At 66.3% G+C, this 54,932-nt stretch carries 60 protein-coding genes, 1 pseudogene and 1 riboswitch (1 of these 62 cut by a window edge); of the genes and pseudogenes, 28 read left to right on the top strand and 33 right to left on the bottom strand.

Annotated features, from left to right (window positions below):
- Positions 1-541: 541 nt before the first annotated feature.
- The gene (locus ACZ46K_RS27360; protein ID WP_054811013.1) at positions 542-1,936 is read right to left on the bottom strand and encodes an IS1380 family transposase; all 1,395 of its coding nucleotides are present in this window, start codon (positions 1,934-1,936) and stop codon (positions 542-544) included.
- Between the two features lie 214 nt (positions 1,937-2,150).
- On the opposite strand from ACZ46K_RS27360, the gene ACZ46K_RS27355 reads away from it, so the two are divergent.
- Genes ACZ46K_RS27355 through ACZ46K_RS27340 form a run of 4 tightly spaced genes read left to right on the top strand, consistent with a single transcriptional unit; the run spans position 2,151 to position 6,155 of the window.
- On the top strand, positions 2,151-3,218 hold the full coding sequence (locus ACZ46K_RS27355; RefSeq protein WP_464745842.1) for an ABC transporter substrate-binding protein: 1,068 nt from the start codon (positions 2,151-2,153) through the stop codon (positions 3,216-3,218).
- Entirely contained in the window at positions 3,215-4,075 is an 861-nt protein-coding gene (locus tag ACZ46K_RS27350; protein ID WP_054810737.1) for an ABC transporter permease, read from the top strand. The genes ACZ46K_RS27355 and ACZ46K_RS27350 overlap by 4 nt, the downstream gene beginning before the upstream one ends.
- On the top strand, positions 4,051-4,788 hold the full coding sequence (locus ACZ46K_RS27345; protein ID WP_054807565.1) for an ATP-binding cassette domain-containing protein: 738 nt from the start codon (positions 4,051-4,053) through the stop codon (positions 4,786-4,788). The genes ACZ46K_RS27350 and ACZ46K_RS27345 overlap by 25 nt, the downstream gene beginning before the upstream one ends.
- The gene (locus tag ACZ46K_RS27340) at positions 4,788-6,155 is read left to right on the top strand and encodes an LLM class flavin-dependent oxidoreductase (protein ID WP_464745839.1); all 1,368 of its coding nucleotides are present in this window, start codon (positions 4,788-4,790) and stop codon (positions 6,153-6,155) included. The genes ACZ46K_RS27345 and ACZ46K_RS27340 overlap by 1 nt, the downstream gene beginning before the upstream one ends.
- A gap of 19 nt (positions 6,156-6,174) precedes the next feature.
- Here ACZ46K_RS27340 and ACZ46K_RS27335 read toward each other — a convergent pair whose 3' ends face one another.
- Positions 6,175-8,451 carry a helicase-associated domain-containing protein gene (locus tag ACZ46K_RS27335; RefSeq protein WP_464745837.1) on the bottom strand — a complete coding sequence of 759 codons (2,277 nt, stop codon included), beginning with the start codon at positions 8,449-8,451 and terminating at the stop codon, positions 6,175-6,177.
- A 60-nt stretch (positions 8,452-8,511) separates the two neighbouring features.
- On the opposite strand from ACZ46K_RS27335, the gene ACZ46K_RS27330 reads away from it, so the two are divergent.
- Positions 8,512-8,700 carry a hypothetical protein gene (locus ACZ46K_RS27330; protein ID WP_054807175.1) on the top strand — a complete coding sequence of 63 codons (189 nt, stop codon included), beginning with the start codon at positions 8,512-8,514 and terminating at the stop codon, positions 8,698-8,700.
- Between the two features lie 88 nt (positions 8,701-8,788).
- Here the strand turns inward: ACZ46K_RS27330 and ACZ46K_RS27325 are convergent, their stop codons facing one another.
- The 3 genes from ACZ46K_RS27325 to ACZ46K_RS27315 all read right to left on the bottom strand — a co-directional run bounded on the left by ACZ46K_RS27325 (position 8,789) and on the right by ACZ46K_RS27315 (position 10,479).
- Positions 8,789-9,370 (bottom strand): transglycosylase family protein, encoded by a 582-nt coding sequence (locus ACZ46K_RS27325; RefSeq protein WP_054810388.1) that lies wholly within the window; start codon positions 9,368-9,370, stop codon positions 8,789-8,791.
- A 7-nt stretch (positions 9,371-9,377) separates the two neighbouring features.
- Positions 9,378-9,505: riboswitch (cyclic di-AMP (ydaO/yuaA leader) on the bottom strand.
- A 333-nt stretch (positions 9,506-9,838) separates the two neighbouring features.
- Positions 9,839-10,231, bottom strand: a complete 393-nt coding sequence (locus ACZ46K_RS27320; protein ID WP_054807171.1) for a YccF domain-containing protein — start codon at positions 10,229-10,231, stop codon at positions 9,839-9,841.
- Complete coding sequence (locus ACZ46K_RS27315; RefSeq protein ID WP_054807172.1) at positions 10,228-10,479, bottom strand: hypothetical protein; 252 nt, start codon at positions 10,477-10,479, stop codon at positions 10,228-10,230. The genes ACZ46K_RS27320 and ACZ46K_RS27315 overlap by 4 nt, the downstream gene beginning before the upstream one ends.
- A 144-nt stretch (positions 10,480-10,623) precedes the next feature.
- Between ACZ46K_RS27315 and ACZ46K_RS27310 the strand changes: the two genes are divergently transcribed.
- On the top strand, positions 10,624-11,034 hold the full coding sequence (locus ACZ46K_RS27310; protein WP_464749490.1) for a cold-shock protein: 411 nt from the start codon (positions 10,624-10,626) through the stop codon (positions 11,032-11,034).
- 101 nt (positions 11,035-11,135) lie between these two features.
- Here the strand turns inward: ACZ46K_RS27310 and ACZ46K_RS27305 are convergent, their stop codons facing one another.
- From ACZ46K_RS27305 to ACZ46K_RS27295, 3 genes are all read right to left on the bottom strand, one after another.
- Positions 11,136-11,630: a DUF2771 domain-containing protein gene (locus ACZ46K_RS27305; protein ID WP_464745835.1), complete on the bottom strand. Its 495-nt coding sequence runs from the start codon at positions 11,628-11,630 to the stop codon at positions 11,136-11,138.
- Positions 11,627-13,342: an MFS transporter gene (locus ACZ46K_RS27300; RefSeq protein WP_464745833.1), complete on the bottom strand. Its 1,716-nt coding sequence runs from the start codon at positions 13,340-13,342 to the stop codon at positions 11,627-11,629. Before ACZ46K_RS27300 ends, ACZ46K_RS27305 begins: the two co-directional genes overlap by 4 nt.
- A 70-nt stretch (positions 13,343-13,412) precedes the next feature.
- Positions 13,413-14,201, bottom strand: coding sequence for a glutaminyl-peptide cyclotransferase (locus tag ACZ46K_RS27295; RefSeq protein WP_054807177.1), 789 nt, complete (start codon positions 14,199-14,201; stop codon positions 13,413-13,415).
- Positions 14,202-14,299: 98 nt separating this feature from the next.
- Here ACZ46K_RS27295 and ACZ46K_RS27290 point away from each other — a divergent pair, with 98 nt between their 5' ends.
- From ACZ46K_RS27290 to ACZ46K_RS27280, 3 genes are read left to right on the top strand one after another with little or no spacing between them, the layout of a single operon-like run.
- Positions 14,300-15,151: a DUF3027 domain-containing protein gene (locus tag ACZ46K_RS27290; protein WP_464745831.1), complete on the top strand. Its 852-nt coding sequence runs from the start codon at positions 14,300-14,302 to the stop codon at positions 15,149-15,151.
- Between the two features lies 1 nt (position 15,152).
- Positions 15,153-17,915, top strand: coding sequence for a sacsin N-terminal ATP-binding-like domain-containing protein (locus ACZ46K_RS27285; protein WP_464745829.1), 2,763 nt, complete (start codon positions 15,153-15,155; stop codon positions 17,913-17,915).
- Positions 17,912-18,478, top strand: a complete 567-nt coding sequence (locus ACZ46K_RS27280) for a phosphatase PAP2 family protein (RefSeq protein WP_464745827.1) — start codon at positions 17,912-17,914, stop codon at positions 18,476-18,478. The genes ACZ46K_RS27285 and ACZ46K_RS27280 overlap by 4 nt, the downstream gene beginning before the upstream one ends.
- A gap of 26 nt (positions 18,479-18,504) precedes the next feature.
- On the opposite strand, the gene ACZ46K_RS27275 is transcribed toward ACZ46K_RS27280, so the two are convergent.
- Positions 18,505-18,753, bottom strand: coding sequence for a DUF2530 domain-containing protein (locus ACZ46K_RS27275; RefSeq protein WP_464745824.1), 249 nt, complete (start codon positions 18,751-18,753; stop codon positions 18,505-18,507).
- Between the two features lie 81 nt (positions 18,754-18,834).
- Here ACZ46K_RS27275 and ACZ46K_RS27270 point away from each other — a divergent pair, with 81 nt between their 5' ends.
- From ACZ46K_RS27270 to ACZ46K_RS27255, 4 genes are read left to right on the top strand one after another with little or no spacing between them, the layout of a single operon-like run.
- Positions 18,835-20,304: an NCS2 family permease gene (locus ACZ46K_RS27270; protein ID WP_464745822.1), complete on the top strand. Its 1,470-nt coding sequence runs from the start codon at positions 18,835-18,837 to the stop codon at positions 20,302-20,304.
- Positions 20,305-20,350: 46 nt separating this feature from the next.
- A complete protein-coding gene (locus ACZ46K_RS27265) occupies positions 20,351-20,782 on the top strand; it encodes a MarR family winged helix-turn-helix transcriptional regulator (RefSeq protein WP_464745820.1) in 432 nt (143 codons plus the stop codon).
- 47 nt (positions 20,783-20,829) lie between these two features.
- Positions 20,830-21,660 (top strand): TrmH family RNA methyltransferase, encoded by an 831-nt coding sequence (locus ACZ46K_RS27260; RefSeq protein ID WP_464745818.1) that lies wholly within the window; start codon positions 20,830-20,832, stop codon positions 21,658-21,660.
- Entirely contained in the window at positions 21,657-21,929 is a 273-nt protein-coding gene (locus ACZ46K_RS27255; RefSeq protein ID WP_054807092.1) for a DUF2537 domain-containing protein, read from the top strand. Before ACZ46K_RS27260 ends, ACZ46K_RS27255 begins: the two co-directional genes overlap by 4 nt.
- Positions 21,930-21,941: 12 nt before the next feature.
- On the opposite strand, the gene ACZ46K_RS27250 is transcribed toward ACZ46K_RS27255, so the two are convergent.
- The 4 genes from ACZ46K_RS27250 to ACZ46K_RS27235 form a co-directional block, all read right to left on the bottom strand.
- Positions 21,942-22,670 carry a DUF6928 family protein gene (locus tag ACZ46K_RS27250; RefSeq protein ID WP_054807091.1) on the bottom strand — a complete coding sequence of 243 codons (729 nt, stop codon included), beginning with the start codon at positions 22,668-22,670 and terminating at the stop codon, positions 21,942-21,944.
- Positions 22,671-22,682: 12 nt separating this feature from the next.
- Positions 22,683-23,591 (bottom strand): septation protein SepH, encoded by a 909-nt coding sequence (sepH, locus tag ACZ46K_RS27245; protein ID WP_464745816.1) that lies wholly within the window; start codon positions 23,589-23,591, stop codon positions 22,683-22,685.
- Between the two features lie 264 nt (positions 23,592-23,855).
- Complete coding sequence (gene serC / locus ACZ46K_RS27240; protein ID WP_464745815.1) at positions 23,856-24,977, bottom strand: phosphoserine transaminase; 1,122 nt, start codon at positions 24,975-24,977, stop codon at positions 23,856-23,858.
- Positions 24,978-25,044: 67 nt separating this feature from the next.
- Positions 25,045-26,172 carry a citrate synthase 2 gene (locus tag ACZ46K_RS27235; RefSeq protein WP_464745813.1) on the bottom strand — a complete coding sequence of 376 codons (1,128 nt, stop codon included), beginning with the start codon at positions 26,170-26,172 and terminating at the stop codon, positions 25,045-25,047.
- 260 nt (positions 26,173-26,432) lie between these two features.
- Here ACZ46K_RS27235 and pdxH point away from each other — a divergent pair, with 260 nt between their 5' ends.
- Positions 26,433-27,083 carry a pyridoxamine 5'-phosphate oxidase gene (pdxH, locus tag ACZ46K_RS27230; protein ID WP_464749488.1) on the top strand — a complete coding sequence of 217 codons (651 nt, stop codon included), beginning with the start codon at positions 26,433-26,435 and terminating at the stop codon, positions 27,081-27,083.
- Positions 27,080-28,357 (top strand): MFS transporter, encoded by a 1,278-nt coding sequence (locus ACZ46K_RS27225; RefSeq protein ID WP_054810320.1) that lies wholly within the window; start codon positions 27,080-27,082, stop codon positions 28,355-28,357. The genes pdxH and ACZ46K_RS27225 overlap by 4 nt, the downstream gene beginning before the upstream one ends.
- 9 nt (positions 28,358-28,366) lie before the next feature.
- Here the strand turns inward: ACZ46K_RS27225 and ACZ46K_RS27220 are convergent, their stop codons facing one another.
- Together ACZ46K_RS27220 and ACZ46K_RS27215 are read right to left on the bottom strand one after the other, a co-directional pair.
- A complete protein-coding gene (locus ACZ46K_RS27220; protein ID WP_464745811.1) occupies positions 28,367-29,263 on the bottom strand; it encodes a serine hydrolase in 897 nt (298 codons plus the stop codon).
- On the bottom strand, positions 29,260-30,135 hold the full coding sequence (locus ACZ46K_RS27215) for a LysR family transcriptional regulator (protein ID WP_054806780.1): 876 nt from the start codon (positions 30,133-30,135) through the stop codon (positions 29,260-29,262). The genes ACZ46K_RS27220 and ACZ46K_RS27215 overlap by 4 nt, the downstream gene beginning before the upstream one ends.
- Before the next feature lie 164 nt (positions 30,136-30,299).
- Between ACZ46K_RS27215 and bla the strand changes: the two genes are divergently transcribed.
- The 5 genes and pseudogenes from bla (at position 30,300) to ACZ46K_RS27190 (ending at position 34,595) form a co-directional block, all read left to right on the top strand.
- Complete coding sequence (gene bla, locus ACZ46K_RS27210) at positions 30,300-31,262, top strand: class A beta-lactamase (protein WP_464745809.1); 963 nt, start codon at positions 30,300-30,302, stop codon at positions 31,260-31,262.
- A gap of 82 nt (positions 31,263-31,344) precedes the next feature.
- Complete coding sequence (locus ACZ46K_RS27205; protein ID WP_054806779.1) at positions 31,345-32,298, top strand: aldose 1-epimerase family protein; 954 nt, start codon at positions 31,345-31,347, stop codon at positions 32,296-32,298.
- A gap of 221 nt (positions 32,299-32,519) precedes the next feature.
- Positions 32,520-33,818, top strand: coding sequence for a citrate synthase (locus ACZ46K_RS27200; protein ID WP_464745807.1), 1,299 nt, complete (start codon positions 32,520-32,522; stop codon positions 33,816-33,818).
- 54 nt (positions 33,819-33,872) lie between these two features.
- Positions 33,873-34,220 (top strand): annotated as a pseudogene (locus ACZ46K_RS27195) (FKBP-type peptidyl-prolyl cis-trans isomerase); the annotation flags it as partial.
- Positions 34,221-34,229: 9 nt separating this feature from the next.
- Positions 34,230-34,595 (top strand): FKBP-type peptidyl-prolyl cis-trans isomerase, encoded by a 366-nt coding sequence (locus tag ACZ46K_RS27190; protein ID WP_378489306.1) that lies wholly within the window; start codon positions 34,230-34,232, stop codon positions 34,593-34,595.
- Between the two features lie 107 nt (positions 34,596-34,702).
- Here the strand turns inward: ACZ46K_RS27190 and ACZ46K_RS27185 are convergent, their stop codons facing one another.
- Entirely contained in the window at positions 34,703-35,008 is a 306-nt protein-coding gene (locus ACZ46K_RS27185; RefSeq protein WP_054806783.1) for a hypothetical protein, read from the bottom strand.
- 115 nt (positions 35,009-35,123) lie between these two features.
- Between ACZ46K_RS27185 and ACZ46K_RS27180 the strand changes: the two genes are divergently transcribed.
- Positions 35,124-35,777, top strand: coding sequence for a class I SAM-dependent methyltransferase (locus tag ACZ46K_RS27180; RefSeq protein WP_464745805.1), 654 nt, complete (start codon positions 35,124-35,126; stop codon positions 35,775-35,777).
- Positions 35,778-35,780: 3 nt separating this feature from the next.
- On the opposite strand, the gene ACZ46K_RS27175 is transcribed toward ACZ46K_RS27180, so the two are convergent.
- Positions 35,781-36,254: a hypothetical protein gene (locus tag ACZ46K_RS27175; RefSeq protein ID WP_464749486.1), complete on the bottom strand. Its 474-nt coding sequence runs from the start codon at positions 36,252-36,254 to the stop codon at positions 35,781-35,783.
- A 125-nt stretch (positions 36,255-36,379) separates the two neighbouring features.
- Here ACZ46K_RS27175 and ACZ46K_RS27170 point away from each other — a divergent pair, with 125 nt between their 5' ends.
- A complete protein-coding gene (locus tag ACZ46K_RS27170) occupies positions 36,380-38,179 on the top strand; it encodes an acyl-CoA dehydrogenase (RefSeq protein ID WP_464745803.1) in 1,800 nt (599 codons plus the stop codon).
- A gap of 7 nt (positions 38,180-38,186) precedes the next feature.
- Here the strand turns inward: ACZ46K_RS27170 and ACZ46K_RS27165 are convergent, their stop codons facing one another.
- The 5 genes from ACZ46K_RS27165 to ACZ46K_RS27145 all read right to left on the bottom strand — a co-directional run bounded on the left by ACZ46K_RS27165 (position 38,187) and on the right by ACZ46K_RS27145 (position 41,275).
- Positions 38,187-38,675 (bottom strand): hypothetical protein, encoded by a 489-nt coding sequence (locus ACZ46K_RS27165; RefSeq protein WP_464745801.1) that lies wholly within the window; start codon positions 38,673-38,675, stop codon positions 38,187-38,189.
- A gap of 82 nt (positions 38,676-38,757) precedes the next feature.
- Complete coding sequence (locus ACZ46K_RS27160) at positions 38,758-39,252, bottom strand: CinA family protein (RefSeq protein WP_054806147.1); 495 nt, start codon at positions 39,250-39,252, stop codon at positions 38,758-38,760.
- Between the two features lie 33 nt (positions 39,253-39,285).
- Complete coding sequence (locus tag ACZ46K_RS27155; RefSeq protein ID WP_054806139.1) at positions 39,286-39,858, bottom strand: dihydrofolate reductase family protein; 573 nt, start codon at positions 39,856-39,858, stop codon at positions 39,286-39,288.
- A gap of 112 nt (positions 39,859-39,970) precedes the next feature.
- Complete coding sequence (locus ACZ46K_RS27150) at positions 39,971-40,735, bottom strand: pyrimidine reductase family protein (RefSeq protein WP_464745798.1); 765 nt, start codon at positions 40,733-40,735, stop codon at positions 39,971-39,973.
- Between the two features lie 33 nt (positions 40,736-40,768).
- On the bottom strand, positions 40,769-41,275 hold the full coding sequence (locus ACZ46K_RS27145) for a flavin reductase family protein (protein WP_054809910.1): 507 nt from the start codon (positions 41,273-41,275) through the stop codon (positions 40,769-40,771).
- 72 nt (positions 41,276-41,347) lie between these two features.
- Here ACZ46K_RS27145 and ACZ46K_RS27140 point away from each other — a divergent pair, with 72 nt between their 5' ends.
- The 3 genes from ACZ46K_RS27140 to ACZ46K_RS27130 are packed head-to-tail and all read left to right on the top strand — an operon-like array spanning position 41,348 to position 43,112.
- Complete coding sequence (locus tag ACZ46K_RS27140) at positions 41,348-42,436, top strand: YihY/virulence factor BrkB family protein (RefSeq protein ID WP_054806148.1); 1,089 nt, start codon at positions 41,348-41,350, stop codon at positions 42,434-42,436.
- The gene (locus ACZ46K_RS27135) at positions 42,433-42,858 is read left to right on the top strand and encodes a phage holin family protein (RefSeq protein WP_054806140.1); all 426 of its coding nucleotides are present in this window, start codon (positions 42,433-42,435) and stop codon (positions 42,856-42,858) included. Before ACZ46K_RS27140 ends, ACZ46K_RS27135 begins: the two co-directional genes overlap by 4 nt.
- Positions 42,855-43,112: a DUF3618 domain-containing protein gene (locus ACZ46K_RS27130; protein ID WP_054806141.1), complete on the top strand. Its 258-nt coding sequence runs from the start codon at positions 42,855-42,857 to the stop codon at positions 43,110-43,112. Before ACZ46K_RS27135 ends, ACZ46K_RS27130 begins: the two co-directional genes overlap by 4 nt.
- 10 nt (positions 43,113-43,122) lie before the next feature.
- Here ACZ46K_RS27130 and ACZ46K_RS27125 read toward each other — a convergent pair whose 3' ends face one another.
- Entirely contained in the window at positions 43,123-45,015 is a 1,893-nt protein-coding gene (locus ACZ46K_RS27125) for a propionyl-CoA synthetase (protein ID WP_464745796.1), read from the bottom strand.
- A 133-nt stretch (positions 45,016-45,148) separates the two neighbouring features.
- On the opposite strand from ACZ46K_RS27125, the gene ACZ46K_RS27120 reads away from it, so the two are divergent.
- A complete protein-coding gene (locus ACZ46K_RS27120; RefSeq protein WP_464745794.1) occupies positions 45,149-45,817 on the top strand; it encodes a GOLPH3/VPS74 family protein in 669 nt (222 codons plus the stop codon).
- 10 nt (positions 45,818-45,827) lie between these two features.
- Here the strand turns inward: ACZ46K_RS27120 and ACZ46K_RS27115 are convergent, their stop codons facing one another.
- The 8 genes from ACZ46K_RS27115 to ACZ46K_RS27080 all read right to left on the bottom strand — a co-directional run bounded on the left by ACZ46K_RS27115 (position 45,828) and on the right by ACZ46K_RS27080 (position 53,471).
- Entirely contained in the window at positions 45,828-47,333 is a 1,506-nt protein-coding gene (locus ACZ46K_RS27115) for a carboxyl transferase domain-containing protein (protein ID WP_464745792.1), read from the bottom strand.
- Between the two features lie 115 nt (positions 47,334-47,448).
- Positions 47,449-48,642 carry an ABC transporter permease gene (locus ACZ46K_RS27110; protein ID WP_054806142.1) on the bottom strand — a complete coding sequence of 398 codons (1,194 nt, stop codon included), beginning with the start codon at positions 48,640-48,642 and terminating at the stop codon, positions 47,449-47,451.
- On the bottom strand, positions 48,639-49,529 hold the full coding sequence (locus ACZ46K_RS27105) for an ABC transporter ATP-binding protein (protein WP_054806143.1): 891 nt from the start codon (positions 49,527-49,529) through the stop codon (positions 48,639-48,641). Before ACZ46K_RS27105 ends, ACZ46K_RS27110 begins: the two co-directional genes overlap by 4 nt.
- Entirely contained in the window at positions 49,526-50,062 is a 537-nt protein-coding gene (locus ACZ46K_RS27100; protein WP_464745790.1) for a hypothetical protein, read from the bottom strand. The genes ACZ46K_RS27105 and ACZ46K_RS27100 overlap by 4 nt, the downstream gene beginning before the upstream one ends.
- A 1-nt stretch (position 50,063) precedes the next feature.
- Positions 50,064-50,336 carry a helix-turn-helix transcriptional regulator gene (locus ACZ46K_RS27095; protein ID WP_054806144.1) on the bottom strand — a complete coding sequence of 91 codons (273 nt, stop codon included), beginning with the start codon at positions 50,334-50,336 and terminating at the stop codon, positions 50,064-50,066.
- Positions 50,337-50,465: 129 nt separating this feature from the next.
- Positions 50,466-51,272: an ABC transporter ATP-binding protein gene (locus tag ACZ46K_RS27090; protein WP_054809911.1), complete on the bottom strand. Its 807-nt coding sequence runs from the start codon at positions 51,270-51,272 to the stop codon at positions 50,466-50,468.
- A complete protein-coding gene (locus ACZ46K_RS27085) occupies positions 51,272-51,961 on the bottom strand; it encodes a FadR/GntR family transcriptional regulator (RefSeq protein WP_054806145.1) in 690 nt (229 codons plus the stop codon). The genes ACZ46K_RS27090 and ACZ46K_RS27085 overlap by 1 nt, the downstream gene beginning before the upstream one ends.
- Before the next feature lie 85 nt (positions 51,962-52,046).
- On the bottom strand, positions 52,047-53,471 hold the full coding sequence (locus tag ACZ46K_RS27080; protein ID WP_464745787.1) for a DUF7159 family protein: 1,425 nt from the start codon (positions 53,469-53,471) through the stop codon (positions 52,047-52,049).
- Positions 53,472-53,805: 334 nt separating this feature from the next.
- Here ACZ46K_RS27080 and ACZ46K_RS27075 point away from each other — a divergent pair, with 334 nt between their 5' ends.
- Entirely contained in the window at positions 53,806-54,240 is a 435-nt protein-coding gene (locus ACZ46K_RS27075; protein WP_054809912.1) for a cupin domain-containing protein, read from the top strand.
- On the top strand, positions 54,164-54,433 hold the full coding sequence (locus ACZ46K_RS27070) for a zinc ribbon domain-containing protein (protein ID WP_464749485.1): 270 nt from the start codon (positions 54,164-54,166) through the stop codon (positions 54,431-54,433). The genes ACZ46K_RS27075 and ACZ46K_RS27070 overlap by 77 nt, the downstream gene beginning before the upstream one ends.
- Positions 54,434-54,525: 92 nt before the next feature.
- Here the strand turns inward: ACZ46K_RS27070 and ACZ46K_RS27065 are convergent, their stop codons facing one another.
- Both ACZ46K_RS27065 and ACZ46K_RS27060 read right to left on the bottom strand, forming a co-directional pair.
- The gene (locus ACZ46K_RS27065) at positions 54,526-54,900 is read right to left on the bottom strand and encodes an RNA-binding S4 domain-containing protein (protein WP_054809913.1); all 375 of its coding nucleotides are present in this window, start codon (positions 54,898-54,900) and stop codon (positions 54,526-54,528) included.
- On the bottom strand, positions 54,901-54,932 hold the 3' portion of the coding sequence (locus ACZ46K_RS27060; protein WP_464745784.1) for an ABC-F family ATP-binding cassette domain-containing protein. 1,606 nt of this gene lie beyond the right edge of the window; only the last 32 of its 1,638 coding nucleotides appear in the window; its start codon lies off the right edge, out of view — the gene reads right to left on this strand; its stop codon occupies positions 54,901-54,903.

The raw sequence follows: 54,932 nt of genomic DNA, 5'->3' as shown, positions 1-54,932 counted from the left end.
TCGCTCGTCGAGAACGAACACTCGTGCACGGGCCAGGGCGGCCCGATATCCGTTGCCTTGCGCATCGGTACCGACAGGGTGGATCGGCAGGTCGCGGATCTTTTCATACAGCGCCTCTAGCACTGCAATTTCGGTGTTCATGGCGTTCGCCGGTCTCAACTCCGCTTCCGCTTGCGGATGAATTCTCCGGCCTCTGCAGCCTTCTGTCGTTTTTCTGCCCGGCGCTCCTTCACGGATTGCGCGGGTTTCTTGAGTGTTTTTCCCTTGTCGGCCATTGTCGCTCCTCGTTTCGAAGTGGCAATTACTCAACAGCACCACACCATACGTCAAATTCCAGAAAAATCCAGTTTGCGAAAAAAGGGGACTTAACCTCAATCTTTCGCGCGGGTGACGCGCTGGCCTGAGCAGTTCGGATTGGACGTGGAAAACCGTGGATCCGGTGTGCTTCCACGATCGACTACCCGACACGGTCGGGTGACGCCGGGGTCCACGGCCCCAAGCTGAGCGTCCCTTTCGTCTCGATGAAGAAGATTCGTGCAGGTCACACAGGTGCAGGTAGTGCTGCAAGCCGGTTCAGACCGGCCACGAGAACATCGACACCAGGAGCCGTCGCGGCCAGCCGTAACCGAACCCGGCGGGCATGCCGGGCGATCTTCCCGGCGATCGACAGCACCCGCAACCGCAACCGTTTCGGCTCCCACCTGCGTGCAGTCGTGTCGGTCAACGCGAGCATCTGCATCCACGCGAGCAGCTCGCACGCCAGTTGCACGAGCGCCAACCAGATCCGATTCTGATCGAACCCGTGCAACGGAAAATTCTGTAGTCCGGTCGCTTTCGCTGTCCGGATCCGGTCCTCGCACCGAGCCCGACGCCGGTGCCGCAACTCCAGATCGGGCAGTTGCCCGCGGCGGGTGTTGGTCACGAACGCCGTCAGACGCAGTCCGTCACGATCGGTGAACCGCAACTGCGCACCCGGATGCGGACGCTCCTTCCTCACGATCACGCGCATGCCGTTCGGCCACGTCGACAGGTCGAGCAACCCGGTGATCTCGGTGACCCAAGCGCCGTCACGGACCTGCCCGTCCGAGTCGTAGGCCGGCGTCCATGCCTGATCAGGAACGAGATCGATCGCGGCGGCGTGGGCGTCGGTCAACCCGAATCCGACCGAATACGAGAGCCTGCGCTTGGTCAGATACTCGATCAAGGAGTGGGTGCCGCCGGCGCCGTCGATCCGGACCAGCACCTTCTTCCCGACCCGATATCCCGGATCGAACGGCAACTGCGCGAGGGCGTCCTGCACGACGGTGATGTGGTCGGCGGCGGTGTTCGAACCGGCGTTACCCGGGCGCAGGAGCATCGCGACGGGTTCACCGGTGCCGTGCTCACCGTGGTCGACGAACGCGCATAACGGATGAAACCCGTAGCCGCGTTTGAAGTTCGGGGCGGCGTGTTCTTTGTTCGAGTGCGCGGTGACGAGGGTGGCGTCGATGTCGACAACCAGCGGTGTCCGCTCGTCGATGGTGTGATCCGGTGCCGAGGAGCCGGCGGCGGTCCAGGCGTGGGCGCGGGCGGCGGTGCGGGCCCGTCCGATGGCGGCCAGTGCGATGTCGGCGTCACCCGCGAGGGTGGTGATCAGGCGGGAGACGGTCGGGTCGGAGGCCACCGTGCCGAAAAGTTCGGGCTGGGCGCGTAGTTGGTTGATGTCGGCGAGGCAGTCCCCGCCGAGCGCGAGGGAGACTGCGAGGTCGAGGAGGATCTTGCCGGGATCGTGGCGTGCCAACGGTTTCCGGAACCGGGCGAGTTCGGTCGTCAATGCCGTGGTGAGGCCGGTTTTCTCGGCGGTGCGCAACAGCAGGACGGCGCCGGCATGTGACACGATGCCGGTTCCGTTGGCCGATGCGGACACGTGTGGGTAGGGGGACGTAGACTTGCTCACCGGAATGGTGCTCCTCGAACTGGTTGAAACTCGACCCTCAGCAAGTCGAATTATCCCAGCTCAGGGCACCATTCTTTGTGTTCGACACGGCCGCTCGCTCAATCAGCACGAAAGCGCGAGGTTAAGTTCACGCAGCGCCTATCCATGGTTCGGGGGTGATCCTCGCGGATAGCGTGCCGTCACACGACCCGCACACCGACCTTCGGGGGACCAGATGTCATCTGCTGTACTCGGCCGCGCTCGAAAAGCGCGTGCTGCACTCGCGGTTGCCGCGGTAGCGAGCCTTGTGCTCGCCGGCTGCGCGACCGACTCGGGAGGGGCCGGCCTCGCGGCGGATGCACCGATTCCTGACGACGTACCTGCCGGTACCTCGCTGAGCGTCGCCACCAGGGTCGCGAAGGCGCAACTGGATGCCTCCGGTCTGATCGACGAGCTGGGATTCACTGTGTCGGACTGGCCGGATGTCTCTGCGGGGCCGGACGTCATCCAGGGGTTCCGTGGTGACGCGATCGATCTCGCGACCAACGCCGCAGTGCCCCCGATTCAGGCCGCCGCCACCGGCTTCGATGCCAGGATCGTCGCGGTCAAGGAGAAGGACAAGCCGCAGTACGAGCTCGCGACGTCGCCCGGTTCGGATGTGGAGTCCCTCGACGATCTGCGGGGTAAGAAGATCGCGGTCTCGCCAGGGCAAGCGCAGGGCGTCGTCGTGCTCCGGACATTGAAGACTCTCGGGATCGGATTCGACGAAGTGGAGATCGTCGAGCTGCCCAGCACTCAGTTCCTCACCGCACTTCAGTCCGGGCAGGTCGACGTGGCACCCCTGAGCGAGCCGTCGCTGACCAAGTACCTCGATGAGTACGGCGACGAGGGCGCGCGTGGCATCGTCACACCGGAGGTGGATGCGCTGACGGTGCTCTGGGCCCCGGTCTCGGTGCTCGAAGATCCCGCAAAGGCCGCCGCGATCAAGTCGTTCATCCCGCTATGGGCGCAGGGCGACGTGTGGGCCTGGGAGAACCCCGACGAGTGGATCCAGGCGTACTACGTCGATTCCGAAGGCGTGTCGTTCGAGGACGGCAAGCGCATCATCGACTCGGTCGGCCAGGAGCCGCGGTATCCCTCGTCGTGGGACTACGCCATCCGATGGACACAGGAAACCGCAGACATTCTCGCCGAGGGCGGCTGGTTCTCCGAGATCGATGCCGAAGATCTGTTCGATCGCAGGTTCGAAACCGTTGCCTACGAATCTGTTCCGGAAATCTACCGCGTAGGAGCGGATTCATGACCGAAACACTGATCAAGCCGCCGGGCATCCGACCGGACACGGTCGCACACGAACCCGTGGCGGTCGGCGGAATCCGACCGATCCGAAGACTGGGTCTTCGCAAAGCATTCCCGTTCTCCCGCATGACCGGTGTGGTCATTCTGCTCGCAGTCTGGGCGATCGGATCGGCTGCCGGATTGATCGACGAACGCAAACTGTCGGCTCCGTGGACGGTTGTGTCCACCGCAGTCGAACTCATCTCCGACGGTGTCCTGCAACAGCACGTCCTGACCTCGTTGGGCCGAGCCGGGCTCGGCTTCGTGATCGGTGCGGTGATCGGTACCGTTCTTGCCCTGGCGTCCGGCCTCACCCGCACGGGCGAAGCGCTGATCGACGGGCCCGTCCAGGTCAAGCGTGCGATTCCGACACTCGGTCTGATTCCGCTGCTGATCCTGTGGCTCGGCATCGGTGAGACCTTCAAGATCACGATCATCGCGTTGGGCGTCGTCGTACACATGTACATCCAGACGCACAACTCGCTGACCGCCATCGACCAGCGGTACGTCGAACTGTCCGAGGTCCTGAGGCTCTCCCGCGCCGCATTCATCCGCAAGGTCGTGTTGCCCGGTGCCCTGCCGGGGTTCTTTCTCGGACTTCGGTTGTCCGTCACGGGGGCGTGGCTCACGCTCATCGTCGTCGAGGGCATCAACGCTGTCACCGGTCTGGGCAAGATGATGTACAACGCGCAGAACTACGGCCAGTCCGACGTCATCCTCGTCGGTCTCGTCGTCTACGCCGTGTTCGGATTGCTCTCCGATGCCGGATTGCGCAGACTCGAACGGCGCGCGCTCGCCTGGCGGAAGACGCTCGGCGGATGAGCGCGGTGCAGATCCGTGGCCTGATCCGCGGCTTCGGTGACCGGCATGTCCTCGACGAGCTCGACCTCGACATTCCCGACGGCCAGTTCGTGGCGTTGCTCGGCAAGAGCGGGTCCGGCAAGTCCACGTTGCTGCGCGCACTTGCGGGCCTCGACTACGACGTCGAAGTCCACGGTGGGACCCTTTCTGTACCCGAAGAGATTTCGGTTGCCTTCCAGGATTCGAGGCTGCTTCCGTGGCTCCGCGTACTCGACAACGTGACCCTCGGGCTCGGACACAAGGACCGGGACAAGGGGAGTGCGCTTCTCGCCGAAGTGGGACTGGCCGGTCGCGAAGATGCGTGGCCGCTCGACCTGTCGGGTGGTGAGCAGCAGCGGGTTGCGTTGGCCCGTGCACTCGTGCGAGACCCTCGACTCCTGCTTGCCGACGAGCCGTTCGGTGCCCTGGACGCATTGACGCGCATCAAGATGCACGGTCTCCTCGACCAGTTGATCGAAAGACACCGGCCAACCGTCCTGCTCGTCACCCACGATGTGGACGAAGCGATCGTGCTCGCCGACCGCGTCGTGGTGCTGCACGAGGGGCGGATCGAGGTCGACAGGATCATCGACCTTCCGAAGCCCCGATCCTTCGACGATCCCGGTTTTCGTCAGATCCGAGACACCCTTCTCGGCGCTCTCGGCGTCGAAACCCTTTCACAACAGGAGAATTGATGACAAATACGCCTGAGAGCCGCACGCTTCACCTCAATGCCTTCCTGATGCCGATCGGGCATCACGAGGCTGCGTGGCGACTTCCCGAGAGCGACCCGAACGCGAACCTCGATATCGGCCATTACATCTCGCTTGCCCAGACCGCCGAGCGTGGGAAGTTCGATTCGGTGTTCCTCGCAGACAGTCCCGTTCTGATGGGCGTTCCCGAGCGGCGCCCCTCGGGCAAGCTCGAACCGACGATCATCCTGACGGCGATCGGTGCAGCGACGGCGAAGATCGGTTTGATCGCCACGGCATCGACGAGCTACAACGAGCCCTACAACCTCGCTCGTCGCTTCGCGTCCCTCGACATCGTGAGCGGGGGACGGGCGGGCTGGAACATCGTCACCACCGCGGGCGACGACGCCGCCCGCAACTTCGGACTCGACGGTGTACCCGCCCACAAGACCCGCTACCAGCGCGCCGCGGAGTTCGTCGAGGTCTCCACGAAACTGTGGGACAGCTGGGAGGACGACGCGATCGTTGCCGACAAGGACTCTGCGGTCCACTCCGATTCGGCGAAGGTCCACCGGTTCGACCACGAGGGGGAGTTCTTCAAGGTTGCAGGACCGCTCAATGTCCCCCGGTCGCCGCAGGGATATCCGTTGCTCGTGCAGGCCGGATCATCGGAGAACGGTAAGGACTTCGCCGCGCTCTACTCGGAGGCGATCTTCACGGCACAGCCCACCTTCGAGGAAGGCAAGGCCTTCTACGACGACGTCAAGGATCGGGTCGTGAAGGTGGGACGCAATCCCGACCAGGTCCTCATCCTCCCGGGTATCGTGCCCGTCATCGGTGACACGGAGGAGCAGGCGCGCGCACTCGATGCCGAACTTGCGCGGCTCATCTCACCCGAGTACGCGCGAGCCCAGCTCGCCGAGCGCTTCGGGCTCGCACCCGAGGAACTCGATCTCGATCGGGAACTGCCGGAGGATCTTCCGTCGGAGGACGAGATCGAGGGCGCGAAGAGCCGCTACACGCTGATCGTGCAGCTCGCCCGCCGCGAGAAGCTGACGGTGCGCGAACTGATCGCACGCCTCGGCGGCGGGCGCGGGCACCGCACCTTCGCCGGCACCGCCGAGCAGGTCGCCGACACGATCGAGCACTGGTTCCGCGCCGGTGCCGCCGACGGATTCAATATCATGCCGGCGGTGTTGCCGTCCGGACTCGAGCTCTTCGTCGACCGCGTGGTGCCGATCCTTCAGGAGCGCGGACTGTTCCGTACCGACTACACCGAGACGACCCTGCGTGGGCACTACGGACTTCCTCGCCCCGACAACCAGTTCGTGGTCGACGCGAACATACGAGTGACGGCGTCTGCCACGTAGACAACGAGCGGCAGGTCGTTCAGTCCACGAGTGCGACCGACGAGACGCGGTGGAGCACGAAACTACGGACCGAACCGGTCGTGGGATCGAACGCTTCGAGCTGCCCACCCGCAACGCTGACCGGATCGACGATGCGCCGTGTCGCGGTGCCCTGAGCGTCGACGTATCCGAGGGTCACGCTGCGTTTCGCGTGCACAGCCAGCTGCAACAATGCGATCGTTGCCGCGCCGCCCGTGCGGCTGCCGTCTCCGCGCACCGGTGTGCCCGCCGGGGCGGAGGCGGCACGGTCGCCGGCGCGCAGGGTGCGTACGAGCGTCTCGAGCTGTTCGTCGTTGGGTGGCAGGGGACCGGCGTATCGGGGACGCGACCGCGGCACGACCAACCGTGCGCCGCGCGGTCGCAGATCCAGTACCGCACCCGACGCATCCTCTCCCGCCGGTGCGAAGCCGGCTTCCCGCAGCGAGGTGAGCACCTCTGCGAGGGGTGCCTGTGAGATGGCGACCGTCGCCGCGACCGCGCGCAACGCCAACGTTGCAGCGACCGGCGCCGCGAGCACCTCCGCGAGCAGCGCCGGGTCGTCGGCGCGCACGAACGACGACGCGATACCGGCGCGCAGGCGACCGTGGCGTCGCGCCACGTCGTCGATCAGGTAGGTCAGCGACTGGGGAACCGGTGTGCGTGAGTGGGCCGAGAACAGGGCGTGCAGTTCGCCTGCACCCAGGCCCGCGTCGAGCGCGCGGCGCACACTGCCCTCGCTGATCCGGTAGACGGTGGCGGCGCCGGCCGATTCGACGTCGGCGACGAGCGCGACCCGCCCGGCGAGTTCCGGGACGAGAGGACCCGGGGCGACGATGGTGAGGTCGGCCTGGACGAGGACGTGGTCGACAGGGTCGGGGAGCGCGTTCGCCATCTCGGTTTCGGCGTCGCCACCGTGGAGCAGGGCTTTGCCGGGGGACCCGAGGTTGTCGTGGGCGACCAGCGCCAGTGCGGTGGCCTCGCGGATCGTCTCGGTCACCGTCTCGTGGCCGAAGTGCCCGGCCGACCGAGGTCTCCGCCATGCCACGATGGCCTGCACTTCGGCGGTGGACAGTGTGACGTGGTCGGCGAGGACCTCGAGGATCAGTCGGCGGTCGTAGGCCGCGGTCGGGGAGTTCACCTCGTCGGACAGCGCCGCGATCGGTTTGTCGTTCTGGTCGCGGCGCCCGATGAGCCACGGTCGCCGCGGCGCGTCGAGCCACGCGCCGGCGAGCACCGCCCAGCGATGCCCGGTGTTCGCGGTGAGCCATCCGTCGGCCGAGGTCGTGGGAGCCCAGTAGTCGTCGATGTCGCCGGGTGGGGCGGGGTCGGGATTTCCGCGCGCGATGAGTCCCGCCGCCGTGAGCACCTCGGTGAGCAATGCCGTGTGGTCGTCGGTGAGGTCCAGGGTCTTGGCGAGCCGGTGGAGTTCGCGGACCCCCAGCCCGCCGGAGCGCAGCGCCGGGGCGGGCTGCCGGCCCAGCGCGGTGATCAGGTCCTCGCAGTGGCGCAGCAACTCCAGGGCGGCGCCGGCGGCGGTGCTGTTCGTGTCGGGGGCGGCTTTGGTGGTCGCCTCGAAACTCGGGGGAGTCAGTGATGCCGGGTCGTACGGCGCTTCGCCCCGCAGGGCTTGTCCGACCCGGTGAGGAAGTTCGACGGTCTCGTCGTCGATGCGGGTGAGCAACCCGGACGCCAGGAGCTTCTGGACGGGGCGGGTCTCGTCGGAGCCGGGCGCGGCGTCGCGGGTGCGCCCGATGGGCGATGTACGTGCGAGGGTGTCGAGAATGCTGCGTTGTGCGGGGTTGAGCTCGGCGAGAACCTGATCGAGCTCCTCGCGGGTGAATGCGTCCGTCTCGGGTGCGCGTCCGACCCGCCACGGCACGGCTTCCACGGCGGCCGCGACAAGACGCAGACCTTCGGGGGTGTCCCACACCAGGAGGCCGGAGCGCAGCCGGTCGAGAATCCGATCGACGGACTTGGCGGTGATCCGTCCGCGCAGATCGTCGACGAGAGTTTTCCTCGTCACCCCGTCGTCGACGGCTCCGAGCCGCGCCAGTGCCTCGATGACCCCGAACTCGGCAGTGGTGAAGTCGTTCGCTGCGCGGAACACCGACGCGCGTTGGCGTGCTCGATTCGCAAGCACGTTCATCGTCGCGGGTGGGGGCACCACCAGGTCGGGTCGCGAGCGCAGGAGCGCGACAAGTTCCGTGTCGCGGCGATCGGACAGCCACCGGGCGAGCGAGTCCGATCCGGTGTCGGGGGCGGGCGTGGCGGGTGTCATTCGTTCCAGATTAGAGACCTGAGATGGCCTAAGACGAACTCACCTGCCAAAATGGGCGTCATGGCTGACAAATCGAAGAACCTCTACGTCGATCGCGGATGGCCGGAGTTGGCAGACGGAGACCACGCGGTCACCGAACTGTCGTCGACGCGTTCTGGTCCGCTCTCTCCGTACGGCGAGGACACCGTGTTCCCGGTCCCGGCGGATGAGCTTCCCTACACGCACCCGTACACCGTCATCAACCGCTGAGTTCCTCGCCTGCCGGACTCCCGATACAAGCAGAGAACCCCGCACCGAATCCGGTGCGGGGTTCTCTGCTTGTATCGCTGAGTGTTGCCTACTGGGGCAGAACGGCGCGGACCGCGTCGAGGACGGCCGGGTCGAGAGCGATACCGGCGGCCTGCAGTGCGTCGACGCCCTGCTCGAAGCCGTCGATGATGCCCTGGGCCTCGGCAGGCAGTGCGGGAGCATCGGGGAGCTGCGGAACCTGACGGTTCTCGGTGAGCGGCGCGGACTGAGCGGGTGCGCTCGGGGCTTCACGCTGTGTCGGAGCGCTGGACAGTCCGAGGCTCGAAGAGCAGGACGGCCATGCGCCCCAGCCCTGGCCTGCGAGGACACGCTCGGCGACTGCGATCTGCTGGTCGCGGCTGGCCTGGTTGGCGGTGGGTGCGTACTCCTGGCCGCCGTAGGCGTTCCAGGTGCTCGGCGAGAACTGCAGCCCGCCGTGGAACCCGTTGCCGGTGGCGATGGCCCAGTTGCCGCCGGACTCGCACTGTGCGAGGCGGTCCCAGTCGGAGTCGGGTGCTGCGGTGGCGGTGCCGCTGAAGGCGACACCTGTCACGCCGAGGACGGCGCCGGTCAGCGCGAACTTCGCGACGGTCCGGCCGGTATTGGTGGGCTTGCGATGGCGTCCGCTCATGTCGGTCGTTTCCTCTCCGCACGCGCCTACGAGGTCAGCTGTCGGGTTCGGACTGAAGAGGTAGTCCGGCCGTTGCGCTCATCGAGCGTTCCGGCTTCACCCCAAGGCCTGCCGCGTGAGCGGCGGGCCGGGCCTCCGGGGAAGCGTCCGGCGGGGGCCGGGTGCTTCCGAGGGAGACCGGTTGGGTCCCCCGTTTCCTGTCCCTTGTGGATCGTTTGTCGGGATAACCGGACATCCGCGGGACAGGAATTTGGCGCGGCGGGCCCGGGTTGGTTGGACCAGGTGGTCCGACCGATCACGACGGTAACGGTTCGGGTGGGCAAGTGTCACCAATTGATAACGCGCGACCGTTTGCGGTTTCGAGGCTGTGCTGGGGCGATGTCGGAGCGAACTCGCTGGTAGTCGCGCGAGTAGACCCCCAAACCCGTTTCGAGCCCCCGCCGTTATCAGCTCGTTACGTGATTAAGGTCACATATACGTTGGGCGCGCGTCGACGGGAACGATGTCTTTCCCGAGCGGCATCAGGGAGATCGGGATCATCTTCAGGTTCGCGATCGCCAGCGGAATGCCGATGATCGTGATGGCCATGGCAATCGCTGTCGTGATGTGTCCGATGGCCAGCCAGATGCCGGCGATCACGATCCAGATCACATTCCCGATCAGTGAACCGGCCCCTGCCGTCGGCTTGTCGACCGTCGTCTTCCCGAACGGCCACAGTGCGTAGACGCCGATGCGGAACGAGGCGATACCGAACGGGATCGTGATGATGAGGATGCAGCAGATGATGCCGGCGACGAAGTATCCGAGCGCCAGCCACAGGCCGCCGAAGATCAGCCAGATGATGTTGAGAACTACCCTCATGAGCCGTTACCGCCCTTCGAGCGCCGACCCGACTGCAGGGCGAACGCGATGGCCAGCGCGAAGCCGAGCGGCCACGCGAGAGTGAGGAGGAACAGGACGAGGCCCGGCTTGCCGTCGGTGACGATCGGTGTCAGGAAGATTGCGACGACTGCCACGATACCCACCGCGAAGCACGCGATGGCCGCGTTGAACAGGCCCTTACGAGGCGCACGAGCAGAATCGGAAGAAGAGTTACCCACGGAGTCCACGGTAGTCGTCAGCGGTCCCGGGCGGTATGTGCGTCGAGGTACACTGAACGCGTCTGCGCGTCCCGCTCGATGAGGGTTGGGGCGCGTTGTTTTGCATGTCCACACCGTGTCTCGGGCACGGCCGTCCAGGAGCAGGTGAGCGCGGTGCCGACCGGCAAGGTGAAATGGTACGACGTGGAGAAAGGCTTCGGCTTCCTGTCCCAGGACGACGGTGAGGACGTCTACGTCCGCGCATCGGCACTCCCCGAGGGCGTCGAGAGCCTCAAAGCGGGCCAGCGTGTCGATTTCGGGATGGCCGTCGGTCGTCGCGGACCCCAGGCACTCAAGGTCGAGTTGCTCGAGACGCCGTCGTTGCGGCAGCAGAGCGGACGACGTGAAGCACCGGCGCGTGAACGACGTTCACCCGACGAACTGCACGGCATGGTCGAGGACATGATCAAGCTGCTCGAGGTTGCAATCCAGCCCGACCTGCAGCGTGGTCGCTACCCGGACCGCAAGTCGGGGCAGCGGATCTCCGAGGTCATGCGCGCCATCGCTCGCGAGCTCGATCACTGAGCCGGACCACCGGACAGAAATGCCGAATGCCGTATCCGATCGAACCGGATGCGGCATTCGGCTTTCGTCGACCCCCGCGCATCGGCCACAGGGGAGCGGCATCAGAACGTCTGGACGGCCCACACGGCGTGAGCGATCGGCTCGCCCGCTTCGTCCACCACAGCGGAGGGCAGCTGGACCTCGACGCCGAGCAACTGCAGGCTCGGATCGCTCGGCACGGTGATCGCGCTCTGCTGTCCTGGCTCGACCATGATGCCGTCGAGGAACGTCTGACCGGTCTGGAGATCGCCGTATACGGCGATCAGACGCCACGGCGCATCGGAGATCTCCGACGGCAGCGACAACTGCAGCGGATATCCGGCGCGGACGGAGAGCTGAGTGATCGGATTCTCGACGCAGTCCTCGAGGTTGATGTTGCAGTGCTGGGTCGGAGGCACCGTGACCGAGTTGCCGTCTCCGTAGGCGGTGATCTCGGGCAGTCGCGGTTCGGCCGAGTCGACGAGTTTCCACACCACCGCGCCGATACCCACGGCGACCACCACCAGGACTACCGCGATCAGCGCGATCGCCTTCTTCGTCCGGGCTTGCAGATTCATCGGCTCCCATTTCGTGTCGGCTGCCCGTCCGCGCGCGCTCGGCGCTCGGCGGCAGTTTCGGTGGAGGCATGCTCGGGCCTCCTGCCGCCCAGGCCGGGCAGCAACGTCTTTCCACGGTAGGTGAGCAGGGTCTGGGTGAAACCGAGAACCAGTACCACCGTCACGACCGAGAAGCCGATCCACAGCTCGGTGGGCAGCAGAACCCCCAGCGCGCCGCCGAGAACCCAGCTCAGCTGAAGGACGGTTTCCGATCGGCCGAATCCCGACGCGATGGACTCCTCGGGCAGATCCTGCTGCAGCGACGCGTCCAACGACACCTTCGACAGGGCGCTCGCGCACGCGGCAACCAACGCGGCGAACGCGGCGGCGAGCACATTGTCGGTTGCCGCGACGATCGCAGCCACGACCACCACGGCGGCGGTGCATCGTACGACGATCAGAGCGGGCCGACCCAGCGCCATCCGCGCACCGGTTGCGTTACCCGCGAAGTTGCCGATCGCCGCTGCAGCGCCGACCAGGCCGAGCATGGCGGCCTGCATGAGCGGTGACTGTTCGGTGGCACTCTTCGCCACGAACGCAATGAACAGGGTGAGGAAGCCGGTGAGCACCCGGATCGTGCCGTTGCCCCACAACCCGGTGACGACTGTGCGGCCGAGTGGTTGCCGACTCTTGTTGCCGTGGGAGATCACCTCGGTCTTGGTGTCGAGCACCTCGGTACGGGCATCGGATCCGCGGTACGACAGCGTTGCGGGGACCTCACCTTCGGTGACCTCGACCCACGCCGGTATCCGCATACTCAGGTAGGCCCCGAGCACGGTGATGGCGGCGCAGAACCACAGTGCGCCGGCGGAATTGAACGCCCACGCGGCTGCCGCCGCGACCGCCCCGGCACCGAGCGTGCCTCCGACCAGGCCGAACACGGTGAGCCGGGAGTTGACGCGGACCAGGTCTATCTCGGGGGGCAGCACTCTCGGAGTGACCGCGGATTTGAGCACCGCGAACGATTTACTGAGCACCATCATCGCCAGCGCAGCGGGATACAACCCCCAACTGTCGAAGCTGAAGATCAGCACGATAGCGAGCACCGTTCGCAGCCCGAAGGATGTCGCCAGCGCGACACGGCGTCCGTGCTGGAGCCGATCGAGGAGAGGTCCGATCAACGGCGCGATGACCGCGAACGGCGCGATCGTGATGAGCAGGTACAACGCGACCTTCGTCTTGTCCTCACCGGTCGCGGCCGAGAAGAACAACGTGTTCGCCAACGCCACCGCCATCGCGGCGTCGGCGGCGAAATTCGCCATGGTCGCGTACGTCAGTGCCGTCAGACCCGACTTGTCGGCGCCGTCGGCAGTCGCGGCGCGACGGAACGTGGCGATGCCCTTGTGGGTGAGCTCGCGGCTCCGGAACGCCGCAACCCGCGTCACCGTGAGTTTGCGGGGCATCCGTGGTGCGTGGGGCCCGGTGTTCTCACCCCCCGACCGGCCGTCCTTGGTGTCGGAAGAATCCTTCGGCGGCCCGGCGTCCTTCGCTGCGCGCTTGTCCGAGCTGTCCTGGCGGGAGCGGTGCGACTCGTCTGTCGGATGCAGAGGCGGCAACGGTGTGCGGCGCGCAGAGACGCGGCGCGGCGGCGGATAATTGCTGTAGCCCGGATGCCGAGAGCCCGGGGCACGATCATCCGCCTTGTCGGCAGGTCGCTCTTCCCGTTCGGTCACTCTTCGATTCTTCACCACCGCGCACCCGTTGTGCAGTCGGGCCGGTTGTCGCGTCGCTCGCGAGGCGGGGTCACGGGACGAACCGCACTTCGAACAGCGTCGGCCACAACTTGCCGGTCACGAGGAAGCGGTCCGTGCCCGGGATATGAGCGATCCCGTTCAGGACGTCGACATCGTCCCGATCTGCGTCGGAAAGCCGGTCGAGCAGCGCGGACGCGTCGATCGTTGCGCTGACCCGGCCGGACTCGGGATCGATTCGCACGATCTCCTCGGTCTTCCACACATTCGCGTACACGGCGCCGTCGTCGGTGCATTCGAGCTCGTTCAGGTTCGACACCGCACGACCGTTGCGATGCACCGTGACCTGTCCGAGCTCGGCGAACGTGTCGCGGGCCCGGAATGTCAGGTTCGCGGAGCCGTCGCTCATCACGAGGCGGTCGGGCTGGTCGCACAGACCCCAGCCCTCACCGTCGTAGGTGATGCGTCGCTGCTCGGTGAGGCTGTCGCGGTCGCGGACGAACGCCACGCCGTCCTTCCATGTGAGCTGCCACACCACTCCGCCCGCAACAGTGATGCCCTCGCCGAACATGTCGTCGGGGAGCGGCACCCGGGTGCGTTCGGTGCGTGCGTCGAGTGGGCGTGCCGACACCCATGACGATCCCTCGCGCCCGGTGCCCTCGAACAGTTCGCCGTCGTCGAGTTCGAGGCCCTGGGTGAACGCCGCCGGGTCGTGTGGATGCTCCGCGACGATCTCGACGTGCAGCTCGTCTGCGGGGGGCCCGGATTCGTCGACGACGGTGTCGCTGCAGCCTGCGGTCAGGAGTGTGAGAGCGAGGGTGAAGGTGGCCGATCGACGCATCATGAGCCCATCTTCCCGTTGCCTTCTGCCGTTCCTTCGTCGCCGTCTCGTGTGTCTTCTCATGGCCGGGCACCACGCCGGGGCATCGGTCCGGCACAATGGTGCTCGTGAGCGTTGCATCTTCTGCCGTTGCCCCCGGAACGGTTCCTTCGGTGGATCCGGCCGTCCGATCGGTGCTCGCTGAGGCCGTGGAGGTCGCTCGGGCTGCCCTGAACGAGCTCGGAGAGGGCGTCGTCGGCGCCTATCTGGGTGTCGCCGCCGAGGACGAATGCGCAGCCACCCACCGCTTCGCAGCCGATCTGGCCGGATATCACGGCTGGCAGTGGGCCGTCGTGGTGGCCGCAGCGCCCGAATCCGACCACGTCACCGTCAGTGAACTCGTACTGTTGCCGGGCCCCGAATCGTTGGTCGCGCCCGAGTGGGTGCCGTGGAACGAACGAATCCGCCCCGGCGACCTGGGCCCCGGCGACCTGCTCGCCCCCGCGCCGGACGACGAGCGGCTCGTGCCCGGCTACACCGCCTCCGGCGATCCGGATGTCGACGAGACTGCCGGAGAGATCGGGCTCGGCCGCAAACAGGTGATGAGTCGCGAAGGCAGGCTCGCCGCAGCGCAGCGGTGGTTCGACGGCGACTACGGGCCCGGCTCGGAGATGGCGAAGGCCGCACCGTCGACGTGCATGCTGTGCGGGTTCTACCTGCCCCTCGCGGGGTCGCTGCGGGCAGCGTTCGGTGTGTGCGGAAACGAATACGCCGCCGACGGTCATGTCGTGCACGCCGAATTCGGTTGCGGTGCGCACTCCGACACCACCCTGCCCACCGGTGCGGGTTCGCCGCAGTTCGACGCATACGACGACGGGGCGGTCGAGATCGTCGAGCTCCCTGCCGTCGCTGCAGAACACACCGAGAACGCTGCCGTCACCGAGAACCCACAGTCGGAACAGACCGACTGACGTGCAGGTCTCCGACACCGCGGACCCGTTCGGTACCGCGGCGCTACGCGACAGTCTCGTTGCCGCGTGGCGATCGTCGCCGACGCGTCTGCGGGAGGACATCGCCACCGAAGCGGATCTCGTCCGCGCCGGATACCGCGACCGGGTACTGACCGAACTGGCACAGAACGCGGCCGACGCCGCGAGTCGTGCCGGAATTCCGGGCACCCTGCGGGTGTGGCAGGTCGGAACCTGCCTGCACGTCGCCAACACCGGAGCACCCCTCGACGAGGCCGGCGTCCAGGCTCTGACCGCGTTACGTGCGTCGAGCAAGACCGGTGGTGTGGGGCGATTCGGCGTCGGATTCACCGCCGTCCTTGCGATATCGGACGAGGTCGAGGTGCGGTCGCGCACCGGGTCCATCAGGTTCTCCGCGGCGCAGACCCGCGACGTCCTGGCCGAACACGGATCGGCCCTGCCCGACGGCAGGGTGCCGACCCTGCGCCTGGTGTGGCCGAGCACTACAGCACCTGCCGCGGGAAGCGACTCGGAAGTGGTGCTCGACGTCCGTTCCGGAATCGACACCGAGACGCTGCTCGACGATTTCCGCCGTGAGGCGATCGATCTGCTGCTCGAACTACCCGCACTGCAGACGATCGTCATCGACGAAGACGAATTCGTCCGCACCGAAAGCATTCTCGAGTCCGGGCTTCGGGAACTCCGTGTCGGTGATCACTGCTGGTGGGAGCATCGCGGTGCTTCGGCCCGATGGCTGGTGCCCGTCGTCGAGGGTGTGGTCCGGCCGGTCCACGACGACGTGCTCCGCGCACCCACCCGGTCGGACGAGGAACTGTCGTTGCCCGCGCTCGTCGTCGCCGACGTTCCGATGCAACCGGACCGTCGTCGGATGTTGCCGGGGGCCCCGGTCGAGCATCTCGTCCAGGGGTACGCAGACTTCGTCGCGGCCCTACCCGGTGATCAGCGACTCGCGCTGGTGCCGATACCGGGTTTCGCGCGCAGCGAGGTCGACGGACGCATCCGTGAGGCATTGCTCGATGAGCTTCGCCGCACCAGGTGGCTTCCCGCCGCGGGCGGGGGAGACGATCTCGCACCCGACCGCGCGACCGCGCTGACCGGACTCGACGACGCCCTGGCCGACGCGCTCGACGAGGTCGTTCCCGGGCTGATCTCCCCGGCGTTGTGCTCGCCGCGACACGCGGCGGCGCTCGCTGCCGTCGACGTGCATCGCATCGGTCTCGCGCGTATCGCCGATCTGCTCGCAGGGCACTCGCGGGAACCGGCATGGTGGTACCGGTTGTACGAGGCGCTCACTCCGCTGGTCGTCGACGCCGTCACGGCAGAGGAGCTCGCGGCGCTGCCCGTGCCGCTGTCCGACGGACGGACGGTGACCGGCCCCCGGACCACGGTCCTGCACGATCTCGGCTCTGTCGCGTTGCCGTGGGTGCGGCTCGTGCATCCCGATGCGGCGCACCCGCTGCTGACCCGGCTCGGCGCCGGCACCGTGACCGCAGAGGACCTGCTCGGCGATCCCGCGCTCGCTGCGGCCATCGACGATCTGCACCACGACCCCGACGACCAGGCGGCTGAGGACCTCGCCGCGGTCGTGTTGACGCTCGTCGCGAAGGTCCCTGCGGCGGCTGTGCCCCGCGAACTCGGGATGCTGCTGTTACCCGACACGGACGGTGAACTCGTCCCCGCCGACGAGCTGCTCCTCCCGGATGCACCTCTCGCGGAGGTTCTCGTCGACGACTCGCCGTTCGGCACAGTCGACACGGATCTCGTCGAGAAGTACGGCGCTGATGCGCTGCGCGCGATCGGGGTCGGGTGGGGATTCACTGTGCTGTGCGCCGAGCTACCGACCGGACCCGACCACGATCTACCCGACGAAGACACATGGTGGCAAACCGTCGAGACCGATCCCGACACGCTCGTCGCTGTGCGCGATCTCGACCTCGTCGACGAGACTCGCTGGGATCGGGCCCTCGCGTTGCTGGCCGCGGAGCCCGACACCGCCGCGACACTCACCGACCGCGACGGCTACACCGCGTGGTGGCTGCGCAACTACGCCGTCCTGGGCGATCAGCCGCTGGGCCACCTCCGGTACGTGGACGACACCTGCTTCGAGGGCCTGCTCGATCCGTGCACACATCCCGACGCGGGAGTGTTCCGCACGTGCCTGGCCGGCGCCGGGATCGACGATCCCGATCTCGCAGAGACCCTGCTCGACCGGCTCGCAGACCCGGGGCGTCACCCCGACCCGGCCGTCGTCGTCACGGCGCACACCGCACTCGCGCGGTCCTACGCTGCCGGCACCGTCGATCTCGACGGAGTGATCCTGCCCGCTGGTGTCCGCAGCCTCGCGGGGGCCGTTGTCGATGCCGCAGATGCACTCGTGGCCGACCTGCCGTGGTTCGCTTCGGTGATCCCGGCCGACCGGCTGGTCGTCGTCGACAACGCTGCCGCGGCCGCACTCGCCGAACTCCTCGACGTTGCCGCGGCGTCGGCCGTGATGTCCGGTGAACCGACCGGGCCGGGCCGGGCCACGACGTGGCGGCGTGAACCGGACGCGGTGCTTGCCGCGGTCACGGGAGGACTGTCGTTGCCCGCGCGGCCACTGGTGGTACACGAGCAGCTCACGGTGCGCTGTACCGGCGCGATCACCGGCGACCGCGACGTGCCGTGGTGGATCGACGCGTCCGGCACCGTCCACTGCACGCGCCTCGGTCTGCCGGGCGCGATCACCGGGTTGTCCCGTAGCTCGTGACGGTCGACGAGGCCGTGACACTCGACGAGGCGGTGCTCGACTGGGTGGTCGGCATTCGCAGTCCGGAGCTCACCACGGCGATGACCGTGGTCACTCACGCCGGTGGTGGGATCGCGAACGCGGTGGTCGCCACGATTGCGGTGGTGCTCCTGCTGCGCGCATCCAGGCCGGCCGACGCATTGCTCGTCGGGGGAGCGGTGGCCACGGGGTGGCCCGTGATGACGGCGATCAAGAATCTTGCAGTCCGAACGCGCCCGCCCGAGCCCGATCGCCTGATGGACCTCGCCACGTGGTCGTTCCCGTCGGGGCACGCGATGATGAGCGCCGTGATCGCCACGACCCTTGTGGCCGTCGCGATGCGGACCTGGCCCCGGGGCGATCGCCGGAGAACTGCCGCGATCGTCGGCCTCGGTGCCTACACGGTGCTGGTGGGGCTGACCCGCGTGTACCTCGCGGCGCACTGGTTGACCGATGTCCTCGCCGGGTGGATTCTCGGTGTCGGCTGGGCGTTGCTGTGGGTGTGGTTGATCACGTGGATACAGGGCAGGCAGGCACGCCGCTAGCTTCGGTGCACGATGAACCGCTGGGCTCAGTCCAGGCCCACCTGCGCGCCCCGCCTTCCGCGCCGCGACGCCGACCTCTGAATCAGGAACAGAGTAGTTCCCAAGAGTCCCACGATGATTCCGGCGATACACACGGGCAGGGCGTCCGACCAGCGGTCGCCGGCGAACAGGATCACGGCTGCGGCGATCGCCCACAATGCCGTTCCGATCGCGAGTGCGGGCCGAGGGTCGGCAAGGGTCCGGACCCGTCCGGCGATGTCTTCTGAATCTCTCACGAATTGCAGATTAGTTCCTCGCCGCTGCAATAATCTTCACCCGTTGCGACGCACCGTACTCGACGAGCGGAAAAAGTGGACATGGCCGTAGGCACCGACTCCAAGAAATCATCACTTCTGGATACGTACTTCAAGATCACCGAGCGAGGTTCGACGGTCTCGCGTGAGGTGCGTGGCGGACTCGTCACGTTCTTCGCGATGTCGTACATCGTGGTGCTCAATCCCCTGATTCTCGGCAGTTTCTCTGCCGACGACGCGACCGCGAAGGTCGACGTCCTGGGCAACATCCTGCCGGTCAACCAGGTCGCCGCGGTCACCGCCCTGGTGGCCGGTCTGATGAGCATCATCTTCGGTGTGGTCGCGAACTATCCGTTCGCGATTGCCGCCGGCCTGGGTATCAACAGCCTGCTCGCGGTGACGATTGCTCCCCAGGTGACGTGGCCGGAAGCGATGGGTCTGGTCGTCATCGACGGCATCATCATCGTGGCGCTCGCCCTCACCGGATTCCGCACAGCCGTGTTCAATGCGATCCCGAAGGAACTCAAGGCAGCGATCGCGGCCGGTATCGGCGCGTTCATCGCCTTCATCGGCATGGTCGACGCCGGATTCGTCCGGCGCATCCCCGACGCAGCAGGCACCACCGTCCCTGTCGGACTGGGCATCGACGGTTCCATCGCGTCGTGGCCGACCTTCGTCTTCGTCGTCGGTGTGTTGCTCATGGGTGTTCTCGTGGTGCGGAAGGTTCGTGGTGGCCTGCTCATCGGCATCGTCGCCACCACGATCCTCGCGATGATCGTCGAGGCGATAGCGGAGGTCGGGCCGTCGCAGGGCACCAACCCGAAGGGCTGGAACCTCGGTCTTCCCGCAGCGCCCGAATCCTTCATCGGCATGCCCGACCTGGCGTTGGTGGGTGATGTGAACCTGTTCGGCGCGTTCACCCGCATCGGCGTGATCGCCGCGTCGCTGCTCGTGTTCACGCTCGTGCTCGCCAACTTCTTCGACGCCATGGGGACGATGACGGGACTCGGCAAGGAAGGCAACCTCACCGACAAGGACGGCAACCTACCGGGCATCGGCAAGGCCCTCGTCGTCGAAGGGGCCGGAGCCATCGTCGGTGGTGGAGCCTCCGCGTCGTCGAACACCGTGTTCGTCGAATCCGCATCGGGTATCGCCGAAGGGGCCCGTACCGGCCTCGCCAACGTCGTCACCGGTCTGATGTTCCTGCTGGCGATGTTCCTGACCCCGCTCTACGAGGTCGTGCCGATCGAGGCTGCGGCGCCCGCGCTCGTGGTCGTCGGTGCGCTCATGATCGGTCAGGTCCGTGAAATCGACTTCACGAAGTTCGAGGTCGCGCTCCCCGCGTTCCTCACGATCATGGCCATGCCGTTCACCTATTCGATCGCCAACGGCATCGGCGTCGGCTTCATCACCTGGGTCGTCCTGCATGCGGTGAGCGGCAAGGTGCGCACCATCCACCCGTTGCTGTGGGTCGTGGCGGCGTTGTTCGCGCTGTACTTCTCCGTCGACCCGCTCACAGAACTGCTCACCTGACACAGCGCTGGGTCGAAGGTCCGGTCTGTCCCGTATTGTGCTCGCCATGATCTCGGACACACGGGCACTCGCAGGCGACCTCGCGCTTGCTGTGGTGCGTTTGACGCGCCATCTACGGGGACAGCGCAGCCATTCCCGAGTCACTCTGACCCAACTGTCGGCCATGCAGACGTTGCGGACGGAAGGGGCGATGACCCCCGGAGGGCTCGCGTCCCGCGAACGGGTTCAGCCGCCGTCGATGACCCGTGTGATCGCGTCGCTGAACGAACTCGGCCTGGTGGATCGCACCCCGCACCCCACCGACGGCAGACAGATCATCGTCAAGTTGTCGTCCGCGGGAGACAGCCTGCTCGCCGATGAGCACCAGGCGCGCGAAGAGTGGTTGACCGAACGTCTCACGAAGCTCGACGACGCCGGCATCGCCACCTTGCGCGACGCAGTCGTCATCCTGACGGAGCTGGTGGCCGAGGACGACTAAGTCGAGTCCGATGCGGCGATCGCGCCTCCGGCTGGGAGAATGTGGTCGTGGTTCACGTCATCGACATCGACGATCCCGCCGACCCCAGGCTGGACGACTTCCGCGATCTCAATTCCTCGGACCGGCGTCCCGATCTTCCCGGCGGCAAGGGACTGGTGATCGCCGAAGGCGTGCTGGTCGTGCAGCGCATGCTCGACTCCCGATTCCCGTTGCACGCCATGCTCGGTGTCGATCGTCGTCTCGGTGAACTCGCCGACGACCTGTGCGATGCCGGGGGGTGGGCGGGATTGTCGCCGGAGGTGCCGTTCTACCGGACCGACGCGGACGTCATGGCCGAGGTGGTCGGCTTCCACCTCAACCGCGGCGTGCTCGGGGTCGCGTACCGGCCCGAGCCGCTCGACGTCGTCGAGGTGATCGAGAAGGCCACCACTGTTGCAGTACTCGAAGGCGTCAACGATCACGAGAACATCGGCTCGATGTTCCGCAATGCGGCAGGGCTCGGTGTCGATGCAGTGCTGTTCGGTAAGGGTTGCGCCGATCCGCTGTACCGGCGCGCGGTGCGCGTATCGATGGGGCATGTCCTGCGGGTCCCGTTCGCGTACGTCGACCGATGGCCGCACGACCTCGACACGCTGCGTGACCGCGGATTCCAGCTGATTTCGCTGACCCCGAATCCGGAGGCGATGCCGCTCGCCGAGGCGATGACAGGGGAGAAGGTGGCGTTGTTGCTCGGCGCGGAAGGACCCGGGCTGACCGAGCAGACCATGCGCGCCACCGATGTACGTGCTCGAATACCGATGGCGCCGGGAACCGATTCGCTCAATGTGGCGACGGCTGCGGCGATGGCGTTCTACGAGCGGGTTCGGATCCCCCGATGAGTGCGGGGTCCGTATCCGCGCCGACCCCGTGGTCGACAGGGCTGTTGCTGACCGCGTTCGTATTCACGCTGACCGCGGTCACGTTCATCGCGATCGGAGATGTACTCGCCGACATTCATCCTGCGGTGGCGGTGCTCGTCAATGTCGTGGCCGTCGCGGGGGCCACGCCCACTCTCCTGGTCTGGCGACGGCGGCCGGTGTGGCGGTGGGTGGCGCTGGGTATCGCGACCGCTGTGCCCGTGGCGTGGGGTGTGCTGCTGCTCGGATGAGCGTGGCGGGGACTACAGCCCTGCCGCGCGACGCCACCACGAGCGCTTGGTCTGCTGTGCGGTCGATGCGGTAGGCGGTACGGGTTCTCCCGGTCGGTGCAGGGCGAAACTCCACACTTCGATGTCGGCGGGTGCGGGTTCGCCGTCGCCGCGACCGACGTACCGGAAGCCGAGCCACGCGGCGTTGGCGGCTTCGACGAGACGACGGGGATGGAACGGCAGCGCTTCGGGATGCGGCACGGCGTCGGCCGGCCACCGCATGGGATGTTCTCCCGACCAAAACGGACGTTCCCACAGGAACGGGATTCCTTCGTCTTCGTAGAACTCGATGGCACCGGCTCCGAACGCGCGCCGGAGTGTGCCTTGCTCCCACGCCCCGAACGAACCCCACCCACCGGCAGCGTCGGACACGATCAGGTAGATGTTCTCGGACGCGAGCGTGTGCAGCCAATTGACGCCCACTGCGGAGGGTCGGCGGTGGGTGAGTTCGCGGCTGCACACCACAGTGACGCCGGGGAAGCTGCCGACGAAGACCGTGTCGTCGTCGAACTCTGCGTCGTCCGAGCCCTTGCCCCCGGCCACCTGCGCGAGTGTCGCACGACCGACCGCGGTGGCGTGCCGATCGGGATACAGCCGCGCAAGCAGAGCGTGCGCCGTATCGCGGTCGGGGGTCGAATTACGCAGTACTGCAGCAGGATCCGGGGCGTCGACGTACCAGAGCGTCGACACGACCGCCGCCATCGGCGTCGGCCCTCAGGCGCGTCCGTTGCTGCGGACGCCGAGCAGAACATCGTCCCATGAGGGCAATGCGGGCTTGCCGCGCTTGTCCTTGCTCGGGCTCGCTGCAGGCTTGGCCGACGCGGCAGCGCCCCGCTGAGACTCGGTGTCGGTGTCGTGCTCTGCGACGGCGGGCATTGTCCGTCCCGTCTCCACCACAGCGGTGTCGTGGTCGGCGGGCTCCGGCTGCCGGTCGATGACGACCGCGTCGGCCGGTGCGGCAACGAACCGCTCGGTCTCGGTGTCCACCGTGTCGTCCGTGTCGCGTGACGAGTACACCGGCGTGAGGTAACGCAGGGGGCGACCGCAATCCGGGTCGACGAGGTCGGCGGCGATGTCGTCGAGCGCGGCGATTGTGCCACCGTGCGCATCCGGCTGATAGCGCCAGTGTGCGGCATTGGTGGAACGACCGGCCTGCCACTCGAGTTGGGCGACCCAGTGCCCGTCGTCGTCGCGCCATGCATCCCACGTCGCGTCGTCGAGGTTGTGTCCGCGTGAACGGAATGCCTGCGAGACGATCTCGAGAAGTGTCTGCACGGTGGGGCCGTCGGGGCGCACCGGGTGCCCCTTCTGTGCCATATCGGCTGCGCGGGAACGCTCGAGCAGCACCGGATAGGCAAACCGCTCGACCTTCGAGATCGGGATTCCGGCTTCCTCGGCAACCTGCTCGACGGACGCACCGGCCCGAATGCGGGCCTGGATCTCCCGCGGGCGAAGCGTGCTGGCGGTTTCGATCTGGATCTGCCCCAGGCGTGCGAGGTCGCCGCGTGACGCGGCGCGAAGTGTGTCGTCGACCGGAATGCGGAACTTGTCCCCCGTTGTGGGATCCGCGAGCACGACATGCTTAGCATCCGGCTCGAGACCCACCACCTTCAGTTCTCGCACACTGACCTCCTCGCGCCGGCTCGCGATCGACTTGCCCGAGATTAACGGAGTTGTCCACGATCCGGGAGGGGGACACGCCGCGCCACGCCGAGCCGGATCACAAGAATTCCGGGCGGAGGCGTTATCGTCCTAGGTTTGCCGATTATGTCTCGATGTGTGGTTGAGAGTTTCAAGGAATGCCGAGGGGGCCGGACCCATATGGATCCGGCCCCCTCGGCGAGCGCCGCGAACAGCGATCAGAGCTGTGAAATCACAGCTGTGAAATCAGAGCTGTGAGACGACCCAGTCGATGCTCTTGGTCAGCTGCGTGATGTCTTCGGGATCGATCGCCGGGAACATGCCGACACGCAGCTGATTCCGACCGAGCTTGCGATACGGCTCGGTGTCGACGATTCCGTTGGCCCGCAGGATCTTCGCGACCTGTGCCGCATCGACCTCCTCGGCGAAATCGATGGTACCGACGACCTGCGACCGCAGAGCCGGATCGGTGACGAAAGGCGTGGCGAACTCGGACGCCTCGGCCCACTCGTACAGGCGCGACGACGAATCCTTGGTGCGCGCGACCGTCCAGTCCAGCCCGCCGTTGCTGTTCATCCACTCGATCTGATCGGCGAACAGCAGCAGCGTTGCGAGCGCCGGTGTGTTGTAGGTCTGGTCCTTGCTGCTGTTGTCGACCGCGATCGGCAGCGACAGGAACTCCGGCGTGAACCGGCCCGACGCCTTGATCTCGGCGACGCGCTCGAGCGCAGCCGGGCTCATCAGTGCGACCCAGAGGCCGCCATCGGCCGCGAAGCACTTCTGCGGCGCGAAGTAGTAGACATCGGTGTCGGCGATGTTCACCGGCAGCCCACCCGCGCCCGATGTAGCGTCGATCGCGATCAGTGCGTTGTCGGAGCCCGCAGGACGCGACACCGGCACAGCGACACCGGTCGACGTCTCGTTGTGTGCCCAACCGATCAGGTCGACGGACGAGTCGGCGATGATCTCGGGAGCCGAGCCCGGATCTGCGCTCACCACGACGGGGTCGCCGATGAACGGGTTGTTCTTCGTCACGGTCGCGAACTTCGACGAGAACTCGCCGTAGGTGAAGTGCTGCGAACGTTCGCGGACCAGGCCGAATGCTGCGGCATCCCAGAATGCGGTGGTGCCGCCGTTGCCGAGGACGACCTCGTAGCCCTCGGGCAGCGAGAAGAGGTCGCGCAGGCCCGAACGGACACGCGCGACGACGTCCTTGACGGGCTTCTGGCGGTGGCTGGTGCCGAACACCGAAGCGCCGACGTCGACCAGCGACTGCAACTGCTCGGGGCGGACCTTGGAGGGGCCGCAGCCGAAGCGGCCGTCTGCGGGCTTGAGATCGGCGGGAATGATCGGTGAAGCGTCAGCCATCGGAAAGCGTGTCCTAAGCGTCGAGGGACAAGTGCAGGATGTAGTCTAAACCGCCCTGCGCCGCCGATCACCGATGTGTGATCGAATCCCACCCGGCGACAGCATCGGCGGAACGAGGATCGGGGCCGGTGTAGATCGCTGCGGGACGCACCAGCTTGCCGAGCTTCTTCTGTTCGAGAATGTGGGCGCACCAGCCGCCGGTGCGGCCGCACGTGAACATCGCCGGCATCATCGCCGACGGAACCTCGGCGAAATCGAGGATCACTGCCGCCCAGAATTCGACGTTCGTTTCGATGGCGCGGTCGGGGCGACGCTCACGCAGTTCGGCAAGTGCTGCCTGCTCGAGGGCCGCAGCGGCTTCGTATCGGGGTGCGTCCAGACGCTTGGCGGTGGCGCGCAGGACGCGGGCGCGGGGGTCCTCCGCGCGGTACACGCGGTGGCCGAAACCCATGAGCTTTTCTTTGCGGTCGAGGATTCCCTTGACCATGGCACGCGGGTCGCCGCTGCGTTCGGTCTCCTCGATCATCGGGAGCACCCGGGCCGGTGCGCCGCCGTGCAGCGGACCGGACATCGCACCGACGGCGCCGGACAATGCGGCCGCGGCGTCCGCGCCGGTCGAGGCGATGACGCGAGCGGTGAAGGTGGAGGCGTTCATGCCGTGCTCGGCGGCGGACACCCAGTAGGCGTCGATGGCCTCGACATGTTTCGGGTCGGGCTCGCCCTTCCAGCGCACCATGAAGCGTTCGGTGACGGTCTGCGCCTCGTCGACACGCTTCTGGGGTACGGCGGGCTGGTAGATGCCGCGTGCCGACTGGGCGACGTACGACAGGGCCATCACTGCGGAGCGTGCGAGGTTGTCGCGGGCGGTCGCGTCGTCGATGTCGAGTAGCGGTTCGAAGCCCCAGATCGGTGCGAGCATCGCGAGGCCGGCCTGGACGTCGACGCGGACGTCGCCGGTGTGGATGGGCAGGGGGAACGGCTCGGCCGGGTGTAGTCCGCGGCCGAACTCTCCGTCGACGAGTAGCGACCACACGTCGCCGAAGGTCACGCTCTTACCGACGAGTTCTTCGATGTCGACACCGCGGTATCGCAGTGAGCCACCGTCCTTGTCGGGTTCGGCGATGTCGCTGGTGAAGGCGACGACGCCTTCGAGTCCGGCGACGAAATCTTCGGGTACGGACGCGTGTGATGCCATGACGGTGTGGCTCTCCTCGTTCACGTGCGGCCCGATCCGGGCGGCACTGCCGGTGGAATGAGTACGCAGTCTTGTGATCGGCCACTCATCCGGTCGTCGAAAAGGACTCTAGTCGCCCTCCACTCCGTCCGGCCGACCGGAGTGGAGGGCATGTGGAAATCGGCGCATGACCGGCTCGGAGCACGAAACCGAGGAGGGCCCGAGCATCCGGAGTAATCTCCACATCCGTGCAGCAGGATCCGCAGAACCCACTCGCGTCGATGCGGGTGAACTACATTCCCACCACCCCGGCGGAGGAGCCTTCGGACATCGATCTCGGTCCCGAAGATCTCGACGCGGGCTGGCTCCCCTGTGCCCGACGCTGGCTGGCGGCCGCAGTGTCTGCGGGTGTACCCGAGCCCAACGCCATGGTCCTCGGCACCGTCGACGAACACGGGCACCCCGCGACCCGGACTGTGTTGTGCAAGGGAATCGAGGCCGACGGCGTCACCTTCTTCACCAACTACGGCTCCGACAAAGCCCGCCAGCTCGACGCCGTGCCGTACGCATCGGCGACGTTCGTGTGGCTTCCGCTGCATCGGCAGATCAGCGTCCGCGGCCCGGTCACCCGTGTCTCCGCCGAGGAGACGGAGGCCTATTGGCGGACCCGGCCGCGCGGCTCTCAACTGGGTGCGTGGGCATCGCAGCAGTCGCAGCCCATCGCTTCGCGCGCCGACCTGGATCACGCGCTCGTCGAGGCCGGCGAGAAGTTCGGTGTCGAGGACGACATTCCCGTGCCCCCGTTCTGGGGCGGATTCCGGATTTCTCCGGACTTCGTCGAGTTCTGGCAGGGCCGGCCCAACAGGATGCACAACCGTGTCCGGACCCGTCTCGTCGACGGCAAGTGGCACACGCAACGGCTGCAACCGTGAGGCGGTTTCTCGCCGACACTGCGCCGCTACAGAACAAGGACTATGCCCGCCTGTGGTGGGCCGGTGTCGTGACGGTGATCGGTGCTCAACTGTCGGTGGTCGCGGTTCCCCAGCAGATCTATGAGATCACCCGTAATTCGGCGTACGTCGGCCTGACCGGTGTGTTCGGCCTGGTACCGCTGGTCGTGTTCGGGTTGTGGGGCGGAGCGCTCGCCGACGTCATGGACCGCCGCACACTGCTGACGATCACGTCGGTCGGCCTCGGCGGTACGTCGTTGCTGTTGTGGGCCCAGGCCGCGGCCGGGCTGAACAACGTCTGGATCCTGCTGGGTCTGTTCTCTCTGCAACAAGCATTCTTCGCCGTCAACCAGCCGACGCGTGCTGCCATCATCCCGCGCCTGCTGCCGACCGGGCAGATCGCTGCAGCGACCTCACTGAACATGACGGTGGTGCAGTTCGGTGCGATCGCCGGACCGCTGCTTGCCGGGGTGCTGATCCCGGTCCTCGGACTGTCGACCCTGTATCTGCTCGACACGCTCTTCCTGCTCGCGACGCTGTGGGCGGTGATCCGGCTGCCGTCCATACCGCCGCTCGGCGAGACGACACGGGCGGGCCTGCGCGCGGTGCTCGACGGCTTCCGGTATCTGTCGACCCAGAAGATCCTCCTCGCGTCGTTCGTCGTCGACATCGTCGCGATGGTGTTCGGTATGCCGCGCGCACTGTTTCCGCAGATCGCGCACGAATCGTTCGGCGACCCTGCCACGGGCGGCTTCGCTCTCGGACTGCTGTTCGCGTCGATGTCGGTCGGAGCGGTCCTCGGCGGCGTCTTCTCCGGTTGGTTGCCGCGCGTGCGTCGCCAAGGTCTCGCAGTGATGGTGTGCATCGCGCTGTGGGGTGTCGCGATGATCGGATTCGGTGTCGCTGTGTGGTTCGCGGTGCCGGGTGGTAGTGCGGTGCTCCTGTGGGTGGCCCTCGCGTTCCTCGCATTCGGTGGTGCGGTCGACATGGTGTCGGCGGCGTTCCGGTCGACGATGTTGCAGACGGTCGCGACCGACGAGATGCGTGGCCGGTTGCAGGGTGTGTTCATCGTCGTTGTTGCGGGAGGCCCGCGGATCGGGGACGTGCTGCACGGCGCTGCGGCTGCAACGGTCGGAACCGCCGTTGCAGCGGCCGGTGGCGGTGCGCTCGTGGTTGTCGGAACTCTGTTGTGCGTCTTCGCATTTCCCGCGTTCGTGAGGTATCGCGTGCGCAAGGACGGCACACCCGAAGTGTGACGGTGGAGATCAGGCGGGGAGCGGTGCACGCAGTTCGGTGACTGCGATCCGTGCGGCCTCACCGATCGCCGCATCCACCACCGGTAGTGAGGGTTGCGCGCGGGCGGCGCGCGTGAACACCGCGACCGCCACCGGATGTTCGCCGGGGAACTCGACGACCGCGACTTCGTTGCGGATGATGCCGATCGTGCCCGTCTTACCTGCCACCGACACCCCGCGGTACGGAAAGGCTGCGGCGATGCGATGCGGCCAGATCTGGCTGCGCATCACGTGTTGGACGAAGCCGGTCTGCTCGGGGGAGAGCACGTCACCTGCCCACACCGCGGCGAGGAGACGTGTGATCTCCTCGGCGGTGGTGGCGCTCGTGAACGCGGGATCGTAGGCCGACACCGACCACGCCGCGTCGATGTCGGTGAGGGCCTTGAACGCCTCGACGGTGGTGTGGCTGTCCGTCTCCTCGACCAGTCGCCGGTACATGTCCGCGGTACCACCGACGATGTTCGTGTGCTCGAGGCCGAGCCGGGCGAGCATGTCGTGGACTGCGACGGTGCCGATCTCTCCGAGCAGCACGTCGGCGGCGGCATTGTCGGAGACGGTCATCATCGACGCGGCGATATCGCGTCTGCTCATGGTGACCGGATCACGCATCGTCGCGATGCCGGTCGGGCCCGGTGTGCACTCGGACGGCTCGATGCGCAGTTCGGACGTCGGATCGATCCTGCCTGCGTCCACTTCTGCGCAGAACGCGAGGAAGAGTGGCAGTTTGTACACCGACGCGAGCACGACCCGCTCCTCGCCGCGCACCGACAACACAGCGCCGTTGTCCGAGCAGCGGCGCGCGTGCAACCAGCCACTGCATCCGGCGTCGGCGAATACGGCTCGGATTCGGTCGGTAGCCGTGCTCATTTTGCGCGCTCCCGGAACAGCACACGATCGATCGCTGTGACGTGCCGGTCGACGTTGTCGCCGGGGCGCCACACGATGCGCACGCGCAGAGCGAGGGCGTCCGGGGCGAGCGTCAGCCACGCGACACCGGGAACCGAGCCCGGTGGTGCGGTCGATATCGCGAAGTGCAGTCCGGCAGCAGCCGTCGCGAGGGCTGTGCGACCGTCCGGGACGGCAGTTGTGCTGACGTCGAGGCCCCGCTCTCGCAGAATGTCTTGGGTGGCATCGAAAGCCGCCGGGTTTCCGGTTCTCGGAGGTGTCGCGAACGACAGGTCGGAGAGCATCGGGAAACGCGGCCGTTCCGCTCGCGCACTGCGGTGCCCGGCCGGCACGACCACCCATCGGGGCGCTTTCGTCACCGGTCCGGCCTCGACACCGTCGAGTAGTGCGGGGTGTTCGACGACCGCGACGTCGCACATACCCGACCGGACCGCGGCCACCAGGTCGGCCGTTTCGGCCACTTCGGTCGAGACTGTCACGTCCGGTCCGGTGTGCAGTGCAGCAGCGCAGGCGGTGAGTGTCCGGTCGGGGAGCGCGGCCGTTGCGCCCCAGCGCACGACACCCCGCGCTTCGGAGACACGCTCGGCTTCGGCGAGGAATCGTTCGGAGTCGTCGACGAGCAATCGTGCGCGGGGGAGTAGAGCTGCGCCCGCGGTGGTCAGTACGGCTCCCTGCTGTGTGCGGTGCACGAGATCGGTACCGATGTGCTGCTCGAGGCGTCGAAGTCCTTGCGACAGAGGGGGTTGAGTCATGTTCAGCGTGGCGGCCGCGCGACCGAAGTGGCCTTCTTCCGCGACGGTGACGAAGAAGCGGAGGTGGCGGATCAGATCCATGACGCCATTCAACCAGCGCCTGCGGCACAGCCGGTCGATCGGTGGATCGCGGACTCGATGTCCTCGTCTTTCAGGTCGTCCAACTGCGGCGATACTTTTTACGACCCGGCTCGGGCTCGTGCGGATATTGGCGGCACGGATCGCTCGGGTGCTGTGGTGAGGGCATGACACAGCAGCGAACAACATTGTCCCGCAGATGGTTTCTCAACTCGACGCTCGTGGCGGCATCGATCCCGGTCGCTGCTGCATGCGGCGCACCGACTGCCGCGACCGTTCCGGAGCAGGCGCCGGACGGTGGACCACCCGAGATGCCGGTCCGCCTGACGGCGCTCGACGAGCGCTTCGTCGAGATCGAGAATCGGCATGCCGTGCGTCTCGCGGTACTCGCACATTCACCGGCAAACGGCCGCACCTACACGCATCGCGGTGACGAGCGGTTCGCGATGTGCTCGACGTTCAAGGTCTACGCGGCGGCGGGCATCCTGCAACTCGAAGCCGAGGGGCGACTGCGGCTCGACGACACTGTCGCCGTCGAACCGGGCGACATCGTCGTGAACTCGCCGGTGACCTCCGAACATCAAGGCAGGGTGATGAGCTACGAGCAGCTCTGCGAGGCCGCGCTCACACGTAGCGACAACACGGCCGGCAACCTCCTGCTGCGACGACTGGGCGGCCCGGACGCGGTGACCACGCTCGCGCGCTCGGTCGGTGATGACACGACACGCCTCGACCGGTGGGAACCGGAACTGAACGACGCCGCGCGCGGCGACGAGCGCGACACGACGACCGCGGCCGGGTTGGCGCGTGGATACCGGGAGTTGATTCTCGGCTCGGCGCTGGATCCGGCGCGTCAACGGACTCTCACGGGGTGGATGCGTGCGAGCATCACGTCCGACACGAGGATGCGCGCAGGGCTTCCGCCGGGCTGGGTCGCTGCCGACAAGTCCGGCGCAGGATATTTCGCCACCGTCAACGACGCAGGGGTGGTCTGGTCGCCGGAGGGGGAGCCGTTGGTGCTGGTGATTCTCTCGGACACCACCACCGGTGACGTCGATGCTCCGTTCGACAACACGCCGATCGTGGACACGACGGTTGCACTCGTCTCGGCGATGCGAGCCGTGCCCTGATGGCGTGCTCCTGATGTAGGAGCGCTGAATCGACTGGCCGAATCCGCCGTGAAGACGGTGTTCGCCGGGCAGACTGTTGATCATGTCCGAGTCGATCCACCACTCGATCCGGGGCGGCGGATACAGAGCCGCGGTGTCCGGGGCCGGCGCTGCGCTGCTCGCGCTCGACTACGGCGACCACTCGGATACACGCGGATCGGCCACTCGCGGATCGTCACAGCCATATCAGCTGGTCGAGACCCCGGCGGGCCATGAACCTCCACTGGACTGTGGCGGCGCGGTGCTCGCCCCGTGGCCGGGCGGCGTCCGCGACGGGCACTTCTACTTCGACGGAATCGAGCACCAACTCGCCCTCACCGATCCGGAGCGAGGTGCCGCGATGAACGGCCTGGCCTGGTACCGGGGCTGGGAAGTGTCGGGCCTCACCGACTCGCGGATCCAGCAGACGCTGGAGGTCGGGCTGCACAAGGGCTGGCCTTACCAACTGCGGTTGACGGTCGCGCACGAAGTGGGCCCCGACGGCCTCACCGTCACCCACACTGCGACGAACGTCGGCGGATACCATTCGCCGTTCGGGTTGGGAGTGCGCCCGTATCTGCGGGCCGGCGGCACCCCGCTCGACGAGTGCACGCTTCAGTTGTCGGCCGGGACAAGGATGCCTCTCGACCGCGCCCGGGGCCTACCCGACGCGTACTCGCAGTCGGTCACGGACACCGAATACGACTTCACCGGGCCCAGGTCGCTCGAGGGCGTGCATCTCGATGCTCCCTTCAGCGCGCTCGACGAGGATCTGGACGGCAATGCCCGTCATCGACTCTGCGGACCGGACGGTAGAGGCGTCGAACTCTGGACCGGCCGGGGTTTCGGATGGCTCCAGGCGACGACGATCGAGGATGCCGATTCCCGCGCGATCGTGCTCGCCCCGATGACGTGCCCACCCGACGCGTTCAATCTCGGCATCGACCTGCTCGTGCTGCAGTCCGGGGAACGGTGGACGGGACGGTGGGGCGTCCGGGCGTACGACTCCTCGGGATGAGTTCTGCCTGGCGCGGCGTACGATCGATGCTGGTGAGCGGCGTGCGTCGGTGTTCCGTCAGGGATTCGAAGGGCACAGTCGAGCCCCCGTCGACGGTAGGTGGGACACACCGTTCGGGGACTTTCGACCGACCCTGCCTCCGCGCGGCGGCCACGGAACCGTTAGGTTCTACGTGAATGTTCGGAAGTTTCTGGTAGGTCTGAGCTTGAGAGGGATCCTTCGTGCCCGCTGAGAATGACACACAGCCCACCCTCAGCTACCCCGGTGGCGAGCACACAATGGCTATCGCCAAGGCGACGGAAGGCAATGACGGCATCGAGCTCGGCAAGCTCCTTGCGGACACGGGGTACACCACCCTGGATCCCGGTTTCGTCAACACCGCCTCCACCAAATCGGCGATCACATACATCGACGGCGAGAAGGGAATCCTGCGCTACCGCGGATACCCCATCGAGCAGCTCGCGGAGAAGTCGACGTTCATCGAGGTCAGCTACCTGCTGATCTACGGTGAGCTGCCGACCACCGAGCAGCTGGATGTGTTCACCGATCAGATCCGTCGGCACACGCTGCTGCACGAGGATCTCAAGCGTTTCTTCGACGGCTTCCCGCGCAACGCGCACCCGATGCCCGTCGTCTCCAGCGCCGTCAACGCGCTGTCCGCGTACTACCAGGACGCACTCGACCCCGACGATCCGGAGCAGGTCGAGCTCTCCACGATCCGCCTGATGGCCAAGCTGCCGACGATCGCGGCCTACGCCTACAAGAAGTCGGTCGGTCAGCCGTTCCTGTACCCGGACAACTCGCTGACACTGGTCGAGAACTTCATGCGCATGACGTTCGGTTTCCCGGCCGAGCCGTACGAGATCGACCCCGAGGTCGCGCAAGCTCTCGAGATGCTGCTGATCCTGCACGCCGACCACGAGCAGAACTGCTCGACGTCGACGGTGCGGCTGGTCGGATCGTCCGATGCGAACCTGTTCACGTCGATCTCCGGTGGCATCAATGCCCTGTGGGGTCCGCTGCACGGTGGCGCCAACCAGGCCGTTCTGGAGATGCTCGACGAGATCCAGAAGTCGGGCGGCGACGTCACGGAGTTCGTCCGCAAGGTCAAGAACAAGGAAGACGGCGTGAAGCTCATGGGCTTCGGGCACCGCGTCTACCGCAACTACGATCCGCGTGCTGCGATCGTGAAGAAGACCGCGGACAAGATCCTCAACAAGCTCGGCGCCGGCGACGAGCTGCTCGAGATCGCGATGAAGCTCGAGGAAGCCGCGTTGACCGATGAGTACTTCATCGAGCGCAAGCTGTACCCGAACGTGGACTTCTACACCGGTCTGATCTACCGGGCGATGGGCTTCCCCGACCGCATGTTCACCGTGCTGTTCGCACTGGGGCGCCTGCCGGGGTGGATCGCGCACTGGCGTGAGATGCACTCGGATCCGACCCTGAAGATCGGCCGTCCGCGTCAGATCTACACCGGGTACACCGAGCGCGACTACAAGGGATTCGACGCACGCTGACGTGCAATCGACCATGAGTTCGACGATCGACTGTTCGACGAGGGAGCTGGACCTATGACCAAACCGGAGATCGAATTCCAGGAGGGGCCCGCCCCCACCGAGCTGGTGGTCAAGGACATCACCGTCGGCGATGGTGCAGAGGCCGTGGCGGGTGCGCTCGTCGACGTCCACTACGTGGGTGTCGAGTACGACACGGGCGAAGAGTTCGACTCGTCGTGGAGCCGCGGTGAGTCGATCCGCTTTCCGCTCGCAGGTCTGATCGCCGGTTGGCAGGAAGGCATCCCCGGCATGAAGGTCGGCGGGCGCCGCCAGCTGACCATTCCGCCGGAGCTCGCGTACGGTCCGGCCGGGTCGGGACACCAGCTGTCCGGCAAGACCCTGGTATTCATCATCGATCTGCTCGGCGTCCAGGTGCCGCCGGAGCCGCCGGTGATCGAGAAGCCCGAGGGGCCGGCTCCGACCGAGCTGGTCGTCGAGGACATCGAGATCGGTGACGGCGCCGAGGCTCAGCCCGGTGCCACCGTCGACGTGCACTACAAGGGCGTCGAGTTCGACACGGGCGAAGAGTTCGACTCGTCGTGGAGCCGAGGCCAGTCGGTTGCATTCCCGCTTGCCCGCCTGATTCCGGGCTGGCAGCAGGGCATCCCCGGCATGAAGGTCGGTGGACGTCGCAAGCTGACGGTGCCGCCGGAGCTCGCGTACGGTCCGGCCGGGTCCGGACATCAGCTCGGTGGCAAGACCCTGGTGTTCGTCATCGACCTGATGGGCACCAACTGATCAGCGCAGTGCGCTGACATAGATCATCTACGCAGGCCCCGCATCCATCGTGATGCGGGGCCTGCGTGCATTGCCCGCGGTTCCGGGAGTGGCGGTCAGGGGAGTGATCAGTAGGCCGTGGCCGCAGGTCCGTTGCCTGTGATGCCGCCCTGGATCGCGCCGGTGTTGCCGGCGGTCCTGCCGAAGCTCCACTCGCCGTCGCTGCCGCACACGAGGGCACCGTTCCGGGTGCCGGGTGAGGCGTATTCGACCTTCACGACGTTGCCGTTGTCGTCCTCGTGCACGATCGGGCAGCCCCTTCCGGGTCCGTTGACCGGATCGACCTTCGGTTCCGCAGAGGCGGTGGCAGCCCCGCCGAACGCGACTGCTGCGATCATGAGAGCGGCGGCAAAAGCTTTGTGGTGCTTGGTCATTCTGTTCTCCTGGGCCTGGGTGGTGGTGACTGATTCAAGAATGCGCCCTCGGAGTCCTGCGTCGAACCCACCCCAGGGGTGGGTTCGACGTACCCGGTGGGCGATCATCGACCGCATGGAAAACGCGGGCATCGCACCGATCCACGGCAGGCATGGGGTCCGGTCCGATCAACACGTCGTCCGGGACTCGTATTCGGCGAGATCGCAGGAATATGTGGATCTCTTCGGCGCGATGACCTCTACCCACCCATCCGATCGTGCCCTGGTGCGCAGCTGGGCCTCCACGCTGACAGGTCCCGTGCTCGACGCCGGGTGCGGTCCGGGGCAGTGGACCGGCTTCTTGGCCCAGTGCGGACTGACCGTGAGCGGGATCGATCTGGTACCCGAGTTCGTCGAACTGGCTCGCAGCCGGTACCCGGAACTGTCGTTCGACATCGGACGCTTCGAGGAATCGGGCGCCGCAACAGGATCATTGGGGGGTGTGATGTCGTGGTACACGCTCATTCACCACGATCCACCGGACATGGGAACTCCGCTCGCAGAGTTTGCGCGCGTGATTCGGCCGGGCGGAGGATTGTTGGTGGGCTTCTTCGAAGGACCGGCAGTCGAGCCGTTCGACCATGCCGTGACCACCGCGTATCGATGGTCGGTCGACGAGCTCGGTAAGGAACTCGCTGCGGCCGGCTTCGAGCTGATCGAAGCGCACACGCGAAGGGCGAGCGGTCACAGGCCGCACGGCGCCATCACGGCACGCCGTCGGGCCGTGTGAGGATCAGGACCCTTCGAAGAACCGGGCCAGCCGTCGATGCCGGTGCGCGAACAGGGCGCCGACGACGCGGCGCGCAAGCTCGACCGCGCCAGGAATCCGCGACAGTGGCGCGCGCAGCTCGAATGTGAGCCGATCGTGGACCCTCGTGCGGTCTGCCGCGAGCGGATCCAGGGTGCGTTCGTGCTCCCAGCGGCGCATGAGGAGCATCGTCGACTTCTCGTGGAAGCGACGTCCGGGCTCGAGTGCGGCGATGGACAGATGGTCGTAGTCCACCGGCAGCACGCCGAACAGGAGCAGCGGGACCCGGGCGAGCGGTTGCCCGATGGGGACGGTGTCCTCGGTGAGGGTGTGTGCCCTCCGGGGCATACGCATTGCGAGCATCGGCGCGAGCTCGTCGTTGATGCCCTCGGCGCTCGTCACACGTGCCCACACCACCGTATTCGCGGCATCGACGATCGACTCGTCCTCGACCACGATCTCGTTGCTCATAGGGCTCCTGTATCGCGTCTCGAAGGAACGTTGCTCTCGCTGGACATCATGCATCCGTCGTTGGTCTACTGGCGTTGTTCTCGAGAACATCGTGTCCCCTGAAAGGATCGTCCGTGCCCGCTCCCGTTCTGTCCCGTCGCGACCTCGACTTCCTGCTCTACGACTGGCTCGATGTCGAATCGCTGACGTCGCGGGAGCGCTTCGCCGAGCATTCGCGCGACACGTTCGACGCCGTCCTCGACCTGAGCGCCGATCTTGCGACCAAGTATTTCGCGACACACAACAAGAAGGCCGACGCCCAGGAGCCGCGGATCGGGGAGGACGGCCGCGTCGAGATCATCCCTGAGGTGAAGGACGCGCTGGACCTGTTCGCCAAGGCCGGGCTCATCGCCGGGGCGTTCGACGAGTCCCTCGGTGGAATGCAGCTACCCATGACGCTGCTGCGTGCATCGATGGCCTGGTTCCAGGCTGCCAACGCCGCAACGTCGTCGTACCCGTTCCTCACCGCGGCCAACGCGAGCCTGCTCGTCACGCACGGTAGTGAGGCGCAGATCGAGAAGTTCGTCCCGGCCATGCTCGAGGGTCGATTCTTCGGCACGATGTGCCTGTCCGAGCCGCAAGCAGGGTCGTCGCTGGCCGACATCACGACCAAGGCGGTCCCGGCCGACGACGGCGCCTACCGGATCACCGGTACCAAGATGTGGATCTCCGGCGGAGACCACGAGCTCACCGAGAACATCGTCCACCTGGTGCTCGCGAAGATTCCCGGCGGCCCCGCGGGAGTCAAGGGCATCTCGCTGTTCATCGTGCCGAAATTCCTGGTGAACGACGACGGCACGCTGGGCGACCGCAACGATGTTGCGCTGGTGGGACTCAACCACAAAATGGGCAACCGCGGCACCACCAACGCCCTGCTCAACTTCGGGGAAGGGGCTTTTGCACCGGGAGGGGAAGCAGGCGCTGTCGGTTACCTGCTCGGCGAACCCCACAAGGGCCTGCAGTACATGTTCCACATGATGAACGAGGCGCGTATCGGCGTCGGGTTCCTCGCGACCTCGCTGGGCTACGCGGGTTACCTCCAGTCGCTCGACTACGCACGCACCCGCACCCAGGGGAGGCCGCTCGGGGCGAAAGACCCTGCATCGCCGCAGGTTCCGCTCATCGAGCACACCGATATCCGGCGGATGCTGCTCGCGCAGAAGTCCTACGTCGAAGGCGCGCTCGCTCTGGGACTGTACTGTTCGAAGCTCGTCGACGAACAGAACACCGCGGCAGACGACGACGTGCGGGCCGAGGCCGGCTTGCTTCTCGACGTGCTCACCCCGATCGCGAAGTCCTGGCCGTCGCAGTGGTGCCTCGAGGCCAACAGTCTCGCCATTCAGGTTCTCGGCGGCTACGGCTACACCCGCGAATTCGACGTCGAGCAGTACTACCGCGACAACCGGCTCAACCCCATCCATGAAGGCACCCACGGCATCCAGGGCATGGATCTGCTGGGGCGCAAGGTCGTCATGCACGGTGGTGCCGGACTGTTGCTGCTCGGTGAGACGATCGGCGCCACGGTGGATCAGGCGCTCGCTGCGGGTGGTGAGGCGGCCGCACACGCGGAGCAGCTGCGCTACGCGACCGAGCGTGTCGCGGCGACAACCGCAGCACTGTGGTCGAACGGGGATCCTGCAGTGGCGCTGGCGAATTCGACGGTGTATCTCGAAGCGGTGGGGCATACCGTGGTGGCGTGGATCTGGCTCGAGCAGCTGCTGGCCGTGGGCGATCGGGAGGGCGACTTCTTCGACGGCAAGCGTGCAGCGGCGCGATACTTCTACCGTTTCGAGTTGCCGAAGACCGGCCCGCAGTTCGATCTGCTCGCGAGCCTCGACCGCACGACGCTCGACGCCTCACCGAGCGTGTTCTGATCCGGCGTCACCAGGTGACTGTGAGCGTGTCACCCACCTTCAGGGCGTGCCAGCGGTCGGCGTAGTCGTCGAACCGGTCGACGATGTGCTCGACCAGCGGGGGAACTGTCTCGGCCGTCATCGACGGCGGCAGTTCCCGCGCGTGGCCGCGCCGGTACTCCCAGACGGGTAGCGCCATCCCTACCAACTCCTCGGATCGGGCCATGTCTGCCTTTGCCTGATCGGACACCTTGGTCCCCTTCGTCTTTCGACGGCGGGCGGCCTTGGTGCGTTCGGCGGGGTCGGCGGGCCAGAAGAGGCCGTTGTCGCCGGCGGCAAGCTGCCCGAACACCCCGAGCGGAATGCTCGCCTCCACTTCGACGAGAAGATGCAATAGGTCATGCGGGAGGTAGGGGTGACCGCCGGGGCCATTGCGAGGAGCGAGTGCCGCACCGGCCTCGCGGTGCACGGCGATTTCGTAGCTCGTGCCGGGCCTCTTCGTGAATACGACGCGCATAGTGTGCAGGGTAGGTGACGGGCGCCGGCACATGCACCTGGTTTTCGTCTCCGCTCCGACGGAGTTCCTCGCTTCACCCGTGTCAGGCAGAGAGCTGCTCGATCAGCAACCGAAGGGCGTGCCGTACCGTCTGCGCCAACACATTTTCCGGATCTCCGTCGAAATGCTGTTCTTCGGAGTGCGTTCCACATGGTCCGGTCGTCGCGAAACACACCGTGCCGGGTGGCCGCCCGTCCTGCGGGTCGGGGCCGCCGGCGCCGGTGACGGCGACGACGATATCGGCGGCGAGCAGAGCGGCCGTGGACACGGCCATCGCACGTGCCGCCGACTCGCATACGACCGGGCCCTCGGGCACCTCGAGCAAACCGTGCTTGACGGAGCGCGAGTACGCCACGATCGCGCCGCGGAACCATTCGGAACTGCCTTCCGCCGCTCCGAGACGCGCCGCCAGGGTGCCCGCCGTGAGGGATTCGGCGCATCCGATGGTGAGGTTGCGGTCGGATGCGAGGGTGCCCAGCTCGTCGAGCAGTGCGTCGGAGAGGTCGGTGCCCTCGACGACATCGTGATCATGGAGCATCGGTCTCACCTCCATGAATCGCCGTTGCCGGCCTCACCGCTTTGCAGCGAGGCGATTGACGACGACGCCACTGTCGAACACCCGGCTTTCCGACAGCTCGAAGTAGTGCGGATCGAACCCGGTTCGGAACAAGGGAATACCGTTTCCTGCGATGACCGGGTTGACCTTGAGGACGAGCTCGTCGATCTCGGGGAGCAGCTCACCGGCGAGTGTCGCGCCGCCGCACAACCAGATTCCCCTGCCGTCCTGATTCTTCAGGTTTCGGACGTACTCGAGTGGATCGGTCGCCACGAGGGTGACGGTGTCGTCCGGGGCCTGCGACAGGGTCTTCGAGAAGACGTACTGCTGAAGATGTGGATATGCGCTGGTGAGGCCGACGCTCAGTGAGGGCTCCCATGTGCGTCGACCCATGACGACCGCGTCGAAATGCTTGCCCGGTGAGGTGACTCCGAGCTGGTCGCGAACGTGCACCGGCAGCGTCTCGGGGTACTCCTCCATCAGGTGATACATGTGATCGCCCTCGACGGGGAAGAATTCGAAGCCGCCCGAGGGGTCGGCGATGAATCCGTCGAGCGTCGTCGCAACGTAATAGGTCAGTGTGCGCACACAACCCTCCTCGAAAGTGAGTACAGGCCGAGACCTGATCGAACTGCAACGCTAGAACGGGCACACCATCGAAGCCAGCACATTCGATCGGTTTCCCCCGAAAAGTTCTCGGTCACTGCGCGGCGCCGGTATCGCGTACCCATCGGGTGAGGATCGTGCCGTCGTCGTCGCACACCAGATGGGTGCGCCGCATCGCGGTGACAGTGGAGGCAGGGGAGTGAGCGATGCGGTCCGCCGATCCGGCAGCGAGCACGGGCGCCCAGGTCAGGCACAGGTCGTCGACGACGCCGTCGGCGATCATGCGACCGAACAACCGGGGGCCTCCTTCGCACAGGACGCGGCTCCACCCCGCTCGGTCCACGGCGGCGACAAGGGCTTCACCACCGATGTCGTCGTCGGCGATGACGCGTACATCCGCGCCGGCATCGGCAAGTACGCGACGCTTCTTCTCGGGCACCGCGCCGCTCGTGAACACGATCGGCGGCACGGACGTGTCGGTGAACAGCCGCATCCCCGGGTCGAGATTGCCCGATGCCGTGACCACCGCAATCGGTGGCACCGCTGACAATCCCGCTGCTGCACGGCGTTCGCGCAGAGCCTCACTCGTCCGCGCGCCCCCGTAGTTCTCGGTGCGCGCGGTCCCAGCACCGACGAGGATCACGTCGGCGAGTTCACGGAGCAGCCCGAACACGTTCTTGTCCGCCGGTGTCCCGAGACCACCAGAACGCCCGTCGACAGCGACCGCGCCATCGAGTGAGGACACGAAGTTCACGCGCAGCCACGGAGTCGTGAGCTCGGGTGGATAGGCGTACAGCTCACGCAGATCGGTGTCGTCGAGAACGCGTCCGGGAACTGTGGGTTCGTCGAGTCGTCGCATACCGTCGATCAGATCACGACCGCGGCTGCACCGTCACGCACCGTGCCCGGGATCCAGGTCGCGCACGTCGTCGAACATGACCGGATCGCTCATATCCGAGCGGAGCTCACCGCGATCCGGGTCGAGCAGGAATCCGACGTGGTCGCCGAGGTCGACCCTTCCGACGATGGCACCGGTGAACCACGCTGCCGCATCGTCGAGGATCGGTAGCCCGTGTGGTCCGTCGCTCCAGCCGCACTGCGCGAATTTGTCCGTGTCGTCGCCGGTGTGTGAGCCGAACAGCTCGGCCAGTGACAGCTGCGACCGGTCGAGTATGTGCACCGCGAGATGCTCGGCAGCACCCGCAACCCGGAACGTGCGGTTCTTGTCGGACAGCGCCACCAGAAATCTCGGCGGATCGATCGCGGCCTGTGTGGCGAAGCCGACCAGACACCCGCTTCGCTCGTTCACCGCCCTGGCGGTGACGACGAACATCGGGTAGTCGAGTCGGCCCACGATCGCAGAGAAAGCATCGGTCGGTCCGCTGTTGTCGGAGGACATGCACGCATCGTACGTGGCACAAATCGACCCGATACGGGTTTGAGTCGTCCCTCATGCGGTATCCGAGTGTTCATGACGGACGGATCGGAGTCGAAAGTTGCAGCGGATGCGAGTGTGGCACCCGACGACCCCCGCAAACCGGATTCGCCCACGGATCTGGAGAAGCCGTCGTGGAAGTATGTGCTTCGAAGGACGGTCCGTGAGTTCGGTCGAGACCAGTGCACGGACCTCGCGGCGGCCCTGACCTATTACGCGGTGCTGTCACTGTTTCCGGCGTTGCTGGTGGTGGTCTCACTGCTCGGCGTGTTCGGGCAGGGGCAGGCGACGGTCGACACTGTCCTGCAGATGATCGACGATCTCGGTCCGAGTTCGGCGGCCGACACCCTGCGCGGCCCCATCGAACAGCTGGTTCAGGCCCCGACAGCAGGCTTCGCACTGGTCATCGGTGTTCTCGGTGCGTTGTGGTCGGCGTCGGGTTACGTCGGCGCATTCGGCCGGGCGATGAACCGCATCTACGAGATCGAGGAAGGCCGCCCCGTCTGGAAGCTGCGCCCGTTGATGCTGCTCGTCACCGCGCTGGCCCTCGTCGCTGCGGGAGCGACTGCGCTGATGCTGGTGGTCAGCGGGCCGGTGGCTCGCACGATCGGTGACGTGATCGGGCTTGGCGACACGGCGGTGACGGTGTGGAACATCGCGAAATGGCCTGTGATGCTGGCGCTCGTCGTCATGATCGTGGCGGTGCTGTACTACGCGACTCCCAACGTGGCCCAGCCGAAGTTTCGATGGGTCAGTGTCGGCTCGTTCATCGCGATCGTCGTCTGGATGGTCGCCTCGGTCGTCTTCGCCCTCTACGTATCGAATTTCGGCAGTTACAACAAGACGTACGGCTCGCTGGCAGGCGCGGTGATCTTCCTGCTCTGGCTGTGGATCACCAACCTGGCCTTGTTGTTCGGCGCGGAGTTCGACGCGGAGCTCGAACGCGGACGCGAACTGCAGGCCGGGATCAAGGCCGAGAGATCTCTGCAGCTCCCCGAACGAGACACCCGGGTCATCGAGAAGAACGAAGCGAAGCATCAGGAATTCATCGCGCACGGCCGTCGCCTGCGCACCGCGCACGGCCCTCCGGAGCTCGACGACGACACGGAAGGAACCCACTCATGACGACGCATTCCGGCGATCCCCGCCCCGTTGCGGACCAACCCGCAAATTTGTCGACCGTAGAACTCACCGAGCGGCTCACCGCCCAGGTGTCCACGCTCGTCCGCACCGAGGTCACCCACGCACTCGACGAAGTGAAATCGAAGGGCACCCGGATCGGCGTCGGTGTGGGTATGTCCGGTGCCGGGGCGCTCCTGTTGTATCTCGGTGTGGCAACTCTGATTGCCGCGGGAGTGCTGGGGCTCGCCACGGTGGTCGACCCGTGGCTGGCGGCATTGATCGTTGCGGTCGTGGTGCTCGCTGTCGGTGGCATCCTCGCGGCGATCGGCGCGTCCAAGGCGAAGAATGCCGCACCGCCGGTTCCTGAACACACGATCGACAGTGTCCGCGACGATGTCGCCGCAGCGAAGGGAGCAGTGAGATGAGCGAGTCCGCAACGAACGGGGACGGTGCGAGCGGCGCGGCCGAGCCCGACATTGAACGACAACGTGCCGAACTCGCCGCTACCGTAGGTGAACTCACCGACCGGCTCGACGTACCCACCCGTGTCAGGCATGCGGCGGACGAACGCGTCGAAGCGGTCCGTGAACGGCCCGACCTCGTCGCGTTGGTCGCGGGGGTACTCGCCGTGACCCTGGCCGTCGTCGTGTGGCGACGACGGCGAGGATCGGCGGCGTAGCCGGCCGACCTCAGCCGCCCAGTTGCTCCCTCAGTGCTTCCAACACGGCGGGGTCCTCGATCGTCGACGGCACCGTGTACTGCTCGTGGTCCGCAATCTGCCGCATCGTCTTCCGCAGGATCTTGCCGGAACGAGTCTTCGGCAGGGCTTCCACGACCGTCACGTCGCGGAATGTTGCGACCGCACCGATCTGCTCGCGGACCATCGCCACCAATTCCTGGCGGAGGGTCTCGGGGTCGATGTCGATACCGGCCTTGAGCACGACGTATCCGGAGGGGCGCTGCCCCTTGAGTTCGTCGCGGATGCCGACGACGGCGCACTCGGCGACTGCGGTATGTGCCGCGACCACTGCCTCCATGCTGCCAGTGGAAAGCCTGTGTCCTGCAACGTTGATGACGTCGTCGGAGCGGCCGAGCACGAACACGTAGCCGTCGCCGTCGATGAAACCGGAGTCGCCGGTGAGGTAGTAGCCGGGGAATGTGTCGAGGTACGAGCGGCGGTAGCGGTCGTCGTCGCGCCACAGGCCCGTGAGGGTGCCGGGCGGTAGCGGCAGCCTCACGACGATATTGCCCTCCGTGTCGTGTGCAACGGGCTTGCCCTCCGCGTCGACGATCTCCACGCGATAGCCCGGGACGGGGACGGTGGGGGAGCCGGCCTTGAGCGGCATCGGGTCGAGGCCGCGCAGATTTGCGGCGATCGCCCAGCCCGTCTCGGTCTGCCACCAGTGGTCGACGACGGGACGACCGAGCACCTTCGTCGCCCATTCGTACGTGTCGGGGTCGAGGCGCTCACCGGCCGCGAACAATGTCTTCATCGAGGAGATGTCGTGTTTCTTCAGTTCGTCGGCATTCGGGTCGGCCTTGCGCACAGCCCGGATCGCGGTGGGTGCGGTGAACAGTGCTTTCACGCCGTACTCGGAGATGATCCGCCAGAACGCTCCTGCGTCGGGAGTGCCGACGGGCTTGCCTTCGTACATCACCGTCGTCGCTCCCGCCAGGAGCGGCCCGTACACGATGTAGGAGTGGCCGACCACCCAGCCGACGTCGGAGGCCGTCCACCAGACGTCGCCGGCGGAGATGTCGTAGATGTTCCGCATCGACCACGTCAGTGCCACCGCGTGGCCGCCGTTGTCACGAACGACACCCTTCGGTTTCCCGGTGGTGCCCGAGGTGTACAGGATGTACAGCGGGTCGGTCGCGGCGACGCTCACCGGCTCGGCCGGTGATGCATCGGCGGCGAGTTCATCCCAGTCGAACCACGCGGCCGAGGATGCCTTGTAGTCGGTGGCGGATCCGGGAACCTCCTCGCGGTTCTTCACGATCACGGTGTGCGGTGGAGTCTGCGACAGCTGGAGGGCCTGCTCGACCATCGGCAGGTACTCGATGGTGCGACCGGGCTCGAGCCCGCCGGACGCCGTCACCAACAGCACCGGCTGCGCGTCGTCGATACGAGTGGCGAGTTCTTTCGCCGCAAACCCGCCGAACACCACCGAGTGCACCGCGCCGATACGCGCGCACGCGAGCATCGCGATCGCTGCCTCGGGGATCATCGGCATGTAGATGATGACGCGATCGCCGGCGACGACACCCTGGTCGCGTAGGACACCGGCGAACGTGGCCACCTCGTCGAGCAACTCCGAATACGTGTAGGTGCGCTTCGCGGGCACCATCGCCGAATCCCAGATCAGCGCGGGGCGGTCGCCGTGACCGGCGCGGACATGCCGATCGAGCGCGTTGACGCTGGTGTTGAGGGTGCCGTCCGGGAACCACTTGTACGACGGGGCCTGCGTATCGTCGAGAGCGCGTGTCGGGGTGGTGTCCCACTCGACGCTCTGCGCGGCGGCGAGCCAGAACGCCTCCGGGTCGTCCACACTCTGCCGGAAAGCGTCCTCGTACGAGCTCATCGGTTCGTGTCCTTCCTCGACATCGACATGACCGCGACCACCCTATTCGACCCTATTCGCTGCGAGGTGCCGGATGGGAGGAATCTGCGCCGGGCGGCGCTGATCGATCGACGAACGGACGTACCGTGTGATCATGGCATTGCTCGCGGAAGACCTGCTGCTCCTCGCACTCGACGACGATTCGGGAAAAGCGCTTGTCGACAGCATCACACTGCCCCGCGCTCTCGCGGGCGCTGTGCTCCTCGAGTTGGCGCTCGACAACGTCGTTCTCCTCGACGAGGAGGGCGCCCGGGGCAAGAAGGGCAGGGTGATCGTCGGCGGTGGTGTTCCCGCCGACAAGGTGCTCGCCGACGCGGTGGCACTCCTCGGCGATCGAAAGCCGATGAAGCCGGCTGCGGCCATCGAGAAGCTGAGCAAGAACATGCGGGACATCGTGCTGGAGCGGGTCGTGGCGAGCGGATGGGTTCGAGAGGAGCGCGGCACGATCCTCGGGTTGTTCCCCACTCGGCGCTGGCCGGCAGTCGACGAGAGCCACGAACGTCGGATCCGCGCCGAACTGCGCTCCGTACTGATCGACGGGGTGACGCCCTCACCTCGCGCGGCAGCGCTGATCTCGTTGCTGTCGGCCACGAAATTGGCCCCGAAGATCTTCCCGAATGCCGACAAGAATCAAATTGCGAAGCGCTCCAAGACAATAGCGGAAGGTGAGTGGGCCGGTAAGGCCGTTCGTCAAGCGGTCGATGCGGTGAACACCGCGATCATCGTGGCTGTCACCGTGCCCGCGGTGGTGGCGAGCAGCTGAGGGACCCGGGTCAGGTCGGTAATCCTAGAGTGCGGAAGCGGGCGATCCGTCGTCGATATCGGTCGTCGGCGGACACGTCTGCGAGGGAGGCCAATTCGCGCGCGACCGCAGCACCCACCCGTTTGAGGAACTCGATCGGATCGTCTGCGGCATCGTGGCGTTCAGGAATGACACCGTCGATGATTCCGTCGCGCAACAGATCCCTCGACCGGATTCCCTGAGCTGCGGCCATCTGAGGGGCATGGGTGGTGTCGCGGTGCACGATTGCGCTGGCGCCTTCCGGAGGAAGTGGTGCGAGCCAGCCGTGCTGCGCGCACAGCACACGATCCGCAGGAAGCAACGCCAGGGCGCCGCCTCCGGTGCCCTGGCCGAGCAGCACCGACACGGTCGGGGTCTGCAATGTCACGAGATCCGCGAGGCAGCGAGCGATCTCGGGGGCGAGACCCCGTTCCTCGGCCTCCTTCGACAACGCTGCACCGAGCGTATCGATGACGAGGACGAGCGGAAGCTGTAGTTCGTCGGCGAGCCGCATCGCGCGTCGTGCCTCTCTCAGCGCGCCGGGCCCCATGGGTGCCGCCGCCGACTGACCGCTGCGATCCTGACCGAACAGCACACACGACACACCACGGAATCGTGCGAGCGACAACATCACAGCGGAGTCGGTTTCGCCCTCCCCGGTACCGGACAACGGCACCTGCGCCGATGCCGCATGTCGCAGCAATTGGCGGATCCCGGGGCGCTCGGGGCGGCGGGTGAGGATCACCGACTGCCAGGCCGGAATGTCGGGCACCTCGTCGACATCGGTGAGAGCAGGCTCGGTAGAAGTGTCGGGGTGATTCGGCTCGACGAGAACGCGCAACAGTCTGTGCACCACCTGCCGGATGCCCTCGAGCGGGATCACTCCGTCGATCACGCCGCGCCGATGGAGGTTCTCCGCGGTCTGGACCCCTTCGGGGAAGTCCTCCTGGTACAGGGCCTTGTAGACGCGCGGCCCGAGGAAACCGACGAGTGCGCCCGGCTCTGCCGCGGTGACATGCCCGAGCGACCCCCACGACGCGAACACTCCACCCGTCGTGGGATTGCGCAGGTAGACGAGGTAGCCGAGATGCGCCGCCTTGTGTGCTGCCACGGCCGCGGCGATCTTGACCATCTGCACGAACGCGAGCGTGCCTTCCTGCATTCGGGTGCCGCCCGAGGTAGGAGACGCGAGCAGGGGGAGTCCTTCCGCGGTGGCCCGTTCGACCGCGGAGACGATCCGTTCGGATGCCGCGACACCGATCGATCCGGCGAGGAAGGCGAACTCGCAGGCGATCAACGCGACCCTGCGTCCGTGGACGGTGCCGACTCCGGTGAGTACCGACTCGTCGACCCCGGACCTCTTAGCGGCACGCTCGAGTTCGGCGCGGTAGGTGTCATCGGGGTGGACGTCGATCGGGGATTCGTCCCACGAGACGAAACTGCCCTCGTCGAGCACCGCATCGATGAACTGCTGCGCCGAGATTCTGCTCCGAGCCACCTGGCCTCCTTGTCTGCAAGTCCACGTGCGACTGTACGAGGCTTCCTACGAAGGCGAGGAGGAGGTTGGTGCGAGTTCGACGAAGAACTCGCACCAACCTCCCCTTCGTTCGGATCTAGCGGCCGAGAGCTTCCTTCCATGTGACCGTGCGTCCGATGCGCAGGATCGACCGTTGGTAGATCTTCGCGGCCACCACCCCGAGGAGCGCGGTGACGACGATCATCAGCACGATGGTCCCGACGATCTGGAACGGCGACGCGACACCGGCCGCGATACGCAGCGGCATGAGGATTGCGGAGAACGGCGGAATCCAGCTCAGCACCGTGCTCCATGTGGCATCGGGGTTGTCGATGGAGGAGAACGCGGCGAAGAACATCGCGAGGATGATGAACATCAGTGGTCCAGACGTGGAGTTGACGTCCTCCTGCCGCGACACCATCGACCCGGCGGCTGCGTAGAGCACCGCGAAGAACGCGAATCCGAGGACGAACCAGCCGAGCGTGCCGGCGAATACGCTGATCGCTGTGCCGGTGATGGTGAGGGTGTCGGTGGCCAGAGCTGCGCCCACACCGACCACACCGTAGGCCGCGAGCTGAAGCAGGCCGACGGCGCCGATGCCGAGGATCTTGCCCCACAGCAGCTGCAGCGGTCGCAGCGTCGACAGCAGGAGCTCGACCACGCGCGACGACTTCTCCTCGACGACGCCCATCGCGACGTACATGCCGAACATCAGGATCTGCATGTAGAGCAGGATCACGGCGACGATCGCCAGGATCATGCGTTCACCCTGCTCGGGATCCGGCGGGTCGATGGCCTCGACGGTGACGGTGGCCTCCGCAGTGGCGGCTGCGATATCCGCCGGATCGACACCCTGGCCGGTCAGAGCTGCCGACTGTGCCTCCTGCGCGACCGCGGCATCGATCAGTGTCTTCAGTGTGGTGTCGATGTCGGATTCGGTGAGAGCAATGACGCTACCGCTGTCGCCGGGAACCAGGACGACGTCGAGTTCACCCTCGGTGACCTGAGCCCGCCCGGCATCGGCGTCGGGGAGTTCGGTGATGTCGAGGGGAGTGCCCGTTGCCTCGCCGACGGCGCCGAGCGTCGCGTTCAAGCTCGAGCCACCGACGATCCCGACGGCGGGGCGGTCCTCCTCGCCGCCACCGAAGATCGACATCGCCACGATGCCGGCGACGATCGCGATCAGAATGATCGCATTGCTGATGAGGAAGCTCTTCTTCTGGACCTGAGTGAGGAATTCACGGCTGGCGACGAGCCCGATGGCTCGCGGTGCGGACAATGGGGCGCTCATGCGGCCACCACCTCTCGGAACAGATCGGTCAGGGACGGCTGATGCAACGAGAATTCGTGGACGGGACCGGTTTCGAGCGCGGTCTTCAAGATCTGCTGGTCGTCGACGCCGGGCAGGACGGACAGTACGGTTCGCTCGCCTGAGTGCTCGATCGTCGTGACACCCGGGAGTCCGGTCGCCCAGCCGGTCGGTGCCTGGGGTGCGTGCACGACGAGTCGCGACTCTCCGCCGGAGCGCAGTTCGTCGACCGTTCCCACAGCGCGCATCTTCCCCTTGGAGATGATGCCGACGCGCTGGCACAGGCGTTGCACGAGATCGAGTTGATGACTCGAGAAGATTACGGGGACACCGTCATTGGACTTCTCCACGAGGACTTCGCTCATCACGTCCACGGCGACGGGGTCGAGTCCGGAGAACGGCTCGTCCAGGACAAGAACCTTCGGATCGTGAACGAGTGCTGCGGCGAGCTGGACTCGTTGCTGATTGCCGAGTGAGAGCGAATCGACCGTGTCGCCGAGGCGTTCGGCGATCCCGAGCCGCTCCGTCCAGCGCTGCACCGCATCGGATGCTTCCGACTTCGACAGTCCGTGAAGTTGGGCAAGGTAGGAAAGCTGTTTTCCTACTTTCATTTTCGGGTACAGGCCTCTTTCCTCGGGCATGTAGCCGATGGTGCGGCGCACGTCGAGGTCGACGGGGTTGCCGTCGAGGCGGACCTCGCCGGAATCAGCGGCGAGGACGCCGAGGATGATGCGCATCGTGGTGGTTTTGCCGGCACCGTTGCTGCCGACGAAACCGAACAACTCGCCCGGGTGGACGTCGAAACTCGCCCCGTCGAGAGCGACTGTGCTGCCGTAGCGTTTCGAAAGATCGTCGATGGTCAGGGTCATGGCTGGTCCTCCGGGTCGTCGTCGGGGCGGTTCCAGGCGAGCAGGACGGCGGGTAGGCACCCGCTGAACAGTATCGATGCGAGCGCGAATCCGCCCGCGGAGTACGCAAGTGCTTGGTGGTCGAGCGAATCGACCGTCGCGCCGAACACGAGGGCGAAAATCGGTACCAACAGCAGGGTCTGAGCGACGGACAGGCCGATGGATCGGGCGCTGTTGCGTTCGGCGATCTCGCGTTCGTCGAGGGCGTGGCGGGGTGCGTCGGATTGGCGGCCGGACACGACCTGCAGGCAAGTCCAGGTCGGTAGGAACATCAACGTGATCAGAGGCCATGCGATCGCGATGGTGATCGTGAAGTACGACGCGATTGCGATGAGGAACATGGCGGTGATCAAGGCGGTGACGCTGCCGGCAAGGATTCGCCGACGGTGTTGTGTGCGCCAGCCCGGGAGCCACTGGGCCGTGAGTTCCTCGTTCTTGAGGAACCGTCGGGTGCGGTGGGCCTCGTAGCGATCGAGCATGGACTGCGTGGGCATGTCAGGCCTCCTTCCGGGGCTTGTAGAGCTCGGTCGACAAGGGGGTGAACTCGGTGCGGGAGAAGACGGCCTCCACGGGCAGCGAGAACACGTCGCAGATGCGGAACGCGAGGTCGAGGCTCGGGTAGTGGTTGCCACGTTCGAGCGCGCCCACGGTTTGCGGGTTCACATCGATGAGCTCGGCCAGTTGTGCGCGGCTCATGCCACGCTCCGCGCGAAGGACGCGGATGCGGTTGTAGATGGGGAGTGTTTCCCCACGGCGTACCGGACTCATGGAACAAAGTGTTGTAAAAACACAACGGTTTGTCAACACAAACATGCAGACCGGTTGGCTGACCCAGTCGAGTGGGGCGCTGAACGTTCGGCCGGGTCTGCGCCATGTGTGCGTCGGCGCTCGCCAGGGTCAGCTCACGGGTTCGGGTATCCGCGTCTGCGCCACCCAGCGTCCGTGGTTCTTCGAGATGGTGATGGAGTGATCGAAGCAGTGACTGATGTCGGCGGTGGTGAGGACCTCGGATACCGGCCCTTGCGCAACGATGACACCTTCCCGCACGAGAACGGCATGTGTGGTCGTAGACGGAATTTCCTCGAGGTGGTGGGTGACGAGGATGCTGGCGCGGTCGGGATCCTGGGCGCGCAGATCGTCCAGTGATGTCAGGAGTTGCTCGCGGGCAGCCAGATCGAGTCCCGTGGCCGGCTCGTCGAGTAGCAGCAGGTCGGGCTCGGGCATGAGAGCACGAGCTATCAGTGCTCGGCCCCGCTCTCCCTGAGACAGGTTCGGCCACAACAGGTTCAACCGCGAACCCATTCCGAGGGCATCGACGAGCCTCTCGGCGCGCGCGATGTCCGCGTCGGTCGGTGCCCACCGGGGAAGGAACTCGGGAGTGTTGGTCAAGCCGGTGAGGACGACATCCCGGACGGTCAGCGGTGCGCGAACCGTGTGGCGCGGGTTCACGTGACCGATGTGTGTGCGCAATTCCCGCATGTCGACCCGGCCCAGGCGGTGACCGAGAACATGGACGGTGCCCGTCGTCGGGTGTGCGATTGCTCCGAGAAGCGAGAGTAACGTGCTCTTACCGGCACCATTGGCGCCCAACAACACCCAGTGTTCGCCTCGCCGAACCTGCAGCGTGACGTCGCGCAGGAGGAACCTGCCGTCACGCACCAGGTCGACCGATTCGACACTCACGACGGGAACGGACTTCTCCACTAGCTGTCACCTTTCCGGAGTATGCGCAGGACGGGATCGAGGTTGGCTGCCGTTGCTGCGACGGCAGCATCCGCGTCTCCCGATTCGAGTGCGCGGACGAGGTCGTCGTGGGCGCAGTGGGTGTCGGGCCGGCCGGGCACATTGTCGACGAGATCGGTGAGCGCCTCGAGCAGCTGGGGGCGGATCGATTCGAACAGCGCCGACAGGATCGAGTTGCCTGCGATCTCGAGGATCGTGGCGTGGAATTCGAGATCCATGGCGACGAATACCGGGCTGGGCTCTGCACGGCTTTCGTGTCTGCGGACCAGATGCGCGCGCAGGCGGTCGAGGTCCTGCGGTCCGGCGCGCTCGGCGGCGAGTCGTGCCGCCTCGATCTCGAGAGCGCGCCGAACTTCGTACACTTCGAGCAGTCGAGCACGACTCAGGAGTCGGTCGATGCCTGCGTTGCTCACGACGGGACGGGCGACGAATGTTCCGACGCCGTGCCGGACATCGACAAGGCCGTCCTTGGCCAGGAGCCGCACTGCTTCGCGCACCGACGACCGCCCGACACCCAGCTCGGCGGCCAATTCGGCTTCGCTCGGGATGCGGGTTCCGACTGCCCATCTCTCCACCCGGATGAACTCGGCGAGGAGCGTCTCGAGCTGCGGAACAAGCGGTCCGTTTCGCAGAGCGTGTCGTGCAGTCACGCCGACGAGTGTAGCGAAGACATCAGACGTCTGATGACTTGCGGTTCGGCAGGTCGTTGCTCGAGCTCGTCGAGGGTTGGTTCGCTCAGAGCCCGGGGATCCGGGGCAGCTCTGGCAAGTGGACCTGCGGGGGCGGAGGAAGCGTCGGCAGCTGGACCTGAGGCAGACCGGGAATGAGCGGGGCAGGCTCCGGTGAGGGCGGAGCCGACGACGTGTCGGACGGTGCCGCACTCTGCGGCTGTGGTGCGACAGATTCCTCGGCGGAGCTCGGTGCCTGCGGCTGATATGTGGTGGTCGCCTCGGCCTGCGCTGGGCTCAGCGGTTGCGCGTCGACCGTCGATGGGGCGGCCTCCGAAGGTGAGGCCACCTCTGTGGTGGTGGGCTGCTCTGTGGTGGGCTGCGGTACTACTTGCCGCGCTTCCGATACCTGCGTGTTCTGCTGCGTGACAGCGGGCTCTGTGTCGCCTTCCGAGCCCTTCACCAGTCCCGTTCCGAGGCCGAGGGCGATTGCAGCGACGACGGCGACGGCACCGCCGGCGAGAACGAGTCCCCGACGTGTGCGCAACGGTGCGGACGTGTCGCGGCTGCCGAAGTTCGTGCTCGTCACGTCCGGCGAGGGTGCCTCCATCGGAGACACCGCCGCGCCGGCTAACTCGCCGGCTCCCGGGCGGGCCAGTAGCGCCGCACCCTCCGCGGCCACCAGCTCGGGTTGTGCGGGCACGATCACCGGAAGGTCGAGCCACGACTCCATCACGGACGCGACCAGCGGAATGTTTGCACCGCCGCCGACCAGCACCGCTGCGTCGGGGGTGCGCCCCGAGCGGCGGATGACCTCACGAGCGAGGTGGGCCGAGGTCTTCACGGAGTCGTCGATGAGCGAATCGAAGCTGTCCTGTGAGAGCAGCAGCAGACCGCCCTCACCTGGCAGGCACACCGCGCCGTTGGTGGACAGCTGCTCCTTCGCATCGCGGCACCTCGCGGCGAGAGCGCGCTGCGCTGCGGCGTCGGCAGGCTGCGTGAAGCGGTGCAGTTCGAGTTGGTGATCGAAGATCAGCCGGTCGACCAGATCGCCGCTGATCTGGTCCGAGCGTGCGGTACTGAGCACCATCGCCGTGGTCCGATCGACGACAGTGACGGTGAGGCCGGAGCTGCCGAGGTCGTAGAACACGAGCGTCTCGGTTTCGCCGAGCACTCCGGACGTCTCGAGCATCTGCAGCGCGGCCGTCACTTCGGGAACCAGCTGGACGTTTCCGAGTGCCAGCCGGGTCATCGCGGCGTGGACGGCGTCGGCCTGTGCCTCGTTCCGATACGCGACGCCGATGGCCTGAACCTCCATTTCGTCGGTTTCGGCCAGCACCGTTTCAATGGATTCGGCGACCAGTTCCTCCGGCCGTTCGAGAGTCGCGGCCACCGAGCGCGACCGGAATACGGGGCTGTCGAGGCTCTCGGCATCACGGCGCGCGAAGCGCACAGCGCTGGCACCGACCGACACACCGAGGACTGAAGTCATGACGACAACTGTAACGGTTCGGTTACGGTCGCGCCCATGAAGCGGGTCGAGGCGACGCCCGTGAGGTTGCTGCGTTCTGCCCATCGCGGTGCCCTGGAACAGGAGACGGGCCGATCGCACGTGATCAGCGGGGGTCGATGCGGAGGGTGGAGATGAGGCAGGCACTGCGAGTACCTGTAACACCGTGCACTCCCACCCCGCGTTCCGGTACGGAAAGGTGTATCGGGACGGACGGTTACAACGGCTTCGTCTCGCGGTTCGACGAACTGCATGGACGACGAGACGGAGTGAGGCCGCCCAGTTCGAACATCCTGAAAGTGAAGGTAAGGACGACATGAACGACAGTGAGTTCGATCAGATCTTCCCGCTGGGGGAGAAGAACGACGCCTTCGCGCAGTACTTCACCGGTCAGAGCTACCTGGCTCCGCTCACTTCGGGGAGCGTTCCCGTCAGCAACGTCTCCTTCGAGCCGGGCAGTCGCAACAATTGGCACATCCATCACGGCACCGGCGGTGGAGGCGACCAGATCCTGCTGTGCACAGCAGGAAGCGGCTGGTACCAGGCAGAGGGCGAGGATCCCGTCAGTTTGGAGCCGGGAGTGGTGATTCGCGTCCCGGTCGGCACGAAGCACTGGCACGGCGCGAAGGCCGACTCCTGGTTCTCCCACGTCGCATTCATCACCCCGGGCGAAGATCTCAGCAACGAATGGCTCGAACCCGTCTCCGACGAGGTGTACGGCGAGCTGCCGAAGAACGGAGAGAACGCATGACGATCCTGAACGAAACCTGCACAATGTCGAACGACGTGACGATCCGCTCTCGATTCGGGAGTGGCAGTGCACGGCATGCGGGGTGGTCCACGTGCGCGACCTCAACGCCGCCAAGAACATCCACGCGGCCGGACGGGCCGAGTGGTTAAACGCTTGCGGAGGGACCGCAAATCCTGCCGCTCAGCGGGGGTAAGTCCCTGTGAAACAGGAACCCACCGGAGTGGCGCGAAGCGCTGCAGGAGGAATCCCGGTCGTTCACGGCCGGGAGGACGTCAAAGAAAGGTCCTAGTCCTCGTTGAAACCGTGGAGGCGGTCCAGCTCGCGACGTTCCTTCTTGGTCGGTCGTCCCGCACCACGGTCGCGGCGCGGAACCGACGCAAGGATCTCCTTCGGAGGTGGGGGAGGGCTGTGATCGATGTATGTCGTCGCGGCGACCGGTGCGCCCACCCGCTTGTTCACGAGCTGCGCGACCTCGACGATTTTCTCCATCCCGTGCACACGGACCCGCACCTCGGCGCCGATCGTGACGGGGGTCGACGGCTTGGCGGTCGCGCCGTCGACCCGCACATGACCGGCCCGACACGCGCTCGCTGCGGCCGAGCGGGTCTTGAACAGCCGCACCGACCATGTCCAACTGTCCACCCGGACACTTCCACCCATCTACAGCAACTCCTCGCTCAGTCGTCCGTCAT

The organism is Rhodococcus sp. JCM 9793 (assembly GCF_055380405.1).
Note: the sequence above shows the minus strand (reverse complement) of the source record. Positions and strands in the feature narration are given on the sequence as shown.

Excerpts from the sequence above, each read along its gene's own strand:
- pdxH (WP_464749488.1), top strand. The coding sequence starts at position 26,433 with ATGCGGGTGAACTACATTCCCACCACCCCGGCGGAGGAGCCTTCGGAC.
- ACZ46K_RS27180 (WP_464745805.1), top strand. The coding sequence starts at position 35,124 with ATGGAAAACGCGGGCATCGCACCGATCCACGGCAGGCATGGGGTCCGG.
- ACZ46K_RS27095 (WP_054806144.1), bottom strand. The coding sequence starts at position 50,336 with ATGAGTCCGGTACGCCGTGGGGAAACACTCCCCATCTACAACCGCATC.
- ACZ46K_RS27065 (WP_054809913.1), bottom strand. The coding sequence starts at position 54,900 with ATGGGTGGAAGTGTCCGGGTGGACAGTTGGACATGGTCGGTGCGGCTG.
- serC (WP_464745815.1), bottom strand. The coding sequence starts at position 24,977 with ATGGCTGACGCTTCACCGATCATTCCCGCCGATCTCAAGCCCGCAGAC.
- ACZ46K_RS27110 (WP_054806142.1), bottom strand. The coding sequence starts at position 48,642 with ATGAGCGCCCCATTGTCCGCACCGCGAGCCATCGGGCTCGTCGCCAGC.
- ACZ46K_RS27185 (WP_054806783.1), bottom strand. The coding sequence starts at position 35,008 with ATGACCAAGCACCACAAAGCTTTTGCCGCCGCTCTCATGATCGCAGCA.
- ACZ46K_RS27105 (WP_054806143.1), bottom strand. The coding sequence starts at position 49,529 with ATGACCCTGACCATCGACGATCTTTCGAAACGCTACGGCAGCACAGTC.
- ACZ46K_RS27355 (WP_464745842.1), top strand. The coding sequence starts at position 2,151 with ATGTCATCTGCTGTACTCGGCCGCGCTCGAAAAGCGCGTGCTGCACTC.
- ACZ46K_RS27215 (WP_054806780.1), bottom strand. The coding sequence starts at position 30,135 with ATGGATCTGATCCGCCACCTCCGCTTCTTCGTCACCGTCGCGGAAGAA.
- ACZ46K_RS27130 (WP_054806141.1), top strand. The coding sequence starts at position 42,855 with ATGAGCGAGTCCGCAACGAACGGGGACGGTGCGAGCGGCGCGGCCGAG.
- ACZ46K_RS27350 (WP_054810737.1), top strand. The coding sequence starts at position 3,215 with ATGACCGAAACACTGATCAAGCCGCCGGGCATCCGACCGGACACGGTC.
- ACZ46K_RS27335 (WP_464745837.1), bottom strand. The coding sequence starts at position 8,451 with ATGACACCCGCCACGCCCGCCCCCGACACCGGATCGGACTCGCTCGCC.
- ACZ46K_RS27160 (WP_054806147.1), bottom strand. The coding sequence starts at position 39,252 with ATGCTCCATGATCACGATGTCGTCGAGGGCACCGACCTCTCCGACGCA.
- ACZ46K_RS27255 (WP_054807092.1), top strand. The coding sequence starts at position 21,657 with ATGAGTGCGGGGTCCGTATCCGCGCCGACCCCGTGGTCGACAGGGCTG.
- ACZ46K_RS27330 (WP_054807175.1), top strand. The coding sequence starts at position 8,512 with ATGGCTGACAAATCGAAGAACCTCTACGTCGATCGCGGATGGCCGGAG.
- ACZ46K_RS27325 (WP_054810388.1), bottom strand. The coding sequence starts at position 9,370 with ATGAGCGGACGCCATCGCAAGCCCACCAATACCGGCCGGACCGTCGCG.
- ACZ46K_RS27290 (WP_464745831.1), top strand. The coding sequence starts at position 14,300 with ATGGTGCTCGTGAGCGTTGCATCTTCTGCCGTTGCCCCCGGAACGGTT.
- ACZ46K_RS27205 (WP_054806779.1), top strand. The coding sequence starts at position 31,345 with ATGTCCGAGTCGATCCACCACTCGATCCGGGGCGGCGGATACAGAGCC.
- ACZ46K_RS27235 (WP_464745813.1), bottom strand. The coding sequence starts at position 26,172 with ATGGCATCACACGCGTCCGTACCCGAAGATTTCGTCGCCGGACTCGAA.
- ACZ46K_RS27320 (WP_054807171.1), bottom strand. The coding sequence starts at position 10,231 with ATGAGGGTAGTTCTCAACATCATCTGGCTGATCTTCGGCGGCCTGTGG.
- bla (WP_464745809.1), top strand. The coding sequence starts at position 30,300 with ATGACACAGCAGCGAACAACATTGTCCCGCAGATGGTTTCTCAACTCG.
- ACZ46K_RS27145 (WP_054809910.1), bottom strand. The coding sequence starts at position 41,275 with ATGTCCTCCGACAACAGCGGACCGACCGATGCTTTCTCTGCGATCGTG.
- ACZ46K_RS27220 (WP_464745811.1), bottom strand. The coding sequence starts at position 29,263 with ATGAGCACGGCTACCGACCGAATCCGAGCCGTATTCGCCGACGCCGGA.
- ACZ46K_RS27250 (WP_054807091.1), bottom strand. The coding sequence starts at position 22,670 with ATGGCGGCGGTCGTGTCGACGCTCTGGTACGTCGACGCCCCGGATCCT.
- ACZ46K_RS27295 (WP_054807177.1), bottom strand. The coding sequence starts at position 14,201 with ATGCGTCGATCGGCCACCTTCACCCTCGCTCTCACACTCCTGACCGCA.
- ACZ46K_RS27075 (WP_054809912.1), top strand. The coding sequence starts at position 53,806 with ATGAACGACAGTGAGTTCGATCAGATCTTCCCGCTGGGGGAGAAGAAC.
- ACZ46K_RS27100 (WP_464745790.1), bottom strand. The coding sequence starts at position 50,062 with ATGCCCACGCAGTCCATGCTCGATCGCTACGAGGCCCACCGCACCCGA.
- ACZ46K_RS27265 (WP_464745820.1), top strand. The coding sequence starts at position 20,351 with ATGATCTCGGACACACGGGCACTCGCAGGCGACCTCGCGCTTGCTGTG.
- ACZ46K_RS27270 (WP_464745822.1), top strand. The coding sequence starts at position 18,835 with ATGGCCGTAGGCACCGACTCCAAGAAATCATCACTTCTGGATACGTAC.
- ACZ46K_RS27135 (WP_054806140.1), top strand. The coding sequence starts at position 42,433 with ATGACGACGCATTCCGGCGATCCCCGCCCCGTTGCGGACCAACCCGCA.
- ACZ46K_RS27080 (WP_464745787.1), bottom strand. The coding sequence starts at position 53,471 with ATGACTTCAGTCCTCGGTGTGTCGGTCGGTGCCAGCGCTGTGCGCTTC.
- ACZ46K_RS27305 (WP_464745835.1), bottom strand. The coding sequence starts at position 11,630 with ATGAATCTGCAAGCCCGGACGAAGAAGGCGATCGCGCTGATCGCGGTA.
- ACZ46K_RS27150 (WP_464745798.1), bottom strand. The coding sequence starts at position 40,735 with ATGCGACGACTCGACGAACCCACAGTTCCCGGACGCGTTCTCGACGAC.
- ACZ46K_RS27165 (WP_464745801.1), bottom strand. The coding sequence starts at position 38,675 with ATGCGCGTCGTATTCACGAAGAGGCCCGGCACGAGCTACGAAATCGCC.
- ACZ46K_RS27120 (WP_464745794.1), top strand. The coding sequence starts at position 45,149 with ATGGCATTGCTCGCGGAAGACCTGCTGCTCCTCGCACTCGACGACGAT.
- ACZ46K_RS27340 (WP_464745839.1), top strand. The coding sequence starts at position 4,788 with ATGACAAATACGCCTGAGAGCCGCACGCTTCACCTCAATGCCTTCCTG.
- ACZ46K_RS27125 (WP_464745796.1), bottom strand. The coding sequence starts at position 45,015 with ATGAGCTCGTACGAGGACGCTTTCCGGCAGAGTGTGGACGACCCGGAG.
- ACZ46K_RS27140 (WP_054806148.1), top strand. The coding sequence starts at position 41,348 with ATGACGGACGGATCGGAGTCGAAAGTTGCAGCGGATGCGAGTGTGGCA.